The 57,671-nt window shown below is 27.0% G+C and carries 51 protein-coding genes, 5 tRNA genes, 1 other RNA gene and 1 other annotated feature (2 of these 58 running past the window's edge); of the genes, 4 read left to right on the top strand and 53 right to left on the bottom strand.

Annotated features, from left to right (window positions below):
- The 5 genes from rpsA to phnC form a co-directional block, all read right to left on the bottom strand.
- Positions 1 to 596, bottom strand: the start of a protein-coding gene (gene rpsA / locus AC1XWJ_RS00765) for a 30S ribosomal protein S1 (protein ID WP_483333879.1). 610 nt of this gene lie to the left of the window's left edge; only the first 596 of its 1,206 coding nucleotides appear in the window; the start codon lies at positions 594 to 596; its stop codon lies off the left edge, out of view.
- An 86-nt stretch (positions 597 to 682) separates the two neighbouring features.
- Entirely contained in the window at positions 683 to 1,405 is a 723-nt protein-coding gene (trmD, locus tag AC1XWJ_RS00760; protein WP_483333878.1) for a tRNA (guanosine(37)-N1)-methyltransferase TrmD, read from the bottom strand.
- Positions 1,405 to 1,911, bottom strand: coding sequence for a ribosome maturation factor RimM (gene rimM / locus AC1XWJ_RS00755; RefSeq protein WP_483333876.1), 507 nt, complete (start codon positions 1,909 to 1,911; stop codon positions 1,405 to 1,407). The genes trmD and rimM overlap by 1 nt, the downstream gene beginning before the upstream one ends.
- Before the next feature lie 9 nt (positions 1,912 to 1,920).
- Positions 1,921 to 3,483 (bottom strand): ABC transporter permease subunit, encoded by a 1,563-nt coding sequence (locus AC1XWJ_RS00750; RefSeq protein WP_483333874.1) that lies wholly within the window; start codon positions 3,481 to 3,483, stop codon positions 1,921 to 1,923.
- Positions 3,455 to 4,195 carry a phosphonate ABC transporter ATP-binding protein gene (gene phnC / locus AC1XWJ_RS00745; protein WP_483333873.1) on the bottom strand — a complete coding sequence of 247 codons (741 nt, stop codon included), beginning with the start codon at positions 4,193 to 4,195 and terminating at the stop codon, positions 3,455 to 3,457. The genes AC1XWJ_RS00750 and phnC overlap by 29 nt, the downstream gene beginning before the upstream one ends.
- Before the next feature lie 155 nt (positions 4,196 to 4,350).
- Here phnC and AC1XWJ_RS00740 point away from each other — a divergent pair, with 155 nt between their 5' ends.
- Positions 4,351 to 4,794: a nucleoside 2-deoxyribosyltransferase gene (locus AC1XWJ_RS00740; RefSeq protein WP_483333872.1), complete on the top strand. Its 444-nt coding sequence runs from the start codon at positions 4,351 to 4,353 to the stop codon at positions 4,792 to 4,794.
- A gap of 89 nt (positions 4,795 to 4,883) precedes the next feature.
- On the opposite strand, the gene AC1XWJ_RS00735 is transcribed toward AC1XWJ_RS00740, so the two are convergent.
- The 31 genes from AC1XWJ_RS00735 to purR form a co-directional block, all read right to left on the bottom strand.
- Positions 4,884 to 6,836, bottom strand: a complete 1,953-nt coding sequence (locus AC1XWJ_RS00735) for a fructose-bisphosphatase class III (protein ID WP_483333870.1) — start codon at positions 6,834 to 6,836, stop codon at positions 4,884 to 4,886.
- Positions 6,837 to 6,963: 127 nt separating this feature from the next.
- Positions 6,964 to 8,202: an LCP family protein gene (locus AC1XWJ_RS00730; protein WP_483333869.1), complete on the bottom strand. Its 1,239-nt coding sequence runs from the start codon at positions 8,200 to 8,202 to the stop codon at positions 6,964 to 6,966.
- Between the two features lie 77 nt (positions 8,203 to 8,279).
- Positions 8,280 to 9,119, bottom strand: a complete 840-nt coding sequence (locus tag AC1XWJ_RS00725) for a metallophosphoesterase (protein WP_483333868.1) — start codon at positions 9,117 to 9,119, stop codon at positions 8,280 to 8,282.
- 195 nt (positions 9,120 to 9,314) lie between these two features.
- Positions 9,315 to 10,160: a DMT family transporter gene (locus AC1XWJ_RS00720; protein WP_483333866.1), complete on the bottom strand. Its 846-nt coding sequence runs from the start codon at positions 10,158 to 10,160 to the stop codon at positions 9,315 to 9,317.
- Between the two features lie 162 nt (positions 10,161 to 10,322).
- Positions 10,323 to 11,291, bottom strand: a complete 969-nt coding sequence (locus AC1XWJ_RS00715) for a serine hydrolase (protein ID WP_483333865.1) — start codon at positions 11,289 to 11,291, stop codon at positions 10,323 to 10,325.
- 77 nt (positions 11,292 to 11,368) lie between these two features.
- The gene (locus AC1XWJ_RS00710; RefSeq protein ID WP_483333863.1) at positions 11,369 to 12,136 is read right to left on the bottom strand and encodes a type III pantothenate kinase; all 768 of its coding nucleotides are present in this window, start codon (positions 12,134 to 12,136) and stop codon (positions 11,369 to 11,371) included.
- 141 nt (positions 12,137 to 12,277) lie between these two features.
- Positions 12,278 to 13,579 carry an RIP metalloprotease RseP gene (gene rseP / locus AC1XWJ_RS00705; protein ID WP_483333861.1) on the bottom strand — a complete coding sequence of 434 codons (1,302 nt, stop codon included), beginning with the start codon at positions 13,577 to 13,579 and terminating at the stop codon, positions 12,278 to 12,280.
- Positions 13,580 to 13,593: 14 nt separating this feature from the next.
- Complete coding sequence (locus tag AC1XWJ_RS00700) at positions 13,594 to 14,370, bottom strand: phosphatidate cytidylyltransferase (protein WP_483333860.1); 777 nt, start codon at positions 14,368 to 14,370, stop codon at positions 13,594 to 13,596.
- Positions 14,360 to 15,160 (bottom strand): isoprenyl transferase, encoded by an 801-nt coding sequence (locus AC1XWJ_RS00695; RefSeq protein WP_483334267.1) that lies wholly within the window; start codon positions 15,158 to 15,160, stop codon positions 14,360 to 14,362. The genes AC1XWJ_RS00700 and AC1XWJ_RS00695 overlap by 11 nt, the downstream gene beginning before the upstream one ends.
- A 122-nt stretch (positions 15,161 to 15,282) precedes the next feature.
- Positions 15,283 to 15,540, bottom strand: coding sequence for a preprotein translocase subunit YajC (gene yajC, locus AC1XWJ_RS00690; protein ID WP_483333858.1), 258 nt, complete (start codon positions 15,538 to 15,540; stop codon positions 15,283 to 15,285).
- 71 nt (positions 15,541 to 15,611) lie between these two features.
- Positions 15,612 to 16,766: a tRNA guanosine(34) transglycosylase Tgt gene (gene tgt, locus AC1XWJ_RS00685; protein ID WP_483333856.1), complete on the bottom strand. Its 1,155-nt coding sequence runs from the start codon at positions 16,764 to 16,766 to the stop codon at positions 15,612 to 15,614.
- 15 nt (positions 16,767 to 16,781) lie between these two features.
- Positions 16,782 to 17,807: a tRNA preQ1(34) S-adenosylmethionine ribosyltransferase-isomerase QueA gene (gene queA, locus AC1XWJ_RS00680; protein ID WP_483333855.1), complete on the bottom strand. Its 1,026-nt coding sequence runs from the start codon at positions 17,805 to 17,807 to the stop codon at positions 16,782 to 16,784.
- A 42-nt stretch (positions 17,808 to 17,849) separates the two neighbouring features.
- Complete coding sequence (locus AC1XWJ_RS00675) at positions 17,850 to 19,031, bottom strand: FtsW/RodA/SpoVE family cell cycle protein (RefSeq protein ID WP_483333853.1); 1,182 nt, start codon at positions 19,029 to 19,031, stop codon at positions 17,850 to 17,852.
- 6 nt (positions 19,032 to 19,037) lie between these two features.
- A complete protein-coding gene (locus AC1XWJ_RS00670; RefSeq protein WP_483333852.1) occupies positions 19,038 to 19,319 on the bottom strand; it encodes a DUF1507 family protein in 282 nt (93 codons plus the stop codon).
- A 15-nt stretch (positions 19,320 to 19,334) separates the two neighbouring features.
- Complete coding sequence (locus AC1XWJ_RS00665) at positions 19,335 to 19,526, bottom strand: YqgQ family protein (RefSeq protein ID WP_483333850.1); 192 nt, start codon at positions 19,524 to 19,526, stop codon at positions 19,335 to 19,337.
- A 12-nt stretch (positions 19,527 to 19,538) separates the two neighbouring features.
- Positions 19,539 to 20,981: a tetratricopeptide repeat protein gene (locus tag AC1XWJ_RS00660; RefSeq protein ID WP_483333848.1), complete on the bottom strand. Its 1,443-nt coding sequence runs from the start codon at positions 20,979 to 20,981 to the stop codon at positions 19,539 to 19,541.
- Positions 20,982 to 21,020: 39 nt separating this feature from the next.
- Positions 21,021 to 21,527: a PTS sugar transporter subunit IIA gene (locus AC1XWJ_RS00655; protein WP_483333847.1), complete on the bottom strand. Its 507-nt coding sequence runs from the start codon at positions 21,525 to 21,527 to the stop codon at positions 21,021 to 21,023.
- A 220-nt stretch (positions 21,528 to 21,747) separates the two neighbouring features.
- Positions 21,748 to 22,803 carry a signal recognition particle-docking protein FtsY gene (gene ftsY / locus AC1XWJ_RS00650; RefSeq protein ID WP_483333846.1) on the bottom strand — a complete coding sequence of 352 codons (1,056 nt, stop codon included), beginning with the start codon at positions 22,801 to 22,803 and terminating at the stop codon, positions 21,748 to 21,750.
- Positions 22,796 to 26,338, bottom strand: a complete 3,543-nt coding sequence (gene smc, locus AC1XWJ_RS00645; protein WP_483333845.1) for a chromosome segregation protein SMC — start codon at positions 26,336 to 26,338, stop codon at positions 22,796 to 22,798. Before smc ends, ftsY begins: the two co-directional genes overlap by 8 nt.
- Positions 26,339 to 26,343: 5 nt before the next feature.
- The gene (rnc, locus tag AC1XWJ_RS00640) at positions 26,344 to 27,057 is read right to left on the bottom strand and encodes a ribonuclease III (protein WP_483333844.1); all 714 of its coding nucleotides are present in this window, start codon (positions 27,055 to 27,057) and stop codon (positions 26,344 to 26,346) included.
- Positions 27,058 to 27,168: 111 nt separating this feature from the next.
- Positions 27,169 to 27,244: transfer RNA gene (locus AC1XWJ_RS00635), tRNA-His, on the bottom strand.
- 28 nt (positions 27,245 to 27,272) lie between these two features.
- A tRNA-Asp gene (locus tag AC1XWJ_RS00630) sits at positions 27,273 to 27,348 on the bottom strand.
- Between the two features lie 22 nt (positions 27,349 to 27,370).
- Positions 27,371 to 27,445 (bottom strand) — tRNA-Glu (locus AC1XWJ_RS00625).
- Positions 27,446 to 27,452: 7 nt separating this feature from the next.
- Positions 27,453 to 27,540: transfer RNA gene (locus tag AC1XWJ_RS00620), tRNA-Ser, on the bottom strand.
- A 3-nt stretch (positions 27,541 to 27,543) separates the two neighbouring features.
- Positions 27,544 to 27,617, bottom strand: a tRNA-Asn gene (locus tag AC1XWJ_RS00615).
- Between the two features lie 139 nt (positions 27,618 to 27,756).
- The gene (locus AC1XWJ_RS00610) at positions 27,757 to 28,653 is read right to left on the bottom strand and encodes a YidC/Oxa1 family membrane protein insertase (RefSeq protein ID WP_483333843.1); all 897 of its coding nucleotides are present in this window, start codon (positions 28,651 to 28,653) and stop codon (positions 27,757 to 27,759) included.
- Positions 28,654 to 28,786: 133 nt separating this feature from the next.
- Positions 28,787 to 32,635: a PD-(D/E)XK nuclease family protein gene (locus AC1XWJ_RS00605; RefSeq protein WP_483333842.1), complete on the bottom strand. Its 3,849-nt coding sequence runs from the start codon at positions 32,633 to 32,635 to the stop codon at positions 28,787 to 28,789.
- Positions 32,636 to 32,690: 55 nt separating this feature from the next.
- The gene (locus tag AC1XWJ_RS00600) at positions 32,691 to 33,668 is read right to left on the bottom strand and encodes a DHH family phosphoesterase (protein ID WP_483333841.1); all 978 of its coding nucleotides are present in this window, start codon (positions 33,666 to 33,668) and stop codon (positions 32,691 to 32,693) included.
- 18 nt (positions 33,669 to 33,686) lie between these two features.
- Positions 33,687 to 34,994: a DRTGG domain-containing protein gene (locus AC1XWJ_RS00595; RefSeq protein WP_483333840.1), complete on the bottom strand. Its 1,308-nt coding sequence runs from the start codon at positions 34,992 to 34,994 to the stop codon at positions 33,687 to 33,689.
- Between the two features lie 189 nt (positions 34,995 to 35,183).
- A complete protein-coding gene (gene glmU / locus AC1XWJ_RS00590) occupies positions 35,184 to 36,563 on the bottom strand; it encodes a bifunctional UDP-N-acetylglucosamine diphosphorylase/glucosamine-1-phosphate N-acetyltransferase GlmU (protein WP_483333839.1) in 1,380 nt (459 codons plus the stop codon).
- A 13-nt stretch (positions 36,564 to 36,576) separates the two neighbouring features.
- The gene (gene purR, locus AC1XWJ_RS00585; protein ID WP_483333838.1) at positions 36,577 to 37,416 is read right to left on the bottom strand and encodes a pur operon repressor; all 840 of its coding nucleotides are present in this window, start codon (positions 37,414 to 37,416) and stop codon (positions 36,577 to 36,579) included.
- Between the two features lie 296 nt (positions 37,417 to 37,712).
- On the opposite strand from purR, the gene AC1XWJ_RS00580 reads away from it, so the two are divergent.
- Both AC1XWJ_RS00580 and AC1XWJ_RS00575 read left to right on the top strand, forming a co-directional pair.
- Positions 37,713 to 39,017: a hemolysin family protein gene (locus AC1XWJ_RS00580; protein ID WP_483333837.1), complete on the top strand. Its 1,305-nt coding sequence runs from the start codon at positions 37,713 to 37,715 to the stop codon at positions 39,015 to 39,017.
- Positions 39,018 to 39,155: 138 nt separating this feature from the next.
- Positions 39,156 to 41,162: a hypothetical protein gene (locus AC1XWJ_RS00575; protein ID WP_483333836.1), complete on the top strand. Its 2,007-nt coding sequence runs from the start codon at positions 39,156 to 39,158 to the stop codon at positions 41,160 to 41,162.
- 37 nt (positions 41,163 to 41,199) lie between these two features.
- On the opposite strand, the gene rpmA is transcribed toward AC1XWJ_RS00575, so the two are convergent.
- The 6 genes from rpmA to AC1XWJ_RS00545 all read right to left on the bottom strand — a co-directional run bounded on the left by rpmA (position 41,200) and on the right by AC1XWJ_RS00545 (position 46,325).
- Positions 41,200 to 41,481, bottom strand: coding sequence for a 50S ribosomal protein L27 (gene rpmA, locus AC1XWJ_RS00570; protein ID WP_179943258.1), 282 nt, complete (start codon positions 41,479 to 41,481; stop codon positions 41,200 to 41,202).
- A gap of 5 nt (positions 41,482 to 41,486) precedes the next feature.
- Positions 41,487 to 41,816 (bottom strand): ribosomal-processing cysteine protease Prp, encoded by a 330-nt coding sequence (locus AC1XWJ_RS00565; RefSeq protein WP_483333835.1) that lies wholly within the window; start codon positions 41,814 to 41,816, stop codon positions 41,487 to 41,489.
- 2 nt (positions 41,817 to 41,818) lie between these two features.
- On the bottom strand, positions 41,819 to 42,127 hold the full coding sequence (rplU, locus tag AC1XWJ_RS00560) for a 50S ribosomal protein L21 (RefSeq protein WP_483333834.1): 309 nt from the start codon (positions 42,125 to 42,127) through the stop codon (positions 41,819 to 41,821).
- Between the two features lie 16 nt (positions 42,128 to 42,143).
- Positions 42,144 to 42,215, bottom strand: a sequence feature (ribosomal protein L21 leader region).
- A gap of 52 nt (positions 42,216 to 42,267) precedes the next feature.
- The gene (locus AC1XWJ_RS00555; RefSeq protein ID WP_483333833.1) at positions 42,268 to 43,680 is read right to left on the bottom strand and encodes a C39 family peptidase; all 1,413 of its coding nucleotides are present in this window, start codon (positions 43,678 to 43,680) and stop codon (positions 42,268 to 42,270) included.
- A gap of 3 nt (positions 43,681 to 43,683) precedes the next feature.
- Positions 43,684 to 44,136: a D-aminoacyl-tRNA deacylase gene (gene dtd / locus AC1XWJ_RS00550; protein WP_483333832.1), complete on the bottom strand. Its 453-nt coding sequence runs from the start codon at positions 44,134 to 44,136 to the stop codon at positions 43,684 to 43,686.
- A gap of 8 nt (positions 44,137 to 44,144) precedes the next feature.
- Positions 44,145 to 46,325, bottom strand: a complete 2,181-nt coding sequence (locus AC1XWJ_RS00545) for a RelA/SpoT family protein (RefSeq protein WP_483333831.1) — start codon at positions 46,323 to 46,325, stop codon at positions 44,145 to 44,147.
- 219 nt (positions 46,326 to 46,544) lie between these two features.
- On the opposite strand from AC1XWJ_RS00545, the gene AC1XWJ_RS00540 reads away from it, so the two are divergent.
- Positions 46,545 to 47,624 (top strand): branched-chain amino acid aminotransferase, encoded by a 1,080-nt coding sequence (locus AC1XWJ_RS00540; protein ID WP_483333829.1) that lies wholly within the window; start codon positions 46,545 to 46,547, stop codon positions 47,622 to 47,624.
- A gap of 57 nt (positions 47,625 to 47,681) precedes the next feature.
- On the opposite strand, the gene AC1XWJ_RS00535 is transcribed toward AC1XWJ_RS00540, so the two are convergent.
- The 11 genes from AC1XWJ_RS00535 to mraY form a co-directional block, all read right to left on the bottom strand.
- A complete protein-coding gene (locus tag AC1XWJ_RS00535) occupies positions 47,682 to 48,551 on the bottom strand; it encodes a C39 family peptidase (protein WP_483333828.1) in 870 nt (289 codons plus the stop codon).
- A 23-nt stretch (positions 48,552 to 48,574) separates the two neighbouring features.
- Complete coding sequence (locus AC1XWJ_RS00530; RefSeq protein WP_483333827.1) at positions 48,575 to 49,438, bottom strand: DMT family transporter; 864 nt, start codon at positions 49,436 to 49,438, stop codon at positions 48,575 to 48,577.
- A gap of 5 nt (positions 49,439 to 49,443) precedes the next feature.
- Positions 49,444 to 50,796, bottom strand: coding sequence for a DUF2130 domain-containing protein (locus AC1XWJ_RS00525; RefSeq protein WP_483333826.1), 1,353 nt, complete (start codon positions 50,794 to 50,796; stop codon positions 49,444 to 49,446).
- An 11-nt stretch (positions 50,797 to 50,807) separates the two neighbouring features.
- On the bottom strand, positions 50,808 to 51,245 hold the full coding sequence (gene msrB, locus AC1XWJ_RS00520) for a peptide-methionine (R)-S-oxide reductase MsrB (protein WP_483333824.1): 438 nt from the start codon (positions 51,243 to 51,245) through the stop codon (positions 50,808 to 50,810).
- A gap of 12 nt (positions 51,246 to 51,257) precedes the next feature.
- Positions 51,258 to 51,908 carry a DNA alkylation repair protein gene (locus AC1XWJ_RS00515; RefSeq protein WP_483333823.1) on the bottom strand — a complete coding sequence of 217 codons (651 nt, stop codon included), beginning with the start codon at positions 51,906 to 51,908 and terminating at the stop codon, positions 51,258 to 51,260.
- Positions 51,909 to 52,058: 150 nt separating this feature from the next.
- Positions 52,059 to 52,416: a transfer-messenger RNA gene (ssrA, locus tag AC1XWJ_RS00510) on the bottom strand.
- Positions 52,417 to 52,494: 78 nt separating this feature from the next.
- Positions 52,495 to 53,586: a cell division protein FtsZ gene (gene ftsZ, locus AC1XWJ_RS00505; protein ID WP_483334266.1), complete on the bottom strand. Its 1,092-nt coding sequence runs from the start codon at positions 53,584 to 53,586 to the stop codon at positions 52,495 to 52,497.
- A 30-nt stretch (positions 53,587 to 53,616) separates the two neighbouring features.
- Entirely contained in the window at positions 53,617 to 54,957 is a 1,341-nt protein-coding gene (ftsA, locus tag AC1XWJ_RS00500; protein WP_483333822.1) for a cell division protein FtsA, read from the bottom strand.
- A gap of 224 nt (positions 54,958 to 55,181) precedes the next feature.
- Complete coding sequence (locus tag AC1XWJ_RS00495; protein ID WP_483333820.1) at positions 55,182 to 56,030, bottom strand: cell division protein FtsQ/DivIB; 849 nt, start codon at positions 56,028 to 56,030, stop codon at positions 55,182 to 55,184.
- A complete protein-coding gene (gene murD / locus AC1XWJ_RS00490) occupies positions 56,031 to 57,395 on the bottom strand; it encodes a UDP-N-acetylmuramoyl-L-alanine--D-glutamate ligase (RefSeq protein ID WP_483333819.1) in 1,365 nt (454 codons plus the stop codon).
- Positions 57,395 to 57,671 carry the 3' end of a phospho-N-acetylmuramoyl-pentapeptide-transferase gene (gene mraY / locus AC1XWJ_RS00485; protein ID WP_483333817.1) on the bottom strand. It continues 698 nt past the right edge of the window, so the window shows 277 of its 975 coding nt (coding positions 699-975); its start codon lies beyond the right edge, outside the window — the gene reads right to left on this strand; it ends in the stop codon at positions 57,395 to 57,397. Before mraY ends, murD begins: the two co-directional genes overlap by 1 nt.

Raw genomic sequence — 57,671 nt, 5'->3', positions numbered from 1 at the left:
TCAAGCTTTTTAGCTTCCTCTTCTTCTAGTACGAAGCGACGATTTAATATTAATTTATTTTTTGATTTATCTACTTCTTCAATTTTAAATGTGTATTCTTTTCCTACAAACTTAGCTAAGTTTTTTACAAATTTAGTATCTATATAAGAAGCCGGTACAAAAGCTCTGATTCCATTAATGTCTACTAATAAACCTGCTTTTGTTGTTCCTGTTACAGTCGCTGTAACATATTCTCCATTTTCAAATTTTGTTACTATATCATTCCATGACATATCAACTAATTTATTAAATTCTTGATTTTCTATAATTTTACGAGAAAGATAAATTATACCAGGTATGTCTTCTGAACGTTTTTCTCTATCTGCACGTACACCTGTTACTACTGCTTCTACTTCATCACCAACAGATAATACATCTCTAATATCTGAAACAAATTTTCTTGATGCTTGGTTTTTAAGTATTACACAATCATATTGAGCTCCTGCTACATCAACATAAGCCATATCAGCATCAATACGAGAAACAATACCAGTTACCTTATCTCCTTTCTTTAACATTTTTGTGTTATTTAATAATTCCTCAAATGAAGTTGTCATTACTTCTTTGTCCTCCTATGGTTACAATACTATGATAATTATACTATAAAAACGCACTATTGTCACTAATTTTATTTACTTTGAGATTAATTTTCCATAATTTTTTCCAGCATTTTCTTCTCTTCGTCATTTAATTCATAATTTTCTAATAAATCTGGTCTACGCAAATATGTTCTTCTTAAACTTTCTTCTAAACGATATTTTTCAATATTTTTATGATGTCCAGATACTAGAACATCAGGAACTTTCATACCACGAAAATTTTGTGGTCTAGTATATTGAGGATATTCCAAAAGTCCAGTAGAAAATGAATCATCTTTGTGGGATTCTTCTTTTCCTAATACATCAGGAATCAATCGCACAATACTATCTATCATAGTCATAGCAGCCAATTCTCCACCAGTTAAAATAAAATCTCCAATAGATAATTCATCTGTTACTAAATGTTGTCTAATTCTCTCATCATATCCTTCGTAATGACCACAAATAAAAACCAAATGTTTTTCCTGAGCTAATTCTTCTGCTTTCTTCTGAGAAAATGTCTCACCTTGCGGGCAAAGTAATATTACTCTACTTTCTTCATTAGTTTCTAAACTTTCTACTGCATTAAATATTGGTTCTGGTTTTAACACCATACCTTGTCCTCCACCGTAAGGATAATCATCTACTTGATTATGTTTATTTTCTGCAAAGTTACGAAAATCTATTGTATCTATTTGAACGATATTTTTCTCTTTAGCTTTTCCTAATATGGAATGATTCAAAGAATCAAACATATTTGGAAATAATGTAAGTATATCTATTTTCATTAGTCTAACAATCCTTCCATTGCTTCAATATCAATTCTCTTTTTAGAAATATCTATATTCTTTACAACATCGTCTATATATGGTATTAAATATTCTCTACCTAACTCACTTTTTACAACCCAAACATCATTAGCTCCTGTTTGCAATATATCAATTATTTCTCCTAGATTTTTGTTTCTATCAAAGACTTCACAACCAATTATTTCATAAAAATAATATTCTCCATCTTCTAATTCAGTCAAATATTCCTCATCTACTTTTAATTGAAGATTTTTAAACTGTTCAGCATCTTTAATAGTATCAACTCCTACAAATTTTAAAAGAAATGCTCCTTTATGCTCCCTACTGCTTTCTATCTCTACTTCTTTTATTACTTGATTCCCTCTAGTTATCAATAATTTAGAACCTTTAGCAAATCTTTCATCTTCAAAATGGCTACTAGATATTACCTTAACTTCTCCTTTTAAAGCGTGCGTATTAACTATTTTTCCTACTTTTAATCTCATTTAAAACTCCTATTCTTTTATTTTTTTTCTAACATAATAAGATAAGCCTTCAACAATTATTATGGTTAGAGATAAGACTATTAATAATACGGATACTCTATCCCATTTTCTAAATTCTATATTGTTTACTAATAATTGCCCTATTCCTCCTGCTCCTACCATACCCAAAATTGTAGAATTCTTTATATTCATTTCTAAACGATACAATAATATTGTAACAAATTCTGGTAAATAGCCAAGAAATATTATATTTATATAGCCAAAAAATGATTTTATTCCCATACTATTAATAGACATCAAAATATTGCTATCTATACTTTCTAATATTTCTCCATACATTTTAGTAGTTATTCCTAGCGTATAAATATATAAGGCAAAAAATACACTTATATATCCTGGACCAAAACCTCTAAAAAATATTACAGCAACTATTATTGGAGGGAAAGTTCTAAGAATATTTACAACAAATTTTGTTAGTATGGCTTTATTTTTCCCTATAATATTTTCTGCATAAAAATATGATAAAAATATAGAAGTTATTCCTGCTACAAACGTTGCAGAAAGTGCTATTATAGAGCTATCATACAATGCCTCCAAAGCTTTTCCTAAATAACTAAAGTTAGGATGTAATATATTTACTAACATATTTTGGGTTTGTTCCAATCCTATCAAAAATCTTCCATAAGTTATATCTAAGAAGTTAAAACAATAAAATATACAAATACTAATAGTTAATATAAATATTATTTTAAAAATATATTTTCTTCTAAAATAACTTTCTTTAGTTAAAGTTTTATCAGTAGTAAATCTTCTAAAATATCTACTAATTAAATCTATGAATGCTATTATAGCTACCAAAATAAGTATAATAAGAGAAACTCTGTCATATCTAAGATGATTTAATTCTTTCCAAAGTATTTGTCCTATACCACCTGCTCCTACTAGTCCTAAAACACTTGCCCCTCTTATATTAGATTCTAAAACTTGAAAAAATACAGCATATATTGTTGGTCGTAAATTTTCTATTACAGCAACTTTATATATTTGAAATTTATTAAGTCCTGTACTTAAATAAGTTTCTATATATTTCTTATCAATTTCTTCGGCATACTCTTTTAACAATTTTGCCGACATCAAAAAACTTATAATATATAAACTAATAAAGCCACTAAAATTACCGACACTGAACAAACTAACTAAAATAGAAGCAATAATCAAAAATGGTATAGTTCTAAATATTGATAAAATACCACTTAATATTTTTGGAATTAACTTGGTATTAAAAAATGTATTAGTTATTAATGGTAAAACTAATAATGTCGTTAAAACTCCCAATATTGAAGAAAATATTGCCATAAAGACTGTATCCGTTATTGGCTTAACTAGTGATGGCAATATCTCTAAGTCAAAAGGATACATTCGTGTAAACAAGTTACCTATTCTTATAAAACCTAATTTAAAATTAGAAAAATCAAAACTAAATAAAATAAAAGTTATAATTACAAAAATTGATAATAATATTGAATATCTTTTTACTCTCTGTTTAATTATATAATTGGTTAAGCTCTTCATATGTTACACTCTCTGTATCTTTATAAAATAAAATTTTTCCATTTTTTAATCCTATTATTTTTTTACTATATTTTTTGGCTAAGGTTACATCGTGTAAATTAATCAAAATTGTAATATTTTTTTTCTCATTTAGTTTTGCAAATAATTGCATAATATCTTCTGTATTTTTTTGATCCAAATTACTAACTGGTTCATCAGCTAATAAAATTTCTGGTTTTTGACAAATTGCCTTAGCAATCGCTACCCTTTGCTTCTGTCCTCCAGACAGATATTTTGATTTTCTGTATGCTTCTTCTATTAAGCCAACTTTTTCTAAATATTTTATTGCTAAGTTATATTCTTCTTTAGTATAGTTATTTAATAAACTACTAATAAAATTTTTGTTAGCTAAAAAAGGAGTTAAAACATTGTCAATAGTATAAAGATTATCTAAAATATTATAGTCTTGAAAAATAAAAGATATTTTCTTTCTCGTATTTTGCAATATTTTTCCTTTTTGTTCCAAAATATTATGTCCGTTTATTAAAACCTCCCCTTCTTTTGTAATTAATAATTTATTTATACATTTCAACAAAGTTGATTTTCCTGCACCACTTTTTCCTAGCACTGCTACAAAATCTCCCTTTGATATTTGAAAATTTATATCTTCTAAAACATTTATATCATTATATGACATTGTTAAATTTTTCACTATTAAATTATTGTTAGTCAAAGTATCTCTCCCATTAATATATTATAAGCATTATTATACCATTTAAAAAATAATTTTACACTGTTATAGTCTGAATTTATTAATAATTCTGATATATTGTCAAATTATAATTTTAATATTATAATTATAATAAATTTTGATAAAGGAGATTATATATGAATTTATACTTAGCTGGTGCATTATTCAATGAAGCAGAAGTTGCTCAACGAAAAAAAGAAGGAGAGCATTTAAGAAAAGCATTTGGAGACAAATTAAATATTTTTAATCCTATTGAGCAACCTTTTAATGACAACAAACAATCATTACCTACTCCTCAAGATATTTTTGATGGGGATACTAATGCTGTAAAAAATTGTGATATTTTTCTTGCTGATATTACTAATGAAGATAGTGGTGTTATGGTAGAGTTAGGAATAGCCATAGCTCTTAACAAAAAAATTATTGCTGTAAATTCTGATATAAGATTACAGTCTGCAAATAAATATGATATTCCTAGCTATGCTATGAATCATTATGTCCTAGGCGGTATTTTAAAACACGGAAAATTAGTATTTAGTTTTGAAGAAGCTATCGATGAAGTAGATAGACTTCTAAAATAATATAAAAGACAGAATTAAAATAATTCTGTCTTTTATTTGTAATGTATTATACTTCCTTAGATAATAATCAGCACTATTAATTACATAAGCTAAAATTGTTCAATTATTTTTCCTGTTTTGTAATTTTCTAATAGTAGTTTTAGATGACTTATTTGAATTAATAATTCTTTTCCGATATCTGTATCCTTAATAGTCTTTCTGTCTAGAATTTTATCAACTACTCGTTTTGTAGAAACGATATCTGTTTCATCCTTTATAGCAGTTTCTTTACTAACAAAAATATCATGCTTCATAATTTGTAATCCAAAAGAATTATAGGTTAATGTGTATCCACCATGACCAGTAGTATTATGATATGCTCTAGACATACCACCATCAATAACAATTGTTCTACCATCTGCTTTTATAGGATCTTCTCCCTTAGATGACTTAACCGGTGTATGCCCGTTTATAATATGTCCTTCTTCTGTTAAATCAAATTCTAACAATAATTTCTTACTAAATTCTGAACACTCCCTTAGTTTATAGTAAGGATTTTTTTCTTCTTTATGACTTTCTTTATCAGCTATAAAGTATCTTTCAAATGTAGTCATATCTTTTTTCCCAAAAAGTGGTGAGTACTCCCCCTGCCACAAGTAGAAAAATATATCGTCTCCTTGTTTTTCTGTACTATAAAATGATTTTCGAACTTTTTTATCAAAGAAATCAAGCATTTCTTTTCCGCTATATTTCTTATTTTTATAAGTAAATGTTTGGAAATCACCTGTTGGAGTTACTGGCATACATCCATGTAACAATAAATTTCCATTATGACATTTATACATAGCACCTTTTGACATCATAAATTCTATATGTTTATGTAATTTTTCACTAGAAACGAATAGTTCTCTTAATTTTTCTATTAATTTTATTTCGTTATTATTTAATTTATATATATCCTTTTTATCTACTGTTGGAAAATTGCAACTAGTCATTTTATATTCTTTATTTCGGACTAGAACGGTTTGTTTTTCAAAATTTATTTTATCAAGAAGTAATCTACTACTCAAATTAAATTCTGGTCTACGTTTTATCGCTAAATTTTCCAACTTAAATTGAATTATAGCTATAGCCTTATGCATTCTAGCAATTTGCAAAATTTCTTTTTCATTGTATTTATTTTTATTGTTTTTAGAAATTTTTGGCAAAAATTCTACGCAGGGATCATCTGAATAGTATGTATCACTCAAATTTAACAGACCTCTTAGTGATATTCCGTATCTATCTTCTATAATATCTAAATTATCATACCTAGCACATATTCTTAAAACATTTGCAATACAAATTAAATCTCCACAACTAGCTCCTATCCAAAGCATATCATGATTACCCCATTGAATATCTACCGAATGATAGTTAATTAATCTATCCATAATTTTATCTGGATAGGGTCCTCTATCATATATATCACCTACTATGTGCAGATGATTAACTATAAGACGTTGAATTGCATAACAAAGTTCTATTATAAATTTATCACCACGATCCAACTCCAAAATACATTGTAAAATTCTATTATAATAATTTTCTTTATCGCTAGTGTCATCCATTTTGTATAACAATTCTTCTATAATGTAGGAAAATTCATTTGGTAATATTTTTCTAACTTTTGAACGTGTATATTTGCGACCAGCAATTTGTGTAATTTCTAACAAGCGTAAAATTAATATCTTTTGAAATTCTTTGTAATCTTCGTTACTATATTCTTTTTTTAATAAAAATAATTTTTCATCTGGATAATAAATTATAGTTGACAACAAGTTTAACTCTTTTGTTGTTAATCTACTATCAAAAACATCTTTTAACTTTTCTTTAATTACTCCTGAACCATTTCTTAGAACGTGATCAAATGCCTCATATTCTCCATGAATATCACTAATAAAATGCTCTGTCCCCTTTGGTAATGATAAAATGGATTCTAGATTAATTATCTCACTAGTTACTTCATTTATATTTTTAAAATTTTTTGCTAATAATTCTAAATGTTCTTTTGTAATCATCATAACCTACTCCTAATATTAATTTTGTAATTCCATTGTAGCATTTTTTGATAACACTTTCAATATTTAAAATTATCCATCTACTAACAAAAAAACTAGAACTATTATATGTAGTTCTAGTTTTATATTTTTATTCTGGTTTATTTTCATTACTTACTGTCGGGTCATTAGCTAAGTCAGCAGTAGTTAGTTTATCTGGAAGATTTTGTAACAAATCTTCTGGAGAAAGTACCACATAATTAACAGACGCGTACAGACCTCTAGGGGATATATTAGTATTTTTATTATAATTTTTTATTAAAGGTGTTATGTAACCTTGATAATGAATATTTAAAATATCTCCTGCTAAAGGAATACTTCTTTCTAAAGTATTGTTTAATACAGAAGAAACATATTGTAAATGGCTAGGTTTTGGATAATAGTAATAAACATCATTAATAGTTGCATCATATCCACCTATTCTATGTGATACTATATTCATATCATTATTAGCAAACATAGATACTGCAGAAGTAATCTGTTTCATAGTCATATTATGGGTAACATTGTCTCCTCCAATTTGTATTAATTCATTAACTTTTGTAAGAGCATTTAAACTTTGAGCTTTATCTATAACAGCATGAATTACTTGTAATTGTCTTTGACCTCTTTCTATATCACTATCATAATATCTACTACGAGCAAATGCTAATGCTTGTTCTCCATTTAGGGTATGCCAACCTTTTTTTAACTCTACAGTTCCTTGCTCTCCATTAGCATTTTGTTCTACCATATCGAATGGTACGTAAAGATTAACTCCACCCAAAGAATCAATTACTTTCTCAAATGCCTTGAAATTTATTATAGCATAAAAATTTACAGGTGCATTTACTAAATTAGATACTGCTTCAATAGTTCCATCAGTTCCCCCATAAGCATGAGCGTGAGTTATCTTATCGAAAAAGTAAGCATTATTGTTATTACTATCTTCTTTTTCTCTCATTAAAGTTAATGAATCCCGTGGAATACTTACCATATCCATACGTTTTTGATTTTTGTTTACTGCCATATAAATTATTGAATCTGTTCTACTATTTTCTCTAGTTTGTCCTTCAGCAGCACGAGAATCATTTTCGTCAATTCCCATAACTAACATAGAAAATTTTTCAAAATTTGGATCAACTTCTGACGTGCTATTAGATTTTTTGAATCCTGACTTAATTGAATCTGCCAAATTAAAATATGTATAAGCACCAAATACAGTAACAAAAGCTAATAATATTAACAATAAACTACCTATCCATTTACGCTTTTTACCTTTTGTTCTTCTAGTGTTTCTTCTACTAGTTCTACTTGATCTAGACATATTTTCATTATTATTCTTTTGCATAATTTTCCCTCGTAATAATCATAATTAATTATTATACTACACTTAGTAATTTAATTCTACTATAAATTTAAGAACTATTAATCATTTTCTAATATTATTGAAATTATTTCTAGTCTATTATTTATACGAGTTGGAAAAGAACTATTTCCCAATCCTTGAGATACTATCATAGTCGATTGTTGTTCTTCGTATATACCATTAGTATACTTAGGAAAATATCCTTGACTAGGAGCATAAATACGTCCTATAAATGGTATATTCCACTGTCCTCCATGTGCATGCCCCGATAAAGTTAAATCAAATCCTAAATCGGCATAGAGATGAAATTTCTCTGGCCTATGTGCTAATAAAATATTATATAAATTTTCTGTATAACTAGATATTAATTGTTTTCTGTACATACTATAATAATTTTCTTTATCTTGTCTATAAAAATATTTAAAATCCTCTACACCACTTAAAGAGATCTTCTCATTTTCTCTTTCAATAATAATTTTTTTATTTGAAAGATTTACTATATTTAATTTGTCTAATTGTTCTTTTAATTTTTCATATTCGTCGGATAAGCGAATTTCATGATTCCCCGATACAAAGTAAGTCGGAGCAATATTAGAAACATTAGCAAGAATATTATATGCAATGTCTAAATTATTTCTATAACTATCTAAAATATCTCCTGTTATAACTATTATATCTGGCTTTAATCGACGAATTTTTTCAAAAAAGATAATATCACTAATTCCAACTTTTTCACAATGTATATCCGATAACTGTACTATTTTAAAGCCATTAAAATTATTTGGTATTTTTTTATTTACTATTTTATGTTCAGTTACTTTGACACATTTATTTTGTTGTAAATAAAATAAATATGCGAGCTGTGTGAACATAGCTAATCTAAAAATATTTTTATTCATTATTCTCCTTTTTATTTAATAAGTACATAAGTATATTGTATAAAATCACTAATTTAACTTGAATTGTTAACAAGTTTTCTTTATCTTATATTTTAAATATTATAAGTATAACACAATAATATTTTTTTACAAAGAGTAAAAATATTTAAATAAAATAAAATTACATTGTTCTAAATTGAACAATGTAATTTATTTTCATTTTCGTATTTGAGCTAATAATGCTGAAGATAATATTAATCCTGCACCTATTAATTGTGAAACACTCAAAGTTTCTCCTAATAAGAAATAAGCAAACATTATCGTAAATATAGGGTCTAAATAACTTAAAAATGCAACTGCATTAGTTGGTAAGTGTGCTATTGAACCAAATGTTAAAAAACACGCAAAACAAGTATGGAACACACCTAAAATTACGATTAAAATAATACTTTTTCTATCAGGAATTGTAATAGTTTCATTATTAATAATAAACACATAAATCATCATAGTTATTGCTGCACCTAATAGCTGAACAAAAGTTGTATTAAATCCATCTAAATTTTTTATTTTCTTATTAAATATAATTATAAAAGCATAGGTAACTGCTGATAAAAGTGAATATACAAGACCTTTACTAAACTGTAAAGTTGCAATGTCTAAATTAGAAATTAGGTATAAGCCTATTAAAGAGCCTATAACACAAATAATTTTCAACAAATTTAATGATTCTCTCAAAAATATAGGCGATAACAAAATTACAATCATAGGGGCTAGATAAGTAACCCATACTGCAATACTTACACTAGTGTGATTAAATGCCTCAAACAAAAATATCCAAGAAAACGCCAAAGATATCCCCGACAATAATAAATAATGAAAATTTCTAAAAATATTTCTATATTCTATCTTCCTAGAACTGAAAGTAAATATTAATAAAAATGAAATTGTTGCTATGCTAGTTCTAGATAATACTACTTGTGATCTAGGTAAATCAATATTTTTTACCATTATAGCAATGGTACCAAAAATAAGCATACCTAATATATATCTTAAATAATACATAACTCCACCCCTTAATTTTCATAATAAAAAATCATAAAATTTATAAATTAATAAATCCACATAGATTATATACTAAAAATAACCTTAATTCAAGATTTTTAGAGAAAAATAAGATGATAGATATTTATATAAATTACAATTCCCATCATCTTATTTTATTATTTAAACATTATCATCGTGAAGTTTATTTATTTTATTTGCTATTTCTGGAATAACTGTCTCTGAATTACTTAAATTTTCTGTATAAATCAATAAAATATAATCTTCTTTATTATTTCCATATACTATTGCAGTATCATTTGCTACTCCAGCTAATTGTCCGTACTTACTTGCTATTGTTTTATTATTAATACCTTCTTTTATCCACTCATTACTTTCTGACTCTTTTAAATACTCTATAACTTTAGAATATTTATCTTGATTTTCATACAGATATGTCCATACTTTTTCCATCATTGCTGGTGTTACCTTGTTTTCATTAGCCTTATCCTCTGGCATAGTAATTCCTAATTTGGACATATAATTAACCATTAATTTAATACCATTCGTTTTATTTACCAACAACATATTTGTAGCTGTATTATCTGAATACTTCAACATATTCATAATTACATAATCAAGAGGATATGTTTTCTGTTTTTCTCTATTTGTTATTTCTCCTCCACCATTCTCTAGCATGTCTGCTCTATATTCTACCATCTCATCATTAGACAACTGACCACTTTCGATTCTATCATATATATACATAGCATAGACTACTTTTGTTGTACTAGCAGCAGAGAAATAATCATTATCGTTAACACCATATCTATATCCTGATTTCATATCCTTATAAACTACTGATATTCTATTATTTTCTGTAGAATAATTATTAACGATTTTATTAATTTCCTCATCCATCTGAGATGAAGTTAATTTTACTTTTTCTTCTCTATTAGCCGTTTGTGTAGCTGTTTCATTTTCATTCGTATCTTTATTTTCTTGAACAACATTATTTTCTTTATAAAAGGTTTTTCCATAAATTTCTCTTAAATTAAAGATAGAAAATATTATCACACTACATATTAAAAATTCTAAAGCTAATATTAAATTTTTATTTTTTCTTTTCTTTATCTTTCTCTCATTATCCATACTATAAACTACCTTACAAATTTCTTATACTAAATTATACAATAAAATTATACTTTTTTATAGTAATTTTAAAAATTTTATATATTATTTTTATACAGTTCTATTATTCCTTTTAATGTCAATTCTGTATCTACATAATCAATATTATCACTATATTTAGAAATTAAATTAGACAGTCCTCCAGTAACTACAACATTAACATCTTTATTTATATCTTGTTTCATTATATTGATAATATTATCAAATTGTCCTACAAAGCCATAAAGAAGACCTGCTTTAATTTGAGATATTGTATCCATACCTAACGAAGTTGCTACATCTGTAATTTCCACTCTTGGTAATTGAGCAGCTCTATTATATAAGGCATCTGCACTTATATTAATTCCAGGACAAATAACACCACCACGATAAACCATATTTTCGTCAACATAATCAAAAGTTGTTGCTGTTCCAAAGTCCACGATAATTGCTGGTAAGTAGTTAGAAACTTTGGCACCTACTATATCTACAACTCTATCTGCTCCTAACTTACTTGTGTATGGTTCTGGTACAGTTAGCCCAGTTTTTATATTGTTAGATACTATAATAGGCTCTTTATTAAAATATTTTTTACTAAGTAACTCTAATGCAAACATCATTGTAGGTACAACACTAGATATAACTACTCCATCAAACTTATTGACATCGATATTTTTTTCTACGAAAAAATTTTTTATAATTACATACAGTTCATCTTCTGTTTTTGTATCGTCAGTAGCTATTCTCCATGAATATGTTAATTTATACTTTTTATCAAAAACCCCCAAAACTATATTAGTATTTCCAACATCTAATGCAAATATCATATTTTCTCCTAATAATTTATTTTTATATAATTTAATATACTTTCTATATATAGTTAATTATTATAACATATTATTACCTAATAATGAAAAAAATAATATTTAGAATAGTATTTTAACTATACTAAATATTATTTTTAGAAATTACTTACTAAATAATCTACTGACATCATTCCAAGTAACTGCTAGCATTAAAAGTAGTAACAATATACTGAACGTTGCAGTCATGTAATATTGAGCTTTTTTACTAATAGGCTTTCTAAATATTGCCTCATATAAAACGAATAATATCCTACCTCCATCTAATACTGGTATAGGTATTAAATTCATAAGTCCTAAGTTGACACTTAAGATTCCTATCCAGCGAAGAGTAGTTACTAGTCCACTTTGTGCAGCTATTGTTGAGAGTTCATAAATAGCTACCGGACCTCCTAGTTGATTTAAACTAAATCCTCCACTAAATATTGAGGCAAATAAACCGAGTATCCCTTTGAAAATTGCAGTACTATATGACAATGTTTCATTAAATCCTTTTGTAATAGATTTAATAAATTCGTGCTCTTTCTTTACAGTAATACCTATAGTATATCTTTTTTGTTCTTCACCATTTTCCGTTTTAACTATAGATTCAGAAGGTGTTAATTGTAAATTTTCTTCTTTACCAGCTCTATCAATTTTTAAATTAATTTGATTCCCATTAGATTTTAGTATATTTGTTGTTAGACTAGACCAACTATCAATGCTTTCTCCATTTATTTCCTTTACAACATCATTTGGCTGTAATCCTGCTTGTTGTGCAGGGCTATTCTCTGTAACCTCCCCTATGATTGGCTCTGATACAGAATAACCATTAGCAAATGTTAAACCTATAAAAATAAATAATGCTAAAACAAAATTCATAAAAGGACCTGCTATTAAAGTAACAAGTTTCTTCGGCCAAGAATGAGAAGAGAACATTCTTTCAACTGGAGCTATTTGTTCTTCCATTCCAGAAAAAACGACACAAGCATCTTTTCTAACAGTAAATTTCTCTAAATCTTGACCACTATTAGTAAATCCTTCAATAAATAAATTATATGTTAAATCATATTCATTAACTTCTATCTGTAACAAGTCAATGTCATTACTTTTATCTAATATTATTTTTTCAACTTGATTACTATCATCTAATTTTAATAAAATTTGCATACCCTTCTTTATATCGTATGGTGATACTTCGTTATTAAAATCAAATACATTATCGGGCATTTTTACATAACCGCCAATAGGTAACAACCTTATTGTAAAGTTAGTTTCTCCTATTTTTTTATGAAAAATTTTAGGACCAAACCCGATGGCAAACTCCTGACATAAGATACCAGATCTTTTTGCTGCAATAAAATGTCCTAACTCATGGACAGTTACAACAACAAAAAAAACTATTATAAATACTATTATTCCTTGCATCAAATTCTCCTTTATTAATTTATTAATATTAACATTGTTAATAAAATAGGTGTGGCTAAAATCACAGAATCAAATCTATCAAATATTCCACCATGTCCTGGTAATATATTACTACTGTCTTTTACTTTATATTCTCTCTTAAATGCTGATTCAATTAAATCTCCTATTTGTCCAAATAAACTAACTAACAAAGTAACAGCTACAGCTATTATAATATTTTGAAAAATATTTGTCATAAAAAAGAAGTATAGTGCTACTAACATTGATGACAATAACCCTATAATAGACCCTTCAATAGATTTATTAGGACTAATATTGGGTGATAATTTACGTTTTCCAAACTTCATACCACCAAAATAAGCACCACTATCTGTAACCCAAATCGTAATCAATAAATATAAAATAATTGCTAAGCCATATCCTCTTAGTAAATATAAAGAATAAAATCCAATAGTTACATACACTGATAAAAATATAATTGTAGCAATTTGCCCTACTTTAATTTCGTGTTTACTTATAACTACAGTTATTAAAAGCATAACTACTAATACTAATAATATTGCAATAAAATATTCGCTAATTATATAATTTTTTAAAAAAATTAAAATAGATATTAAATCTAGTAAAATTAATATTATTAAATTCAATTTTCTAAACACTATTTTTGTTATTTCATAATTTGCTAATAAGGCCAATACAACAGTCGCAAATAAAAAATAATCTCTGCCTACTATTAAAAAAGGTATAAAAAGAACTAAAGCTATTATCGCTGTAATTATTCTAGTTTTCATTTAAACCTCCATATCTTCTATCACGCATTTGATAAGAAAGTAAAGCTTTCTTAAATTCTTCTTCTGTAAAATCTGGCCAAGCACAATCTACAAATAAAAATTCACTGTATGCTAGTTGCCATAATAAAAAATTAGAGATACGTTGCTCTCCGGATGTCCTAATAAGCAAGTCTGGATCTGGATAATCTTTAGTGTACAATTCTTTACTAACTGTATCTTCTGTTATATCATCAAATAATAATTCATTATTTTTATACTTTTGAGCTATACTTTTAATCGCATATAGCATTTCTTTTTTTGATCCATAATTTAAAGCGAAAATCAACTTCAAGCCTGTATTAGCTTCTGTCTTTTTTAAAGCATTATTAACTGCTATCTTTGTATTATCTGGTAACTCTTCTATGTCGCCAATAACCTGTACTTTTACATTATTCTCCATTAATTCTGGCATAAAACTATCAAACATTTTTTCTGGAAGACTCATCAAATAATTTACTTCTGTAGTAGGTCTAGACCAATTTTCTGTCGAAAAAGCATACAATGTAAGATATTCTATACCTAATGAAGATGCAAATTTTGTAATTTTTTTTACAGTTTGCATACCCTCATAATGTCCTTTAATTCTAGGTAAATTACGACTTTTAGCCCATCGACCATTACCATCCATAATTATCGCTATGTGTTTAGGTATTTTTGTTAAGTCTTGCTCTTTTATGCTCTGTTTTTTACTATTTTTAAAAAAGCTAAACATATAACCTCCAAAATATTTAATAATTAACTTTTTAATTATATCACAAATGTACAAAAAAATATAGTAAACTTAAATAGCATCTACTATTAACTGAGCTTAATACACAACATTAATAACAAAAGCAGTAGAAAATTTAATCTCTACTGCTTTTTATTAAGATACTAAGCTACTAATCCTCTAATAGCACTTCTATCAACTTTTATTTCTGTCTTTGGAGCTATGCGTAACATAACTGTTGCTGTTCCTATTTCAGCTATTTCTCCATATAAACCAGCAAATGTAACTACATTATCTCCTACTTTTAATGAATCTTGTAACATTTTTAATTCTTTATTACGTTTATTTTGAGGTCTTATCATAAAGAAGTACATAAACGCAAATAGAACTATCATCATTATAATACTATACATACCTTGCATAAAATTAATCTCCTTCTATATTCAATTACTACTATATTTTACTATATTGTTAATAAAAAATAAATAGATTACTAAAAGTTTTTAGGATTTTTTGCATTTAATCCATATTTTTCAAAAAATTCTTCTTTATAATCTAACAGTCTATCCTCCATTATAGCTTGTCGAATATTTTTCATCATATTTAATAAAAAATGTATATTATGCGTAGTAGTTAATCTAGCACCAAATATTTCATCAGCTTTAAACAAGTGTCTTATGTACGCACGTGTATAATTTTTACAACAATAACAATCACATTCTGGATCTAATGGCGTAAAGTCTGTCGCATATTTAGCATTTTTAATTACTACTCTTCCTTGTGATGTCATACAAGTTCCATTTCTAGCTATTCTTGTTGGTAGTACACAGTCAAACATATCAATCCCTCGTAAGACTCCTTCAAAGAGTGCATCTGGCGATCCTACTCCCATTAAATACCGTGCTTTATTGGTTGGAAGTAATGGTGTGGTTTCTTCAAGAACTCTATACATCTCCTCTTTAGGTTCTCCTACCGATAATCCTCCTATAGCATATCCTGGAAAATCCATACTAACTAAATCTCTAGCACTTTGTTTTCTCAAATCATTAAAGCCTGCACCCTGAACTATTCCAAATAGCGCTTGTTTCTTTATATTTTTATGTGCTTCTAGGCAACGTTCTGCCCAACGTGAAGTTCTTTCTACTGACTGGCGTATATATTTATAATCATGGTTGAAATCTGGACATTCATCAAATGCCATCATAATATCACTACCTAATGAATTTTGAATTTGCATTGCTTTTTCTGGAGATAAAAATAATTTTTCTCCTGATAAATGATTTTTGAAATGAACACCTTCTTCTTCAATTTTTCTAAAATCACTCAATGAAAATACTTGAAATCCTCCCGAATCAGTTAAAATACTACCATCATAATTCATAAATTTATGAAGCCCGCCCGCTTGTTCTATTATTTTTTCACCAGGTCTTAGCCATAAGTGATATGTATTTGATAATATTATATTTGCACCCATACCTTTTACTTCTTCTGGGGACATAGTTTTTACCGTAGCTTGTGTTCCTACTGGCATAAAAACAGGTGTTTCAAAACTACCATGAGGAGTATGAACAATTCCTAATCTAGCACCTGATTGTTTGCACGTTTTTATATGTTCATACCATACTGCATTTTCTTTTATATCTCTCATTTTATTCTCCTAACTTTATTTAATAAACATTGCATCTCCAAAGCTAAAAAATCTATATTTATTTTCAACAGCTATATTGTACAATTTTAGCATATTTTCTCTATTATAAAAAGCACTAACTAACATAATTAATGATGACTTTGGTAAATGAAAATTAGTAATCAAATTATCCACACATAGAAATTTGAATCCTGGATATATAAAAATGTTAGTCCACCCTGAGCTTTCTTTCATTAAGCCGTTATTATCTCTAGCAACCGTTTCTAAAGTTCTTGTAGTTGTAGTTCCTACAGCGATTATTTTTTTACCATTTGACTTCGTTTTATTAATTATATCAGCAGTGTTTTTATCAATAGTATAATATTCTGAATGCATAATATGTGATTTTATGTCCTCAACAACTACTGGTCTAAATGTTCCTAAGCCTACGTGAAGTGTTATATACGTTATATTTACACCTTTTTTCTTAATATTTTCTAGCAAATCATTTGTAAAATGTAATCCCGCCGTTGGTGCCGCCGAACTTCCTATTTCCTTAGAATATACTGTTTGATATCTCTCTTTATCATCTAAACGCTCTTTTATGTAAGGAGGTAATGGCATAGTTCCTAATTCATCTAATCTTTCTTGGAAAATTCCTTCAAATATAAATCTAAAATGACGAAAGCCATCATCTAAAACTTTAGTACATTCCGCTTTCATTATACCTGCAAAATCTACAATGCTTCCTTCTTTAATTCTTTTTGCAGGTTTTACCAAACATTCCCATTCTGTACCAACAGTATTTTTTAATAATAGTACTTCTATAGAAGCTTTTGTATCAATTTTTTCACCAAATAGTCTAGCTGGCATAACACGTGTATTATTTAAAACTAAGGTATCTCCTTCATTTAAATATTCAATTATATTAGTAAATTGTCTATGATAATATTCTCCACTCTCTTTATCTATTACTAGCAATTTACTAGAATCTCGTTTTTCCAAAGGAACTTGAGCTATCAAATTCTCTGGTAAATAAAAATCAAAATCTTCTAATTTCATTAATATTCTCCTAAAAACTTTATTTCATTAAAAAAAGCGACGTTATTTGCCGCCTCTAATATATTTTGTATGTGATAATAAATTCATTACTATTCCTAATCCTACACTGAACACAAGCATAGAACTACCCCCTGAACTAAAGAACGGAATAGGAACTCCCGTCATAGGTATTGATCCAGACACTCCCCCTATATTTACTATAGTTTGAACTAATAATAAACTTGCAAAGCCAATGGCTAATAGAGAATCAAATGTACTTCTAGAGCCTAAGCCTGCACCCATAACCTTTATTATTATTACTAATAATAAAAATACAACTAATAATACTCCTACATATCCTAATTCTTCAGCCACAACTGCTATTATAAAATCTGTATGGGCCTCTGGTAGATAACCTAATTTTTGAATAGAATTTCCCAAGCCTTTCCCAAACAGTCCACCGTTTCCAAAAGCTATCATAGAGTTAACAATATGATTACTAGCTTCACTATTACTACCAAAAGGATCCAAAAATGCATTAATTCTATTAACACGATACGATGTTCCACTAGATAATAATGTATAAAATAATCCACCAAAAATTATTCCTACAAAAGATAGTATCATAAGGTTAAATAAATTTTTAAAACTTATATTCGAACAAAAAATCATAATAGCCATAACTATACTAGTAAGAAGAAATGTTCCAGTATCATTTTGTAAAAATATAAAAAATAATATAGTTATTGGTATTATAAATAAAGATGTCATCTCTTTTATTGTAGTTGGTTTTCTTAAAACTTCCTTACGAGAATCAACTATAAAAGATAAGTACGCTATTATGTACATCTGAGCAATAGTAGATGGTTGAAAAGTTAATCCACCTATACTTATCCAAGAATAAGCTCCATTGATACTAGTTCCCATTAATCTCGGTAATATTAAAAGAATAATTAAAGGAACGAATAACAATTCATACACTTTTTTATATTTCAAAAACTTATAAGACACTGCCACTGCAAAAAAGATATATGCTATAAAAGATAAAACTGCCCATATAGCCTGTCTTTTAAAAAAATAATTTTCTGCTACTGGTTTATAGTTTGTAAATATTCCATATTGATTACCTATCATACTGGCACTGTAAACCATTATACAACTTAATACTAATAAGGTAATTAAAGATAAAGTAACAAAAATATCTGCTTTAGTAAAAATATTTTTAATTTTTTTTAAAAAGCTCATACCAACCTACTTACTAACTTTCTGTTCTAAATTCAAATACATATTATTAAGTTTATATTCTAGCTCTCCTAAAACAATATTAGAATATTCTTTAGACAATAACCCTACCTCTACTGCTAGTTCTAATTCTTTAGATATTCCGTATAGTTGAGTATCTATTACATCTTGGTATAATGGACATTCTCTATATTTTTTCAAAGATAATTGTGCTTCTATTAAATCTTCTATTCTTTTTATATCTTTTTCTATTTTATTTTTTACTTTTATACTAAAAATATTATCTTGCATATACACACCCTCTTACTATGCTATTAATCTTTTTTCTTTTTTTATAATTGTAATTGCACGTAGAAAATCATCTTGCGAAATAAGTGACAGTCTATATAATTCACGAATTTCAAATTCAACTAACTGTAGTAAGTGTTCTCTATTTCTCATATAAACAATTATGTCAAATGATTTTAATAATTGTTGAACATCATAAAAATTAATCATTTTTCCACTCCTTTACTTAGATGATAATTCTGCTCTGAAATTTTTGTAAATATCATTATTACTATCAAGTTTTATAGCTTTTTCTATATATTCTAGACTCTTAGATTTATTAGACTCCGATCTTTCTATTAATGCCAATTGATAGTATAAAGGGGCAAATTCACTATCGAAATTTATACCATCCAAAAATATTTTCTTTGCTTCATCAACAGATGATATGCTAATCTTTATTAGACCTAATTCATAATAAGTTAATGCAGACTTATTATTTGAATTTAATTCTTTTTCCATAGTTTCAGATGTAGTATCACAAGAATTGTCTAAAATTTTCTTTTCATATTTTGCTAAATTGTAGTTATTAACTTTTGATTTAAGATCAAAACCAAATAAAATTAGTAAAAATCCTGCTAAAATTGTAATAAGAATAACAGAATAAGAAATAATTAAATTCCATTTTCTTAACAGTAATAACTGTAAAAATATACCTAACACAAAAGAAAACATATAAATTCCCAACTGCATTTCTATAAAAAATGAAGAGACTACTATATAAATAACAGAAATTGCTAAAGTATATATTGTTTTTATATCATTTCCTCGCTTATTTAACTCTACTATAAAAAAAGAGCCAAGTAATCCAAAAAATGCTAGGCTAATACTGTTTATATACGTACTATAACCAAATAATAAAAACAAATTACCTATAAAAGTTATTAACAGCAAAATAGAAATACTAGAAATCAAATTTATTTCTTCACCAAACAATAGTGAACATAAAAAAATAAAAGCAGTTATAAATACTAATTGATTAATATTATCAAACACTAATATACTAGTAAATAATCTAAAAAATTCTCCTGATATTATAGATTGATAATTATATTCTAGAAATTTATATAAACTCAAATTATTATTGCTATAATATAATATTAAAAAATTAATTGAAAATAATAAAATAAAGACAACTGATAAAAAATTAAAATGAAAATTTATTAGATAATTTGAATTTTGTTTATTTAAATAGCCATCAATAACTCTATTTTTATATCTGTCTGTTTGCACTGATAAATCAACAAATTTTTCATCCTTGTTACTAATAAATTTATTCTTATTTTTTTCCGATAAAATAACTCTTTCAATTAATAAATCATTTGAAATTTTATATTTTTTGTATTCTTGAATACTATCATCACTTTCAGAAGATACATAAAGAACTTTTATTTTTAAACTGCTTAATTTAAAAACTTTTCTCAATCTTTGTTCATTTTTTATTATATTGTATACACTAGCATCAACTTCTGATTTTCTTATATCTGAATTATAAATAAATCTCACTAATTCATTATCATGATTAATTAACCAAACGTCTTTTTTTTCTGGTCTATAATGAATTACTTCATAATGATAGTTATTAACATATAAATATATTATCTTCCAAAATTTACTTTCATTCATTTTCAATACCTTTAATGAATAAACTTAAATAGCCAATAGCTATTTAAGTTTAACTTTTACAACTTCCTCATTGAAGTCGACATCACTATTTTCTTTTGTAAGTTCCACAGACTCAACTGCATCCATATTAGTTACGATGCAAGGAATAACTGTTGATTTTGCTTTTTCTTCTACTAATGCCAAATCAAAAGTAACTAATACATCTCCTACAGAAACCATATCTCCTGCTTGAACATGGGCTTCAAACCCTTTTCCTTGCATATGAACAGTTTCTAAACCAATGTGTATTAATACTTCTATACCACTAGCTGTTTTTAATCCTACTGCATGTTTAGTTGGGAAAACTTGAATTACTTCTCCAGCCACTGGCGATACAACTTTTCCTTCTGTTGGAATAATTGCAAAACCATCTCCCATCATTTTTTGTGCAAAAACTGGATCTGGAACTTCTGTTAAATTAACAGCTTTTCCTTTAGAAAAAGCAACTATACTAACTTCTGATACTTTTTCTTCTTTTTTTCCGAATAAATTTGAAAATAATCCCATTTTAAACTCCTTTAAAACTCTATATTTATATTTATTATTCTAACATATATAAAATTAAAACTCAATAAAATATCTTGTAATAGTAAAAATAAAATCGTTTTTACTATTTTTATTAAATTATAACTTTAAAGTTTTTTAATAATACTACTAGCCTACTATAAATAACATGTTATATTCGCATAATAAAAAGGCAGCTAACTACCTTTTTATAAAGTAAAAATTAATTGTCTTCATCCAACTGTTCATCAATATTTTCAGTATAGAAAAGACCGTAAATATATTGTTCAGGATCGAATACCTCTAAATCATTAATATTTTCTCCTAATCCTACTAACTTAACAGGAATATCTAATTCTTTTTTTATAGCTATTACGATACCGCCTTTAGCAGTACCGTCAAGTTTTGTTAAAATAACTCCTGTAACATCACTTACTTCTTTAAACGTTTTCGCTTGTAATATTCCATTTTGACCAGTAGTCGCATCTATAGTTAGTAGAACTTCGTGTGGAGCATCAGGAACTTCTCTTTTAATTATTCGTACAATTTTCTCTAATTCTTTCATCAAGTAATCTTTATTTTGCAAACGTCCGGCAGTATCACATAATAGTACATCTACTCCTTTTGCTTTTGCAGATTGAATAGCATCAAATATCACAGATGCGGCATCTGCTCCTTCGTGAGATTTTATAATATCTACTTCACTGCGTCTCGCCCAAACTGCCAGTTGATCTATGGCCCCCGCTCTAAAAGTATCACCAGCAGCTAACATAACTTTTTTTCCTTCTTTTTTTAAATTATGCGCTAACTTACCTATAGAAGTAGTTTTTCCAACACCGTTAACTCCAACGAATAAATAAATAGTTAATCCTTCATTATTTATATTAAGATCAACTTTACTAGTACCTTCCATATATATTTCTACTAATTTCTCTACAATCATATCTTTTAAATCAGCAGGATCTTTTAAATTTTTTCTTTGTGATTCTTCTTTTAGGTAATCTACTAATTCCAATACTGTATTGTAACTGACGTCTGATTGTATTAACAATTCTTCCAAATCGTCAAAGAACTCTTCATTGATCTCTCTATATGAGCTAATTAAATTATTTAGTGCATTAGAAAAATTATCACGTGATTTTTTTAAACCTTTTTTAAATTTTTCTGTTATTAATTGACTTTCTACTAGTTCTTCATATTCTTCTATAGATATAAGTTCTTCAACTAATTCTTCTTTTTTGGAAAATTTATTTTTTAATCTATCTAAAAAGCTACTCATTTATATAATTATCCTCCAATATGTTTTTTAATTCTAAAGGCAAAATATAACTTACACCTTTTTCTTTCATGGTTACACCATAAAGTTTATCCATTTGTTCCATAGTTCCTCGTCTATGCGTTATTACTAAAAACTGATTTTCTACTGAATATTGTTTTAAAAAATTAGCAAAACGTAAGACATTAACTTCATCAAGTGCCGCTTCTACTTCATCTAAAATAACAAAAGGAGAATTTCTTATTTCCAATATAGCAAATAACAAACTAATAGCTGTTAAGGCTTTTTCTCCACCTGATAAAAGAGATAATTTTTGTAATTTTTTACCGGGCGGACTAGCCTCTATGTTAATACCAGTAGTTAAAATATCTCTTGGCTCCTCCAATGTCATTTTTGCATAGCCACCATTAAATAATATCTTATAAATTCTATCAAAATTACTTGCAACTTTCTTAAATGTATCTAAAAATCTAGTTTCTACTTCTTTATCTATTTCTCTAATAGTTTCCTGTAATTTTTCTTTAGATTGTAACAAATCATCTATCTCAATTTTATAAAAATTGTATCTTTTTGCTATTTCTTCATACTCCTCAATAGCATCCAAATTAACATTACCCAGTTCTAAAATTTTATTTTTTAGAATGTCAACATCTCCCTTATAAGTTGATATTTCTTGAATGCTTATATCTGAAAATTCATCTTCTACTTTTTCGTATGTTGTGTTGTATGTATTAACTAAATAAGATACTATTTGCTCTACTTTTATTTCTAATTTTGTAGATTGTAATTTTATATTTTCTAATTTTATTATAATTTCTTCTAAATAGCTATTATGTTTTTTTAATTCTCTATCTAATTTTTCCTCTTCTTGATATAAATTGTCTTTTTGAATTTTCAAATTAGATAGTTTTTCTTGTAGCAACATTAGTTGCCTATCTACTTCTAATAGTTTTTCTATATTTTCTTCTTTATTAAATTGTGTTTCTTCTTTATCTAGAAACTCTAAATTTTCATTTACTTTAGCAATTTGTTTATCTAAATATTCTAAATCTTCCATTAATGATACTTTATAATCATTTTTACTTAATATACTTTCTTCCAAAGTTTCTTTCTCTACTAACAAATTATTCATTTCTTTTTGTAGCAATTTAGTATCTGTAGATAGACGCTGCTTCCTGTCATTTTCTTCACTTAGTTGTATATTTATTTTTTGTAATTGATCTTTCAAAAGATTTAATTTTTCATTTATGCTTGACTCAGAATTTATTTTAGAATTTTCTCCTTCATAATCTTTCAATTTGTAAATTTCATTTTCAAGATTATTTTTTAATTTGTCTATGTTTTCCAATAATAATTGCTCTTTTAATGTTATTTCTTTTATTAATATATCAAATTCTTGTGCTTTAAATTTGCTATTATCTAAGTCTACATCGTTATTAATTAATTTATTTTCAACTTCAATTAAATTTTGTTTTAATTTTTCTAATTTAAGATCAATTTGTAATAAATTATTAGCAATCTCATCTAGTTCAGCTTTATTTTTTACAATAGAATTATTATTTTTATAAATAGCTCCTCCTGTTACAGAACCTCCACTATTTATAATTTGACCGTCTAATGTAACAATTCTATATTTAAAATTTAGTTTTCTAGCCAATTTATTACCATTTTTTAAATTATCCACAATAATTACTAATCCTAATAAATAACTTATAATACTTTTATAATCATTATTATAGGTAACTAAATTACTTGCTATATCTATATAACCTTCTTCATTTTTTATTGTTTCTAATATATTATTAGGAATGTTTCTTGATATAATGTTCTTTAATGGTAAGAAAGTCGCTCTTCCTTTGCCTGTCTTTTTCAAATGATCTACACATTTTCTAGCAATATTTTCATCATTTACTATAATATTCTGTTGTGTCGTAGATAACGCTATATCCAAAGCAGTAGTGTATTTATTATCAAAATTTATTATATCACCCACTGTACTATGAACACCTTCAATATTACTTTTTAATATCTCTTTTACTCCATTGTTATAATAATTTAAATTACTATTTTGATTTTCTAAAAATTCTTTCTTATTGAAAAAGTTTAATTTTAGCTCTTCACCTTTGTTAATCTTCTCCAAAAGATTTCTATGATTTTCTCTATTAAAAACTTTTTCTTTTTCTAAACTATTAATATTTTCTAACAATTTTTCGTATTGAGCTGATATTTCAATTTTATCATTTTTTAATATATTAAGTTCTTTATTTTTACTTTCAATATCATTTTTTAAATTGTTAATTTCTAGGTTTACTATTTCTATATTGTTATTCGTATTATTCTTAATCTTATCAAGTAAAGTAAGTTCATTTTGTAACTTAGATTCTTCATTTATCAAGTTAAAATATTGTTCTTTTAAATCTTCTATTTTATTATCTATTATATCTACAGAGTTATTATTAATATTATCGTACTCTTTTAATTTATTTTTTAAAATTTTTAATTTATTTTTTCTTTCTAGTATATCTTCTGTAACTAATGTAACTCTTTCTTCTAACTGTGACTTTCTGAAGATAAATTCTTTTTTATCTTCATTTAGTTTCTTTTCATTTGCATTTTTGTTATTATTACGCTCATCAAATAATGTTATTAATGATTGTAATTGTTCTTTAATCTTAATAAGCTTTATTTCTTCTTCTTTATTTTGGTTATAATGATTATCGCAATTAAGAAGATCTTTTTTTAATTGTTCTAATTTTTCTGTTATAACTAAAATATTATTATCTATCTCAGCTTTTTCTTTTAAGTTTTTATCATTACTCTCAGATAGTTGTTCTAACTTTTCTTGATAGTATTTTACATCATACACTTTTAAATAAATATCTTTAGATCTTAGTTCATTATTATATTCAAGATATTTATTAGCTTTTTCCTTTTGTTTTAATAATTCATTATGTCTTGCAGTAACTTCTATAAAAATATCATTTAATCTTTTTATATTATCTGTAGTTTTATCTAATTTATTATTAGCTTCTTTCTTTTTATTTTTATATTTTAAAATTCCTGCAGCTTCTTCTATAATTATTCTTCTATCCTGTGCTTTAGATGAAAGAATACTCTCTACTTTGCCCTGTGTAATTATGCTATAGCTCTCTTTATTGATTCCTAAATCAAAATAAACATCTGTAATTTCTTTTAATTTAGATTTTTTTCCATTTAAATAATACTCACTATCTCCATTTCTATAAAGACGTCTAGTTATAATTTTATCCTCATCATTTTGCAAAGAAAATGTTAACGATACTTCTGCAAAATTTTTACTTCGTTTTTCTTCTGTTCCAGAAAAGATAACATCTTTCATACTACTACCACGTAAATTTTTTGCGGATTGTTCTCCCAAAACCCACCTAATAGCATCAATTATATTACTTTTACCAGAACCGTTAGGACCCACAATACCTATTAAATTGCTGTCTAATTTGAAGACTGATTTTGATTGGAATGATTTAAAACCTTGTAATTCTATCTGTTTTAAATTCATATAAATTAAAACTCCTTAAAATATTTTAAATAATTTAATGCTTCTTTAGCTGATAATTGTTCTGATTCTTTTTTACTCTTAGCTGTTCCTGCTCCTAGTTCTTTATCGTTTATTTTCACACAACTAGTGAACGTTTTATCGTGTGACGGTCCACTATCATCAATTAATTCATATCTTACACTTCCTAATTTTTCTTTACTTATATATTCTTGTAACACCGTTTTGTAATCTATAAATCCAAAATAATTGCTATCATCTATTTCTTTAAATAAAGTATTTTCAAGAAAAATTTTTACAACATCAAGACCTTTATCTAAATATAAAGCACCTATAAAAGATTCAAAAATATCAGCAAGAAGTGCTGGACGTTCTCTACCTCCTATTTTCTCTTCACCTTTACCTAGGAGAATATAATTATTAAAATTTAATTGTAATGCATATTTCACCAGAGTTGGCTCACAAACTACTGACGCTCTAATTTTGGTTAATTCTCCTTCTGATAATTTAGGAAATTTTTTGTACAAATAATCACTTATTGCTAACTCCAATGTAGCGTCACCCAAAAATTCTAAACGTTCGTAGTTACTATTTTTTGATAGACTTCTATTTTCATTAATATAAGAAGAATGCGTAAATGCCATCAAATAACATTTTTTTATTTCTATATCTAAATTAAATTTTTTATTTAAAGTATTAAATAGATTTTGTAGTTTTTTCATTTCTTCCTCCTTTCTGTTATAGTCCAATTAATTATAACACAAGTTATTATCAATAACAAAAAAGTTCTAACTTAGTCAAACTAAATTAGAACTCATTCTACGTACAAAAAATGGGGCGGCTGACGGGAATCGAACCCGCGAATGTCGGAACCACAATCCGATGCGTTAACCACTTCGCCACAGCCGCCATAAATAAAAAAATTGAGATTTATAAATGGCGGTCCCGACGGGAATCGAACCCGCGATCTCCTGCGTGACAGGCAGGCGTGATAACCGCTACACCACGGGACCAAAATAACAATCTCAATTCAAATGGTGACCCGTACGGGATTCGAACCCGTGTTACCGCCGTGAAAGGGCGGTGTCTTAACCACTTGACCAACGGGCCAAAATTACGGAGTAGGAGGGATTTGAACCCTCGCGCCAGTTTCCCGACCTACACCCTTAGCAGGGGCGCCTCTTCAGCCTCTTGAGTACTACTCCAAGCTCCACAGGCAGGACTCGAACCTGCGACCCTCTGATTAACAGTCAGATGCTACTACCAACTGAGCTACTGTGGAATATTTAGTTCTGTTAACAGAACATTTATTATTATACATAGTTTATATATAAATGTCAATACTTTTTTAAAATTTAATGTGTTGTTTGATATAAAAGATAAAAATCAGAGACATAATAGTACATCTCTGATTCTATTTATTATCTTCTTTTGTTTTTTTTGTTTGAAACAAGTGTTACTTTATTTTCGTCAAAGTTACTTTCTTTAGATTGTTTCTCTGGAACATAAGGTGGGAATAATAGATATCCTATATATGTTTGAACTATTAAGAATAATCCCCCTATTATATAGTACAACCCTACCGCACCAGCAACAATAAATGAAAATCCTGCTATCATTATTGGGCTTATCCATTGCATTGTTTTCATTTGATTAGCCATAGCCTCTTGTCCTGGTTGAACTGGTTGTGGATTTAACTTCATAGTCATTTGAATCTGAATAGCATATACTATAAACGCTATTATCGGTAAGATATATGACCTTGATCCTAAATTGAATATTCCTAAAAATGTAGCTTCTTTAATCCCTGCTGAATAATAAGGATTTAAAAGCGTAAAATATAAACCTGTCATTACTGGCATTTGCAGTAATATAGGTAGACATCCTCCAACACTAAGTGGCATTGCATTATATTTTCGCATAATTGTCATTTGCTCTTTTTGCAACTCCATCTGTGCTGTTCTTATACGCATCTTATCTTCATTAGTTATTGCACGCACTTCTTCTTTTTTTAATTCTGACAATTTATCCTGAACAACTGTTAATTCTGGACGTGCTTTCTCCATACCTATTTTTGAATCTCTTTGTTTTTTCGTATTATACAGCATAAATGGCATTACTATTAATCTTACAACAATTGTAATAATAATAATAGATAATCCCCAATTACCAACTAAGTCGTATATCCATCTTAAAAATAAATCCATAGGTTTTACAAATGCTTCATAAAACCAACCGTCTCTATCTTCAGCAGAACAACCAGTTAGCGTTATTGTAGTAAGAAGAAATAACGTTAAAACTGATATTTTTTTCTTCAAAATTTTTCTCCTTTTAATATATTAATTTCTAAACATAGATTATACCAAATATTTGACAAATCGTCAATAATAGACTATGTTGTAACATTCGATATAATTCATTACTCTCTTATAGTTTTTATAATTTCCAACTCTATAATTCCTTGTTTATTAATAATTCTTTAATTTCCTTACTATTTCCTTTAAGTTCTTCTTCTGTTAGTCTTTCATTTTTAGCATACAAGTATAATTCATTTAATTCTTTATTTTTACTTTCAATAGAATAATCAAATTTATAAATTTTTTCTATTGCTATTAATATATTATCAATATTTATATCCATAAATTTTTTAAATTCGATAGAATTTAATATTTTATATGTGTCACTTCCATGAACTTTTTTATTTTTATTCACTCTTAACATCATTATTTTACTAGTATCTTCATAAAAGTCTTCATTTAACAATACATCAATATTTGTTAGCCCTCGTAATCTACTATCTTTTATAATATCAGAATCATTTTTAGAGATTTTTCTATAAAATATACCTAGTATTTGCTCTATTTTAATTTCTTCCAAAATAACTGCTAGCAAATATGTTAGTATTTGAGATTCTTCTCCATTATAAAATTTAGGATAAGAGAAATCTGTCTCACTACTCTTGTAATCAACTAATAAGTATTTATTATCTTTTTCATCTATTCTATCTATTTTTCCAACAAAACTTATCGTAGGAATATTGTACTCCCTATTTAAATTAATTATTATATTTTTTTCATCACTATTACAACTTATTTTATCTTTTTCTATTATGAATTTAAATTCTTTTTCTACTTCTTTAATTTTATATCCTGATATAGCAACATAATATATTTCCGATATAATAGTATTAATTATTCTATTAATAATATTGTTTAGTATGTACGAATTAATTTTATTAGAATTTATTATTGCCATAAAATCTATTATATTTTCATTGTTAGTATTATTAATAACTTGTGCTACTAATTTTCTCGTAGTTAATATGTACTTACTCTCATTAAATTGATCTATTTCTTCTAAGTTAGTAATACGCTCCCCCTGCTCTACAATATATTCAGTAACACGCTTATCTTCCATTACTGCGTGGTAAAAATTACCTTTATTAAGGGCATTTATACTATAACCATCTTCTTGATATATTCCTAAAATTCTTTTAACAAAAAATATGTACGGACTACTAAAATAATCTTTAATTTTGCTACTACTAAACTTAGAAAAATTTTTGTTATTTTCCAAATAATTCTGTATATTAGCAGTAGATAAAAAGAAATTATATACTTCTTTCAAATTTTCTACATAATTATTATTGTATTCTAAGTTATCATCATAAATTTCATCCACTAGCTGATTATCAATATTATATTTTTTCATATTAATGTTATATTTATTTGTTATACTATATTTACTATACTGACGTAATATCTCTTTTAGCTGAATGTAAATAAAATTATTTTCCAAATCTATAGTATCTCTAGTCATAGTAAAGTAGCTGTTAATTAACTTTCCGTATATGTAATTAAATTCCTGCTCTGTATAGAAATCAGATAAATTATTTTTATAATACTCAATATTATTTATATTGAACTTTAAAATTTTATCTGTATTTTGAATTTTTATATTTTCAAAAATATTTTTTATATTATTTAGATAAATAGAATCGTATTGCTCCTTATAATTAATATCTAGTTTGCTATAACTTATTATTACTTTGTCACTTGATCTGCTTAAAGCTATGTAGCTTACAAATTCCTCATCTATTAATAAATTTTGTGAGGTTGGTGATAAAAATATATTTTTATCAATAAATTTCTTTTTATCAATATCATCTAATATTGAGTTATCATCGATTTTTCGGGGAAGAACATTTTTATTAAAACCAATAACAAAAACTACTTTTTTATTTTCAATTTTAGCCAAATCCATAACAGACATAATTATGACATCGTTGATAATAGGAATAGATCTGTATTTAATTTTTTTTATTGTGGTTAAAAACAACTTACAAAAATCTGAAAATTTAACACTATAACTTTCTAAATTTTTTTGTAAATTATCAAGAATTACCAAAAATTTTTTATATACTTGTCTATCAATACTCTCTACTTCTAATTCTTCTATAGTATCATAACTAGATTGTTCTTTTTCTAACAACATTTTCACATCAAAGTAATCTAACATATTCGCAATTTGTTTTACATATTGTTCAACTGTTTTAGATTTTCTTATTTTTAAGATTTTAGAATTTATTTCTTGCAAAATGTATTTTACTATTTCTAATTGAAGTGTAGAATATTTTTTTCCTTTTCTTAAAAATAATTCATTATCAAGATCATTTACCTTTTTTACTAATTTGCTTTTTAATATTTTTTCTACATCTTCTATACTTAAATCTTTAATATTAGTTGCTATTGTCTCATTATCATTTTGATATTTTTTTAGCAAAGTTTTCTTATCATCTGTTAAATTAATATCTTTTGTAGTAACAAACAATGCTTTTTTTTCAAAATTTTTTGTGACTTTGAAATTGTCATAACAAATATAATTTAAAGCATATCTTTTATAAATATTGTTAAAATTTGTTAATCTAGTTTTTAGTATATTGGTTACATCTACGGAGAAATTGTTATCATCAAAATTCAAAATATTTTCGATCAATTTAATTAATCTATGATTTTCTACAGATATGTCCTTATCTATATGAACATCTAAGTTATAGTTTTTAAAAATATATTTATACTGCTCATAATCTGAATTACGATAAAGAATAGCTATATCTTCATTGTTTAATATTAGTCCTTTATCTTTATATTCTTTTTTTATCTTTAAAATATTTCTAGCTACTTGTTTTACTTCAACTTCCATATCACTAGCTTCAAAAAGTTGCACATTATTATCAGTTATTTTTGTTTTTGATCTTAAAACTTTTGGATATTCATTTACTAAATCTATCAAAGAAGAATTAGTACCCAATATATTTTGGTATCTAATATTAGTTTGTTCTATATTTTTGTATGATATTATTTTATTGTTATTTTCTATCTCTAATAAAATTTTATTAGACTGATTTTCTAATTGTACCATTGTTATAATTTTATAGTTACTTATTTTTAAATTTTTTATTATATTATTTATATATGCTATAATCTCATGTGATTTTCTATAAATATCTATACTATAAGTTATATTTTTGTTTACATCATTCAACGAAATACTATTATATTTCAAATCAGTAATATTATATCCTTTAAGTAATTGTTCAACATTGCAATTAATATATCTAGTAATATCCGAAATAACTGATATTATTACCTTCTTACTGTTTTTTATTAACTTTTCTATATATAAATATTCTTTTGGAGTAAAATTATAATATCCGTCTATATAAAAAGTGTAATCGGACAAATCTATGTAATCTAAACAAAGTAATATACTATCTATATAATCATTTTTATCTAACTTATTGTTAGCTTGCAACTTTAAATTATAATTTGTATAGATTTCATATATAGCCATGATTTTATCTTTATGAGGGCTATCTTCTAATTCAGATATATATTCTTCTAATTGTTCTAAATTTACATTGTATTCTTTAAGTTCTTTAATTATGTTGTCTACTATTTGAATAAAATCAACATCATTTATTATTCTATCTGCTAAAAAATTATTAGAATTTTTTAGATTTTCTGCAACTTGTAAATAATAAAAAGAGCTTATTTCATCAGAAATTAAAGTACTTTTATTAAATTCTTTAACAAGCTTTTTTGATAATGAACCAAAATTTACAACATCTATATTAAAAGTACCATTTAGATTATCACACAATATTTTCTCAAAATTATATCCATTTTGTTCTGGTGTTAAAACAATAATTTTGCTACTATCTTTTGTTTTAACGATTTCATTCACTATATGTTCTGTTTTACCTAAACCACTAGGAGAAATCAATAATTCTAAATTCATAATAACCTCTTTCTTAACTTAAGAAAAAAGATAGTTTAATAACTTCAAACTATCTTTATTTTTTATCTTTTTTATATTCAAATACTGCATTAGCTAAATCATCTAACAAGTCGTCTAATTCGTTCCAATTTTTCACAGTAGCCCCACTTGCTAACCTATGTCCTCCACCGTTATACTTTTCGGCTATATTATTAATCGTTGGTCCTTTAGATCTTATACGAATTCTTATTTTATTACCCTCATCTATAGCAAAGCACCACGCACAAAGTCCGTCTAAACTTCTTATTAAGTTAACACCACTAGACACTTCACCAGTCTCTATATCATATTTTTCCATATCTTCTTTTGTTATTTTTAGATAAGCTACACCTTCGTGATACACTACATAATTTTCAAAAATAAACGCTCTAAATCTCATCATTTTTTCAGAAGTAGTATCAAGTTTTTCTATTAGTTCCACCATATTAAAATTATATTTTAACAATTCTGAAGCTACTAGCATTGTTTGTGAACTTGTATTCGGAAATAAAAATCTTCCTGTATCTCCCACTATACCTACATAAATCAATTTTGCTGCTTTATCATTTAATTTAACATTATATTTTCTATTAAGATAATGATAAAAGTTATATATTAATTCGCTACATGATGAAACATCAATATTAACTAAATTTATATCTCCATAATTATCTAAAGGAGGATGATGATCTATTTTTATCAAAAAGTTACTATCACTAAATAATTTACCATCTATTCTAGGATAATTAGCTGTATCTGTAATTATAACTAATGCATCATTATAATCTTCTTTATTTACTTCTTTTGTAGAGAATAAAAATGAAAGACTTGGTGATTCTTTTCCAACTAATATAACTTCTTTATTAGGAAAATTATGCTTTATTATTTCAGCTAATGCTCCTTGTGAACCATAGGCATCTGGATCTGGTCTTTCGTGTCTATGAATTATTATTTTGTTATACTCTTTTATTTTTGAATAAATATTCTCATACAATTCTTCTATTTTTTCTATCATTAAACTCTCTTCTCTTTTCTAGTTTCTTTGGAATACTTGACAAGTAACTAAAGCTTTTGCAACTAAATCATTTTTATCATACACTTCAACATCAAATTTAGCTGACTTTCGACCTATATCCATTATCATAGTTTTTGTAGTAATAATTCTATCTAAAGGAACTGTGCGAATAAAATATACATTAACACTTTGCATCAATACTTCACTTCTATTATAGTTATAACTAGTTATATGCACAGATTCATCTATTATACTAAGAAGGGCCGAACGAGAAAATGTCCCAAACTGATCCAACATTTGTGGAATTACTTTTATCTGCAATCCATCTGCTCTTGACACTATCCCTTTACGAATAATTTCATCAAAAGTATCGCTATTCTGATTCTCTTGGTACCTGTTATTAGTTAGCATAGAGTTTATAACAATCTTTCTAGTTACCACTCCTAGCAATGTATTTTTGTTATCTATTACAGGCATTAATTCAAATCCTTCTAATAGCATTGTGTTAGCTACTGAAGAAACAGGGTCATTTAATTCTGTAGTAGTTACTTTTCGTTCCATAACATCTTTTATAGATATTTCTCTATCTTGCAAGAATACATCGCGAGCTGTTACTATTCCGACCAACTTTCCATATTCATTAACTACTGGAAATCTAGTATGCCCTACTTTTAATTGCAAATCATACCAATCTTGAACTGTCGCATTAATATCTATTGTATATATATGATCTTTCGGTAAATAAATACTTTCTACGGTAACGATATCTCTTTTTATAATTTGATCATTTGTTACTCTATTTATTAAATGTGCAACCGAAAAAGAATCGTGCGGTGTAATAATTAAAGGTAAATTTTTAGAATCAGCTACTTTTTTTATATCATCACTAGGTACATATCCTCCAGCAACCAAAATAGCACAATCTTTTTCTAATGCCATAGATATAACATCAGGTCTGTTACCTACTATTAGTAGTGTTCCTTTTCTAATATGTTGACTAACTTGCTCTTTATCCATTGCCCCTATTGCAAAATCTTGCACTATTTCGTGAATACCTCCACGTCCTGCAATTAGTTGACCGCCAACTATATTAACAATCTCAGAATAAGATAATTTTTCAATATTATCTCTTTCTTTTTTCTGTATTCTAACTGTACCTACTCTTTCAATTGAAGATACAAAACCTCTATTTTCTGATTCTTTGATCGCTCTATATGCAGTTCCTTCACTAACTTTTAAATCTTTGGCAACCTGTCTAACAGATATTTTATTACCTATTGGCAAACTTTTAATATACTCTAAAATCTTCTGATGCTTAGTTTTCATAATATAGGACACCTCCAAATTATCTCTGTAATATTATAATTTATTCTAGTATATTATATATTCTTTTCTTGTTTAATGCAAGAGTTATACTGTATTGTATTATAATTATTAATAGATATAATACAATAAAAATATACATAATAAGAATTAAAAAAGACGGCTAATTATACATAACCGTCCTTTTATTATTTATTTATTTTTTCTACCAGCTGGTAATTTCTTTGCATACCCTTCTTTATTTTCTTGTTTTACTCTAGCGATTGCTAAGGCATCATCTTCTACATTATCTGTAACTGTTGTACCTGCCGCTACTACAACTCCATCACCTATTTCTAATGGAGCTATTAAATTAGAGTTACAACCTATAAAGGTATCATTACCTATTTTTGTTTCGTATTTATTTATACCATCGTAGTTTACTGTAATTGTTCCACAACCAATATTAGTATTTGAACCAACTGTCGCATCACCTAAATAGCTTAGATGAGCTGTTTTAGAAGCTTTACCATAAGTAGAATTTTTTAATTCAACAAAATTACCAATTCTTACTTCTTCTGACAACTCAGTATTATTTCTTAAATGTGCATAAGGTCCAACAATCGAGTTAGCCCCAACTATAGAATCTGTTATAGTTGATTGTAATATTTTGGCACCATCTTTTATAACTGAATTTTCTATGTATGTGTTGGGTTTAATTTGACAATCTTCTCCTATAATAGTATTTGATTTTATAGTAACATTAGGATATATAGTTGTATCTTTTCCTATTTTCACATTAGGTGCAATATATGTATTTGATGGATCTACTAAAGTTACTCCTTGCAGCATATGCATAGTATTTATTCTATTACGCATAACATTTTCTGCATAAGATAAAGCTACCCTGTCATTAACACCGAAAGTCTCATCAAAATCGTTACACAAATAAGTTTCTATTTTCTCACCAATTTCTCTTATTAGTGTTAACATATCTGGCAAATAATATTCTTGTTGTTTATTATTATTTTGAACTTTATCAATTAATTCAAATAATAATTTATTATCAAAACAATAAATTCCTGAATTTATCTCTTTTATCTTCTTCTCATCTTCAGTTGCATCTTTTTCTTCTACTATTTTTAAGAGTTTATTATCTTCATCTCTAATAATTCTTCCATAAGCAAAAGGATCATCAGCAAAAGCTGTAAGAACAGTAGCTTTGGCACCACTATTTTCATGATGAGTCAACATATTATCAACAGTCTCTGCTCTTATTAGAGGAGTATCTCCATACATTATTATAGTAGTTCCTTCTTTACCTTCCAAAATTTCTTTTACCATTTTAACAGCATGAGCTGTTCCTAGCTGCTTTTCTTGTAATACAAACTCACTTCTAGTTCCTACAGCTTCTTTTACTTTCTCAGCACCACATCCTACTACTGTAATAACTTGCTGCATATTCAAATCTTGAATACTATCCAGAACTAATTCTACCATAGTTCTATCACAAACTTTATGTAATACTTTATATAATTTAGACTGCATTCTAGTTCCTTTTCCTGCAGCTAATACTATTGCGTATCTATTCATTTTTAACCTCTTTTTATTCACTATCTTTATTTAATAATTGTCCTATAGAATTTCCTTCTTCTATTTCAAATTCTCCAGTATACTCATTAATATTTGTTACTTTTGATAAATATGTATAATTTTCATCATAATTTCGTTCGGAATCAAAACATTGTGATAAAACTGCTATCCCAACTACTTCTGCATCAAACTCTCTCATTAAAGTTTGCATTCCAGTAATAACTCCTCCACCACGTAAGAAATCATCTACAAGTAATACTTTAGAACCGACTTTTAAACTTTTTTTAGATAATGCCATAGTTTCTATTTTTCTACTAGATCCTGATACAAAATTTATAGCTAATGTAGTTCCTTCAGTAACTTTATTATCTTTTCTTATAATAACTACTGGTTTATTTAAAACAGAAGCTACAGCATATGCAAATGGAATACCTTTTGAGGCTACTGTCACTATTGCATCTATCTCTTTGTTTTGATAAATATTTGATATTAAAACACCTATTTTGTTCATTATTGCCGGATTCCCAAGTATATCAGACATATATATATAACCACCAGCTAGTAATCTATCATTTGATTTTAACATTTCCAAAAATTCATCTACAATTTCTTCGGCAGCTTTCTGGCTAAGTATCGGCTGAAATATAACTCCTCCATTTACACCAGAGAGAGTCTTTATATCTCCTATATTTTCCTCTTGAAAACTAGTTTTTATTATATGTACATCTTCACTAATCGATGACTTTGCTTGATTAAATTTAGAAACAAAATATGTTAATGGAATTAATTTGTTCGGATTTCGCAACAAATATTCAGTCATCACTACTATCCTTTCACTTCTTTTTAATTTCATATGCTTCTCCATTTTTATCTTTATTTTATCTATTATATAGAGAATAATATAACACGATTGTTCGGATTAGTAAAGTAAAATAGTTAATTCTTAATTATCTTATAATGAATTATTGCCAATAATACGCCAAAATAACTTGAACTACTTAACATATTCATAATGTAAAAAACGTATATTTAGTTTAAATATAAAATATTTGACAGAATATAGACTATTTATTGATTATTAATCTGTTTTATAGTAAAATTTATTTTAAATATATAATTTTAAAAAGAAAGAGGAAAAATAAAAAATATATGGATCTCAGTATCTCAATTAAAATATTTTTAATTATTTTATTACTACTAGGTTCTGCACTTTTCGTTATGGCAGAGTTTGCTTTAGTAAAGTTGCGCCCTACAAGAATTCAAGAATTAGCAAAAAATGGCAATAAAAAAGCTAAATTATTATTAGGAATGGTTGAACATTTAGATAGTTATCTATCTGCAATGCAACTTGGAATAACTATCGTATCTCTTGGACTAGGATGGATTGGAGAATCAACATTTTTTGCATTATTTAGTCCTATTTTCCATCTATTTAATATAAATGAGGCACTAAGTCATACACTAGCTTATGTTATTTCATTCTCATTTATGACGTTATTGCACGTAGTGCTAGGAGAACTAGTTCCAAAAACTATGGCTATTCAAGATGCGGAGAAATCTGCATTTAGAGTAGCAAGACCTATATATATATTCTACAAAATTACAAAACCTGTAGTTTGGTTACTTAATGCATTAGCTAATTTAATAACAAGAAGCTTGGGATACGATTCTGTTGCCGGGCATGGAGATATTCATAGTGAACAAGAATTAAGAACTATCATGAAATCCTCGCGTGCTCACGGTCAAATAAATGATACAGAATATAGGTATGTAGAAAGAGTATTTGAATTTGATAACAAAATCGCAAAAGAAATTATGACACCTAGAACAGAAATCGAAGCTATAGATTTAGACGACTCACTTGCTATAATAATGCGCCAAATGAAGCAAGAGGAATATACTAGATATCCTGTTATCAATGATGGTGATAAGGACAATATTATAGGGATTTTGAATGTTAAAAAATTATTATTTGCCGATAATAAAATTGAAACTACTAAAGACTTAGAAGAATTTATTACTCCAGCAATTAAAATTTTTGAGCATACTCCTATATCTCAAGTTCTTAAAGTTATAAAACAAAATAGAGAACATATGATTATTATTACAGATGAATATGGTGGTACTAGTGGCTTAGTTACATTAGAAGATATTGTAGAAGAGCTAACAGGAGAAATAAGAGATGAATTTGATGAAGATGAACAAAGCTTAATCAAAAAACTCAAAAATGGACACTACTTAGTGGATGGTTGGGTCCCTATTCAAGATGTTAATGCTTTATTTAATATAAGTATACCTCACGAAGAAGTAGACACTATTGGGGCATTTGTATATATGCAAAAATACGAAGCAAAAGTAGGAGCTACTTACAACATAGAAAATATAACTTTTAAAGTTAGAACTGTTGATGATCAACAAATTAGACAAATAGAAATTTGGAATGATAAAAATTAAAAAAATTTAGTTAATATTTAAAATATATTTTAAATATTAACTATTTTTATTTTTTCACAAAAAATAATATTCTTATTTCTACTATGTAGTAGATATGTGGTATAATATAAAGTAACTAATTTTTAGAAGGATTTAATTATGAACAACAAGTCTAATAGTAATAATAACCAAAAAGATAATCTATATGAAGAACTATCTTTATTAGAAAAAATTAAATATTCAATAAAAAAATATAAAATAAATAGTAAAGAGCAAAAAATAAAAAAAGAAAAAAAACTTGCACAAGAAGAATTAGAAAAAATAAAAAAAGAGTTAGATAAAGCATTAAAATTAGATAAATTAACTCAACAAAAATTAGAGAAGGAAAAGCAAGAATTAGAAGCTCTTAATGAAAAAAATAATACCAACTCTAAACGTTTCGAACAAGAACGACTACGTCTTGAACAAGAAAAAAAACGTATCTTAGAAGAACAACAAAAAAAACAAGAAGAAGAGTTACTTCGTAAAAAGTTGGAAGAAGAAAAAGAACTAGAAAGAAAACGTCTTGAACAAGAACGTATTGAGCATGAAAAAGCCGCTGAACGTGAACGTAAACGTCTTGAACAAGAACGCATTGAGCGTGAAAAAGCTGCTGAACGTGAACGTAAACGTCTTGAACAAGAACGTATTGAACGTGAAAAAGCAGCTGAACGTAAACGCATAGAACAAGAAAAATTATTAAAAAGAAGACAACTAGAAGAAAAATTAAAAAAAGAAGAAGAAGAGCAAAAAAATAAAATTTTTATCGAAGAACAAGAAAAAAATAAGATAGAACAAGAACGCAAAGAACTTTTAAAAAAATTAACTGAAATATCAGAGCATACTAAAAAAGAAGAACGCGCAGCAAGACAACTTAAACTACAAATTTCTGATAACGAAAAGAAATTGTTATCTGCCCAAGAAGAACTTTTAGAAAAAGATTTAGAAATTAATTCAGAAAAACTTAAACTGGCTAATTTAAATAAATTAAATGCAGATGAAAAAACTAAAAATAATATAGCTAAAAAAGAAGAACGTATAAAAAATCTACTACAACAAAAACAAGAACTAATAAAAAATATTACATCTAGAAAAAAAGAATTAGAAAGACAAAATAAAGCTTTAATTCGTGAAGAAAAAATAGATGATATTATAACTGAATTTAACAATGTAAAAAAAGAAGTCATTAAAGATAATGAAACATTGATGCAAGTAACCGATAAAGAAGGTAAAAAGCACAATATATTCAAAGTTTCAATAGGTACTATAATTTACTACATAGAAAAAAACATATTCAAAAAGAAAAATAGTAAGTTTGAGTATACTAAAGAAACATCGTCTAATATCAAAATTAAAATTACAGTTTCTTTGATTTTAGCAGCATTAATAACTATATTTACACTAGCTTCTCTAGCCATAGCAATTTCTTCAAAAGATAGTTATAGTGAAAATAACTACACTAATCAACAGCAGAATAATAACACAGAAAAAGTAGAAGAAAAAACTGAAAATACTGACACCACAACATCAGTATCTAGAATAAGTGATAAAGCTCTAGAAGAAGAAATTGAAGCTCAAGGAACTTCTAACTCTATATCTTACTACTTTAATGTTAACAGAACTATCAAAGTAAAAGATAAAATCCATACTTTTGCTTCTACTAATTGGAGAGATATTGCAGATATATTACCAGAAGGCACAACAGTAAATGTAGATTTATTAACTTCTCCTGGTGGTTATATGATGTATAGAATTTCTGACGGAGAATATGCAGGCAAATATATTACAGCTAATAGTAATCTTGTAGAAATAGAAACTCAAACTGACTCTATTAATACACAATTTATTAATAAACCTATAGCTATAAAAATACTAGATAATACTGAAAGTTACAACAATTTAACGTTGAGTGGTACACCTACTACAGTATACAAAGGAGTTACCTTAAATATTTCAGGTATGAGTATATCTGCTAATAATAGATTAGTATACCATATTACAAATGGAACATATATACCAGTAGATTTCTCTAAAACAATCGAAACACAAAGAGCTACAACACAAAAAGACAGTAATTCAAATTCTTCTGACAATAAATCTACTAATTCAAACAATAAAAATCAATAATAAAAAAAGATGTAGAAATAACTCTACATCTTTTTTACTATGCTTGTGGATAAACAGAAACTTTTTTACGGCTACGTCCATATCTTTCAAAGCGAACAACTCCGTCAACTAGTGAGAATAAAGTATCATCTCCACCTTTTTTAACATTTGTTCCTGGATATATTTTTGTTCCACGTTGTCTGTATAAAATTGAACCTGCTGTTACAAATTGTCCGTCAGCACGTTTAGCACCTAATCTCTTTGATTCTGAGTCACGACCATTTTTAGTTGATCCAACTCCTTTTTTAGATGCGAAGTATTGTAAATTTAATTTTAACATCATCACTATTTCACCTCTCTTGTTTCAATATTAATAAATTCAGAATAATTTTCTTCTATTGCTTGTAACGATAAAATTATTGATTTTAAAAGAAGCTGCTCTTCATATGTAGAACTTATAGAACGATATGTTATATGTCCTGTTTCATCTTCACTAGCAGAAACATCAAACACTACATTATCATCTAAAATATCTATAGCATTTATACCACCAATTACCACTGACGAAACTCCTGCGCATACAATATCAGAACCTAACTCTGCAAAGTCTGCATGTCCATCTACAGTAATCAATTTAATTATATCTTCTTCTTTTTCAATTAATACTTTTATCATAATTATGCGTTAATTTTTTCAACAACCAACTTAGTGAAAGGTTGACGATGACCTAATTTACGGTGACTGTTTTTCTTAGGTTTATATTTGAATACTGTAATCTTTTTACCTTTTCCGTGAGCAACAACTTTTGCTGTTACTGTAGCACCTGCTACATATGGGTTTCCGATTTTAGCTGATTCTCCACCTACTAATAAAACTTTATCAAAAGTGAATGTTGACTCTTCTTCTGCTGTTAATTTTTCAACAAAAATAGTTTGTCCTTCTTCTACTTTTAATTGTTTTCCACCTGTTTCAATAACTGCGTACATATTTGCACCTCCTTAATTTTTTACTAAGACTCGCCAAATAAGGTGGATTACTCACTTATTTACCTTATCCGTGCGGTTGTAGTAGCAAGGAGCTACTTCAACATTACAATTCTATCATATCCATAATTTATAGTCAATAGCTATTTTGAAAAAATCCATGCTTTGTTCATATTTCTCTCAATATCATTTTTAGTAAATCCTGTATAATTATTTAACTTCAAATCATCGTCGTCGGGATCATTTATGTAATATTTATTATCTTCAAAACCTCTAATAATTTTATATGTCATCTTATTTCCAAATAGCCCACTATTAAATTGAACTAATACAGGTTTGTTGTTTTTTAGAGCTTCATTAATTTTATCTATTTCTGTTTTGTTTACAGATTCTATTTTTAAATTATATTTATCTGCAAAATCTGATACTATTTTATTATTTGTTCCTTGTCCAACAACATAATATTTAGATCCTGCCCAATCTACTATATTACTTACTGTAATATTTTTATTAGGATCTAAGTAATTTATTATCATAGCCAGAGATATAATAGCATCTCCATTATCGCTAATTTTTTTATTATTATCTAATCCATAATCTATGTTTTTAAAATTATCTTGTTTTGTATAGTAAAATGGAATATTCATACCTTTTTGAGGCATATTTATTAATTGCTCTTTTCTTTTTTCGTTGTAATTATCTAAATTAATTAAGTAATAGAAATATTCTTCTATTCCAGATTTAACCGCTATTGCATACTGCTTTCTATATATTTCATTTGATAAAACATCCATATCTGATTTACTATTCAAATTACCTGCTATTAGCAATACTTCTGGAACATTTTCATTAGTAACTTTAACTACGTTCTCTTTTTTCTCTGCTGTTTTAGTTTTTAATATGAAATTATTGTATGTAGCTTTTTCTAGATACTTACTTAATATTTTTGATGAAGTATTGTTATAATAAATTATCGGTGCTAAAATATCAGATAACCCTATATTCACTACAATATTCGCTTTATTATCAACTATTAACTTAGAAATTTCCGAATTATCCACTGTTTTAGCTTCATTTCGAGATATGATAGTTTTAATTTCAGACTTTTCTAGTTCTTGCTTTATTTGAGTAGCTATAACTAAAGACTTATCATCTGTATTTTCCGTATAAATTGGATTTAGTATTACCGTATAATTTTTTAATTGTTCTTTCAGTTTATCTTCGGGACTTTTTATTGTAGAGCCTACAACACTCCATCCAGGAATCCAACCTACGTTGTTATCTTCAGTGCTTACTTCTATCCAGTCACCACTCTCTGATTTTTTATTTAAACTATCACTAGATTTTATTGTTTTAATAATAGGATATGATTCTGATGGACCAGTTCTTAATTCAACATCTTTAGAAGCTACAACTTCGTTAATATTACTTTTAGCATATCCTGTAATTTTTTGATTATATGTATAATACACAATAGTTGCAATTGTCAACAACATCCCCATTACTATTATTAAAATAGACATAAAATTCATTTTTCTTCTTCTTTTTATTTTCATAATTTAACTACCATTCGTTAACTTTTCATAAATAACTGTTACAGGTCCATCGTTTAAAATATTAACTTCCATGTGTGTTTGAAATATTCCTGTCTCTACTTTAATATTTTCTTTTCTTAAATAATCATTAAATTTTAAATATAATTCATTAGCTTTATCAGCAGAAGCTGCATTTGTAAAACTCGGTCTTTTTCCTTTTCTTGTATCAGCATATAATGTAAATTGTGAAATAGATAAAATTTCTCCTGCTATATCCTTTAGCCCTAAGTTTATTTTTCCTTGTTCATCTTCGAATAATCTAGCATCTGCAATTTTTTTTGCTAATAGTTTAGCATCTTCTTCCGTAGAATTTTTATGTACACCTACTAACAAGCAATATCCCTTATCAATTTGACCTACTACTTTGTTATCTACTGAAACTGATGCTTTCTTAACTTTTTGTAAAATTACTTTCATAAAGCCTCCTATTTTACAATTCTTTCTACACTATAAATGTCCTGTATTTGACGAAGTTTTTTAATTATAAAATTGCATTCTTCCACATTTTTGACTAAAATGCTAAGTTCTATAAGACAAGTTTTGTCAGCTTTTAATTCTGAGTTAATTTTTTTAATGATTATTTTGCTCTCATTAAGTTTTAATAAAACTTCACTTAATAACATTTCTTTATCAAAGCAATGAAGTTGTAGACTAACTGCATAATCTCGTCTTTTTATACTATCAACCCATTCTACTTCAAGAAGTCTATTTTTATCTTCATTTTGAACGTTAGGACATTCTACTCTATGGACAGTAACCCCTCTACCCTTGGTTATAAATCCTACTATGTTATCTCCAGGTATTGGCTTACAGCATTTTGATAATCTTACTAAAATATTATCAACACCTTTTAGATAAACACCCGTTTCTGTAACAATTTTTTTAGTTTCTTCAGATCCGTTAATTAATTTATCTAACTTTTCTTTTGTCTGTTGCTCTTTTCTAATTTTTTCTGTTAATCTCATAAATACTTGATTAGCAGAAATTGCACCATAACCTATAGTTCTATATAATTCTTCTATACTAGAATATTTATATCTACTCAAGACATTATCTATTGCTTCTTGTGTCATTACTTCATCAATATCAAAACCATTAAGTTTAATTTCATCTTTTAAAAGCACTTCGCCTTTTTCTAGATTTTCTTCTCTTGCTGCTTTTTTGAAAAATGATTTTATTTTTGACTTAGTTTGTGAAGATTTAGCTATTTTTAACCAATCCCTACTAGGACCCGAAGAATTTTTGCTAGTGCGAACATCACATATTTCTCCAGTAGAAAGTACATAATCAAAAGGAACTATCTTATCATTTATAGTAGCACCTATCATTTTATTACCCACTTCAGAGTGAATAGCATAAGCAAAGTCTACTACACATGACCCTTTAGGCAATTCTATAATATCACTATTAGGAGTAAACACATATATTTTATCACTAAGTAAATCAACTTTTAATGAATCCATAAATCCTTCTGCAGTATCTTCGGTTTCATCACCTTCTGCTATTTTTTGGAACCAATTTAGTTTTTGATAAAAATTATCCTGTTTTCCCGCTTTACGTCCTTCTTTGTAAGCCCAATGTGCTGCGATACCTTTTTCTGCAATTTCGTGCATCTCATATGTTCTAATTTGCACTTCTAAAGGTTGCCCCGCTGGAGATAACAATGTAGTATGCAAAGACTGATACATATTTGGTTTTGGCATTGCTATATAATCTTTCATCCTACCCGGAATAGGTAGCCACATATTGTTAACTAATCCTAACACTGCATAGCAATCCGATACAGTATTTACTAATACTCTAACTGCTAATAAATCATATATTTCGTCAAAACTTTTATTTTGCTTTTGCATTTTTTTATAAATACTATATATATGTTTCGGTCTACCACTGACCTCTCCGACAATATTATTTTCATCTAAAACATCTACTATTTGCTCACAAGCTTTTTTTATACTTTCAACTCTAACACTTCTTTTTTGTTTCATTTGTCTTACAATTGAAAAATATTTTTCTGGATGTAAATATCTCAAAGATGTATCTTCTAATTCCCATTTTATAGAACTAATCCCTAATCTATGAGCTAGTGGTGCATAAATTTCTAAAGTTTCACTAGAAATTTCTCTTTGTTTTTCTTCTCTCATATGCTTTAAAGTTCGCATATTATGTAATCTATCAGCTAATTTTACAAATATTACTCTTATATCGCTAGCTATAGCCATAAACAATTTTCTATGATTTTCCGCTTGAGTTTCTTTCTTAGAAGTATATTTAACTTTATCTAATTTAGTAACTCCGTCTACAATTTTAGCTATATCTTCAGTAAATTCCTCTTCAATATCTTCAAAAGAATAATCAGTATCCTCCACCACATCATGTAAAAATCCTGCACAAATTGTAGCATAATCTAATTTTAATTCAGCTAATATTCCTGCTACTTGTATAGGATGTAGGATATATTCTTCTCCTGATTTTCTATATTGTCCTTTATGTGCTTTTTGGGCAAATAAATAAGACTTTTCTATAATATTTAATTGTTTTTCTGATAAGTACTCTTTACAAAGTTTGAAAACATCTTCGAAAGAATATGGATATTCTAAGTTCATAAAAACCCTCCTTTCAAAAATTTATTCTGATTATAATATAATATCACAAAACCGTAATAAATACTAGTACCATAAGACTTTACTAGTATAATTAAAATAAATTTTATTGCTAAGAAAATTATATTTGTTTAATTTTTCAGAAAAAAGATTTGAAATATCTTGCAATTGAACTATATAAATATTATAATGATTGTAGTAAAATTATAGCGAGGTAGAAAAATGACAAAACTTCAAAAACAAGATATTAAACTGTCACTAACAAAAAATCCAAAACAAAAACCAGATCAAAATAATTTAGGATTTGGAACAAATTTTACAGATCATATGTTCACTATGGATTGGAATGTAGAGAAAGGATGGTATAATCCTCAAGTAGTCGAGTATGCCCCTATTCCTATGTCCCCATCACTTATTTCACTTCATTATGGACAAAGTATTTTTGAAGGTATGAAAGCATATATCGCAAATGGTGAGGCAGTATTATTTAGACCAGAAGAAAACTTTAAAAGATTAAATAAATCTGCTGAACGTCTTGCATTACCACAAATTGATGAAGAATTTGCATTAACAGCACTAAAAACATTATTAGAAATTGAAAAAGATTGGATACCTACACAAGAAGGAACATCATTATATATTAGACCTTTTATGTTTGGAGCTGATGAATTTTTAGGTGTTAAAGCTAGTAGTAATGTTAAATTAATTATAATTTTATCTCCATCAGGAGCATATTTTAAAGATGGTCTACAACCAAACAAAATTTTTGTTGAAGATGAGTATGTACGTGCAGTTCGTGGTGGAACAGGATTTGCTAAAGCTGCTGGAAACTATGCCGGCTCTCTACTTGGACAAAAAAAGGCAGAAAAATATGGATATGCTCAAACTTTATGGCTTGATGGCGTAGAGCAAAAATATATCGAAGAAGTTGGGGCTATGAATATCTTCTTTAAAATAGATGGAAAGTATATTACACCTGAATTAAATGGTTCTATATTACCAGGTATTACAAGAGATTCTATTATAAAACTACTTCGTCATAATGGTGAAGTCGTAGAAGAACGTAAAATTTCTATAGATGAAATCTATGAAGCAGCTGATAATAATAAATTAGAAGAAGTATTTGGAACTGGTACAGCTGCAGTAATATCTCCAGTTGGAGAACTTTTTGATGGTAAGAAGAAAGTTGTAATAAACAATTTTGAAACAGGAGAATCCACAAAAAAAATATACAATCAACTTACAGGTATACAATTAGGTAAAGTTGAAGATCCATTTAACTGGGTACATAAAGTAAAATAATCAAAAGAACTACATTTATTTTTATTAAATAAATGTAGTTCTTTTGTAATTATATAACTATTTACTAAAAGCCCATAAAGCTCTCATATCTTCACTTAGTTCGTCAAAAGACCAAGACTTTAAAGATTTTCCTAAGCTATTTGGATCATTTATAATATATTGTCCATTATCATCAATACCTACTATCAAAACTATATGACCTACAGTAGTAAATCTACCTGGTTTTACAGACATAATTACTGGATTACCTTTACTTAAAGAATTATCTAAAGATTCTTTATTTAAAGGAAGTTTCTCACAAGTTATATTATAATACTTAGCAATATAATCAAAAAACGCCCAACTTGTTCCATATTGAGTATAATATCCCGCTTCATTCTCAATTTTAGCAATTAATTTAGGTGTTATAGATTCATCTTTCAAAATACCTCCAAAAGCCATTGCTACAGAAGTTGGTCCACAACCTCCTACTGCTATATCATCACTGCCTAATGAATCGTATGCCCATCTTCTATCCCATTGAATATAATAAGGATATTTTCTTCTTAGTGTAACTGTTTCTCCTAACTCAAATGTCACTCTTTCATTTTTAAGATAACCAACAATATATTCTGTAATATCTTTATTATTTGCCAGCATTTTTTGTTGGGTAAATGGTAAGCGATTAATATTATCATATATGAACTTAGCTTTATCACTAGTATGAGAATATCGTTCCAAATCATTGATAATATCCAATTCATCAGTTAGAAAAGGATAAGGTTGATCAACTCCTTTAATATTATCACGATAAATTACTTCATTATTAGTTGCTTCGTTATTCTCAGCATTATTATTTTTATTATTATATGTTTCCTTAACACCTATATTATAAAGAAGCATACAAACAAAAACTACCATAATAGGTAAGAAAAATTTTTTAAACATAATCTAAATTGCTCCCTTTAAAATTATTTATTTTTCACAGAAACCAAAATTCCCATAGAAATTATAATAATATAACCAAATAAAGTATAAAAATCCGGAACTTCCGAAAAATATAAATATCCCAAAAATCCAGAAAAAATTATTTGACTATAATCAAAGACGGAAATATTTTTAGCCGCTGCAAATCTATAAGCATAAGTTATTCCAAATTGCCCTATAGTAGCAAAAACACCCACAAGTATTAACATAATTAATTGATAAATAGTCATAGGATGGAAATTAAAAATTACAAATGGTAAAACTACTATACAAGAAAATAAAGAAAACGAAAAAACTATAAACTCCGGCGAGATAAGTTTCCCTCCTAAATACCTAATTGTTGTATAAGCAGCACCAGCACAAAACGCTCCCGAAAGAGCAAATAAAGCACCTAAAGTAATAAAACTTCCAAATCCTGGTTTTATTACGAACAATATGCCAAGAAAGGCAAATATAATAGCTAATATTTCTTTTACTGTCATTTTTTCATTAAAGAAAAAATAAGATAATATCAAAACTACAAATGGAGATAGCCTCTGAATAACTGAAGCATCAGCTAAATTAATATTGCTAATAGCATAAAAATTAAATAAAAGGCCTATTGTTCCAAAAAACGCCCTTAAAAATAAGACAAACCAATCTTTCTTTATTTTTGGTACAACAATACTTTTATAGTTATTTATTAAAGGTATTGCTGAAACTATCAATGAAATAAAATTTCTAAAAAAAGATTTTTGCATAACTGGTAAATCTCCAGATAATTTTACAAATACTGCCATAAATGAAAATCCTAATCCTGACAATAATATACATACAATACCTAAAAATATATTATTTTGTCTGCTCATAAATTTTACTTAGTATTATCTCCATTATTTTTTAATTGTTCAAACTTAGCTTTCATTGTAGGATTTTTTCTTACTAATTTTTTCACAGTTAAATCATCAGCTTTGTCATTTGCCAATCTAAGATTTCTATCAGATGATAATAATGCATCTTTAGTTTTTTCTAAATGACTTATAGTTTTGTCTATCTCATCTATCGCTGTTTTAAATTTACGACTAGCTAATTCATAATTTTTGCTAAAGGCTGTTTTGAATTTTTCTAAATCACTCTCAAAATTAGTTATATCTATATTTTGTTCCTTAATTAATGCAATTTCTTTTTTATATTCTAATGAATTTAACGCTGCATTTCTAAGGAGTGTTATTATTGGTATAAAAAATTGAGGTCTAATAACATACATTTTCTCATAATTGTAAGATACGTCAACAATACCATTGTTGTAAAAGTCATTATCTGCTTCTAACATAGAGACTAAAATTGCATATTCACAATTTTTTTCTCGTCTATCCTTATCTAACTCTTTAAAAAAATGTTCATTTTTCTTTTTCGTTGCAGTTTCATCACCTTCGTTTTTCATCTCAAACATAATGGAAATAATTTCTATTCCATTATCGTCGTACTCTCTATAAATGTAATCTCCTTTACTACCTGTTTTGGCATCATTATCCTTACCGAATTCTGCATTAGGAAAAGCTGTCATTCTTATTTGATTAAACTGTATTTCACAATGTTGTTCAAGACTTTCTCCTACCATTTTAGTTGATTGTTTAGCTTTAAAATCTTTGTAGAAAGCTATTAAATCTTCTTTTTGTCTTAATTCTAATTCATACTTTTCTTGAATATTTTTCTTTTCTAGTTCTGCTTCTAGATCCTTATTATTCAATTTATTTTTTATTTCAAGTAGTTGTTTTTCTTTTTCGGCTAGTAATGCTGTAATTTCTAAAGTTTTTTCTTGCTCTTTATCTTGTAACAATTTCTCTAATTCAAATTTTCTTCTATTTTCTAATTCTCTATTTTTAGATTCTAACTCTACAATCTTTCTTTTACTTTCTTCTAATTCTTCTTTTATACTATTAGATAATTTAGCTAGTTCTACCTCTTTATCTTTGTCATTATTGTCTAATTCTGATTGTAATTTTGCTATAGTTAAATCTTTTTTTGATATATCAGCATTTAATAAATTTTTAACTTTTTCTTCTGCTAATCTTAATTCATTTTTATGTTGTTCTTCTATATAGGCTACTCTACTTGAAATTTCTTTTTCAAATTCTTTATTCCGTATTTGATCTACTATGTTAGCATATTTCATCTCGTCAATAGTAAAAGCTGTTCCACAACTAGGGCATTTTATATCATTCATAATAAACCTCTTTAATCTTCTTTATCAAAAATTCTTCTATATTCACCGTATCCTTCTTCTTCCATTTTGTCATAAGGAATAAATTTTAAAGAAGCTGAATTAATGCAGTAACGCAATCCTCCTTTTTCTTCTGGGCCATCTGGAAAAACGTGTCCTAAATGCGAATTACTTTCTTTACTACGTACTTCTATTCTATTCATTCCATAAGAATCATCACTATATTCTTTTATCATACCTTTAGATACTGGTTTAGAAAATGCTGGCCAACCACAGCTAGAATTAAATTTATCTAAGGACGAAAACAATACTTCTCCTCCTACAATATCAACATATATTCCTTTGTCATAAAAGTCGTTGTATTTTCCTGAATAAGGAGCTTCAGTGGCATTATTTTGTGTTACTTCATAAGCTAAATCACCTATACGTTTTCTTAAATCTTCTCTTTTCATTTTCACACCTTCTTATCTATTTTTTCGCTTTAGTAATGCAGATATCCATGCTGGAGCGTATGCCGACGTACAACCTTTGGCTACTTTTTGGTCTTTATAAACTTTTAATTCTTCTCCTAAAGATATACAATATTCTAAATAATCATCATAATTAATTGCTATCGTAACTAAGCAATGATTCATTACCCACTTTACTAACTCTGGGCTATCAACTAGTTTTTCTTTTATTTCTTTTAGTGTTAAATCTATTTCTTCTTTAGTTCCCACCTTACTTCCAAAATACTTAACTTTCAATTTCCAAAACAACCTATTATATACATCAGAATTTCTATTTGAAAAATCTGACATTATTTCTTTACAATAGGGACTATTAAATATAACTTTTTCTGTAAAAGGATCTAATACTGTAAGTGATATTTTTTCATTTACTAGCATATTTATATCTTTTAAACTTAATTTTTCTGATTCAAATAATTGGATAGCAACCAACATAGCATCTAAATTTTTTGTTTTCCATAATTTTTGAGCAAGTTCATTATTAGGTTTTTGTTTTTTGGATATTTTATTTATATCACCTTTCAAAACTCCGTAATAAGGTTTTGGCTCATTATTTTTTTCATATCTTTTAATTACTGAACTGTTAGATTTACTTTCCAATTCCATTAATATACTATTAATAACAATCACCTCTTAATTTTTAATAAAAAAATATTTCCTAATATAGCAACTGAATTTTGCTATGCTAGGAAATATTTATAAATTTTATTTTAATTAAAATAATTTTAGTAATTTATAGTTAACTACTACTTAAATAAATGGAGATGGCGGGATTTGAACCCGCGTCCAAAAACACCTCTCCCTAGCTTCTACACGTTTAGTTTATTTATTAAATTTAATTTTTTATATTAGCCAATAAACAGGCTATAAAAAACGAGCTTGATTATCTTATTCTTTAATTCTACAAGCAGAAGAATTAAAGTGTAGGTTGCTATTTAATGAACCGATTATCTTTATCACAACCAAATAAAGTAATCAGCCTTTAGCTAATTAAGCTGCTAAAGCTAATGATTTATTGTTGTCAGTTATATTTAAACTGTTGTGTTTTTAAAGAGACAACCCTCTTACGTGCCACTAGACAGACTAGCATCCCTGTCGAATCCTAAACATCCCCTAGTTTATAAAAATATTATAACATATACTAAAAAAAAAGTGAAGATATTACACCTTCACTTTCATATACAATTTTATATTAAATATCTCTTCTTCTAGTTCTACGTGGACGTGGGAACATTTCTGAATCTGCTTCATCTTTTCCATAGTTACTTGTAAATGTTGAAGCTGCTGTTGGTTGTACTCTTTGAGATACTTCTCTTTCTGGAGCATTGTCATTATCAAAACCAGTAGCTATAACAGTAACGATAATTTCATCTGTTTCTTCTAAAGCTTCATTTATAACAGTCCCGAAAATCATATTAACTTCTTCATCGCTTGCTTCTTGAACAATACTTGCTGCTGCTTGTGCTTCAAATAAACTTAGTGACGGTCCCCCTGTAATATTTAACAGTACACCTTTTGCTCCAACAATTGAAGTTTCTAATAAAGGAGATGATATTGCTTTTTTAGCAGCTTCAATAGCTCTGTTTTCTCCAGAAGATACACCAATACCCATCAATGCAGATCCTTGATCAGACATAATAGCTTTTACGTCAGCAAAATCAAGGTTAACAGCTCCAGAAACATTAATTAAGTCTGATATACCTTGTACACCTTGACGAAGAACATTATCCGCTTCTACGAATGCTTGCATCATTGGAGTAGATTTATCAACTATATCCAATAATCTATCATTAGGTATAACTATAAGAGTATCTACTGCTCCTTTTAGTGCGTTAATTCCTGCTGTTGATTGAACTTGACGCTTTTTCCCTTCAAAGTTGAATGGACGAGTAACTACACCTACAGTTAAAGCACCTAATTCTTTTGCTATACTAGCTACGATAGGAGCAGCTCCTGTTCCTGTTCCTCCTCCCATACCAGAAGTAACAAACACCATATCAGCTCCTTCTAAAGCAGCTTCAATTTTATCTTTAGTTTCCTCAGCAGCTTTACGACCTACTTCAGGATTAGCTCCTGCACCAAGACCTTTTGTCAACTTTTCTCCTATTTGTATTCTAACATCTGCTTTTGATTTTCTAAGAGCTTGTGCATCTGTATTTACAGCAATAAACTCTACGTTTTGTACTCCACTTTCTACCATTCGGTCGACAGCGTTTCCTCCTCCGCCACCTACTCCTACTACTTTAATAATTGCTGACTGTGTAAATTCACTATCAAATAACATATTCATAATTACTTATTTTCCTCCTAAATTTTATTCAAATAACGAACTATATTTCTTTCTTAGTTTATCGAATAATCTATCTTTTTCGTACTGATCATCTTCGTCTAAATAATCGTCTTCTTTATAATTATCTTCTTGTTCTATATTGATTTCTTCAATATTCTCTACCCGTTCAAAGTTAGTATTCGGAGTTTCATTAGCTACTATCGCATCTCCAAAGCTTTGATATCCAAATAATGTTTCTATATTGTAGCTACTAGTTAAAGTTCCTACAGCTACCGCTAACTCTGGAGAATTAGCACCAATAATTTTTGGAGTTCCTATACGAACATTCATTTTCTTCAACATGTCTCTAGCAAGTTCTAAAACTCCCGGCATTAAAGTAGTTCCACCAGTTAAGACTACATTACCTTTAACCCTATTAATACCAGCTTTTCTAAGAACATCAAATGAACGTAAAATAATTTCTTCAACTATTTCTTCTATATAATCTGATAGTTCTTTTTGTGTAAATGGATTTTCATCATCTGATAAGTTATCCAAATGTATAACTATATCGTTAGAAGCAATATCATAGAAACTATGACCTTGAGTAATTTTTATTTCTTCTGCTTTTTTATTAGATACATTTAAAACATCAGAGATAACTCTTGTTATATCATCTCCTGCTAAATCAATAGATTGAGATAACTGTAAAATATTATCTTCAAAATAACTAACGGTAGTAATTCCTGCTCCTATATCTATAATAACAGATCCATAATCTCTTTCCTCATCACTTAGTAGTAATTCTCCTAGACAATGTGATGTACAGAAAGTTTCATTACAGTCAACTCTTAGCTTTTCTATACTCTTATAAATAGTATGTAGATGAGTCTTTGAAGTCAATACTCTATTCCCTGTTAATTCAAAAGAATTATGAACTGTCATTCCTTTTGGTTTATTAATTTGTTCAATATCATCAATTCTATAATAGTCAGGAATAACTTGAACTACTTCTCGTTCTCTAGGTAATGGCAATATTTTGGCTTCTTCTACAACTTCTTCTATATCTCTACCATCTATGTCATGCTTATTATCAAATCTAATTTCTGCTACACTTTTTTTAATATGAGTGTGTACGCTTGGAACAGCTATATAAAGTGATCTTATTTCTTTATTAGCTTCATTTTTAGCTATTTCTAATGCTTTTTCAATATCTTTAGATGCAGTTTCAACGTCAACGATATTACCACGTTTTATTGCATTAGTTCTGACAATTCCCACACCTAATATATTTAACTTTTCATAAGCTACATCTGCTATAATTACTTTAATACTAGAAGAACCTAAATCAAGTGCAGTATATAATTGTGAACTCAAGCTAAACACCCCTTCCTATAAATTTCTATATTTTTACTAGTAAAGCTGGCAATATATAGCCAATTATGATTACTATGTAAGATTATAACATAAAATTATAAAAAAAAGTATTAAAATATAGAAAAAATTGAATTTTTTTGATTAAAATTTTGTTACAAAATATTTTTCTATACTTAATACTTTATTATATATTTTTTATTATCATTATTTATAAAATTATAAATTTTGTTATCTTAAGTATTTGATTTTTCACTACTATTTTCTTGATTATTATCTTGCTTAGTATCATTACTTTTTTTAAGTAGCTCATTTATTTTATTTTCTTTTAATTTGTTACTTTTTTCTGTTTCTAAATAAGCACCATTAACTAAATTTAATATTGTATCTCTTTTATTCTCAATATGTTGTTCCATTTCAAAATAGTAATTTAGCTTAGAAGAAAAATTATTAGCATTTATCTTTATACGTTGACCATCTTTCATATAAATCAATGCTATTTCATTATTATCATTAACAATTTCTGAAATTTGTGTTAATATTTCTTCTTTTAAGTCTATCAAATTTTTTAATAATTCTTGTTTTTTATTATTATTTTCAAAATTTGTTAAAATAGGCAAATCTAATTGTTTCTTCATAGTACCATTGTACGAACTACTATCACTCATAATTATACTATAACTATTGTCATCTTTTTTTTCTCTGGCTATTAACCTTTTTTCCTTTATAGTAATATTAATAGTTTGAAACCATTCTGTATTTACAGAAACACTATCTACTATATTGTAATTTTCTTTTATTTTGTTTTCTACTTCATTTTCATCAACACTCCAAATTTTAACATCATTATTTATTGATGTAGTATTTTTTATATCTTCTTCTGTTATTTGGACTAACCCTGTAATGTTAATGTTTTTTAATTTTACATATGAACTATTTAGAAAAACAAAAATTGCAATACCCATCAACACTATTGTAGATAAAATTATTATTTCTATATTTCTTCTTTTTTTATATCTTGATATTGCTGTTTTATGACTTGTATTTCTAGATTTTTGTAGTAATTTTTTATTTTTTAAATTCATCTATATCAACTCTTTATTTTTTATTTTGTTATAGGTATCAATAAATTCTTGACCTCTAACTTCAAAATTTTTATACTGATCCCAAGAAGCACAAGCTGGGGACAATAGAATAGTATAACCACTTTTGGATAATTTTGCTGCTAATTTTGTCGCTTCTTCTACATTATAACACTTATATGCTAGAATGTCGTTTTTAAGAGCCAAATTATATAGAAAATCCTTCGTTTCTCCTATGGCTATTAGTGCTTTTACTACATTAAATCCACTAGCAAGTTCAGTTAAATCTACGCCTCTTTCTTGACCACCACATATTAAAATAACATCTTTTTCAAATCCTCCAAGTGCCTTTAAAGTTGAAGCTGGATTTGTCGCTTTCGAATCATTATAATATTTTATTCCATTTGCTTCTCCTACAAATTGAAGTCTATGTTTTACACCTTTAAAATTATAAAGTACTTTTTGAATATTGATTAAACTTGCACCCTCTAATAATGACATTAAAGATGCTATTATTGCGTTCTCCAAGTTATGTTCTCCGGGTAAACTTAATTTTCTAACCTCAAAAATTTCTTTTCCTTGATAATATAATATGTCATCTTCTACATAAGCATGCGCTTTTTTGTTGTTAGATGTACTGTAATAAATTATTTTAGAATTAATATTATCATTAATATATAATTCGCTATCTTTAATATTTAATATTAAATAATCATCTTTTGTCTGATTTTTAAAAATTCTCTTTTTAATGTTATGATATTCTTCAACATTACTGTGATAATCTAAATGACTTATTCCTAAGTTTGTAATAGTAGCAATGTGTGGTCTAAATTTTGAAACGCCATTTAATTGGAATGATGATATCTCCATAATTATTGTTTTATTATCTTTATTTTCATACGCAACTTCTATAGCTGGATATCCTATATTGCCAGCTAATTTTATATTTTCATCTTCTAACTTTAGTATTTCATAGAGCATTGTTGTTGTCGTAGTTTTTCCATTAGTTCCAGTTATAGCTAGTATATTATGATTGTATAATATACTAGCTAATTCTATTTCTGTTATTATTTCTATATTACGTTTAATTGCTTCTTTTAAAAAATCTATCTTATATGGTATACCTGGATTTTTTATTATTAAATCTACTTTATCTAATATTTCTACTGGATGAGAACCAGAAATAATTTCTACTCCTAAACTTTTAAGATAATTGGCATCTTCATTATTAGATAAATTTTCAGCAGTATTAACTGTTACATTAATACCTAATTTATTCAAAATCAACGCACTTTTAAAACCACTTCTAGCAAATCCTAAAATTAAAATATTTTTCTTTCTTAATTGTTCTAAAATATTTTCATTCATTATAAAACTCCTACAAAATAACCTATAGTTGAAGATAATATAGCTATAGCTACAAATATATATACAGTCTTCACTTCACCATAACCAGACAACTCAAAATGATGATGCAAAGGAGACATTTTAAATATTCTTTTTCCTGTTTTTTTGAAATACATCACTTGAATCATTACAGATAATGTTTCTAAAATATATACTAATCCAATAAATAAAAATGCTATTTCTTTATGCAAAATTATTGATATTGCTGCTAAAATGCCTCCTAAAGCTAATGATCCC

The sequence above is a fragment of the Gemelliphila sp. 1F1 genome, assembly GCF_056897515.1.
Note: the sequence above shows the minus strand (reverse complement) of the source record. Positions and strands in the feature narration are given on the sequence as shown.

Excerpts from the sequence above, each read along its gene's own strand:
- smc (WP_483333845.1), bottom strand. The coding sequence starts at position 26,338 with ATGAATTTAAAACAGATAGAATTACAAGGTTTTAAATCATTCCAATCA.
- AC1XWJ_RS00665 (WP_483333850.1), bottom strand. The coding sequence starts at position 19,526 with ATGATTAATTTTTATGATGTTCAACAATTATTAAAATCATTTGACATA.
- AC1XWJ_RS00700 (WP_483333860.1), bottom strand. The coding sequence starts at position 14,370 with ATGAAAACTAGAATAATTACAGCGATAATAGCTTTAGTTCTTTTTATA.
- AC1XWJ_RS00670 (WP_483333852.1), bottom strand. The coding sequence starts at position 19,319 with ATGCAAGATAATATTTTTAGTATAAAAGTAAAAAATAAAATAGAAAAA.
- AC1XWJ_RS00595 (WP_483333840.1), bottom strand. The coding sequence starts at position 34,994 with ATGAAAACTAAGCATCAGAAGATTTTAGAGTATATTAAAAGTTTGCCA.
- AC1XWJ_RS00495 (WP_483333820.1), bottom strand. The coding sequence starts at position 56,030 with ATGAATTTAAAAAATAAAAAATTACTACAAAAATCTAGAAATACAAGT.
- ftsZ (WP_483334266.1), bottom strand. The coding sequence starts at position 53,586 with ATGTTATTTGATAGTGAATTTACACAGTCAGCAATTATTAAAGTAGTA.
- AC1XWJ_RS00535 (WP_483333828.1), bottom strand. The coding sequence starts at position 48,551 with ATGTTTAAAAAATTTTTCTTACCTATTATGGTAGTTTTTGTTTGTATG.
- AC1XWJ_RS00555 (WP_483333833.1), bottom strand. The coding sequence starts at position 43,680 with ATGAAAATAAAAAGAAGAAGAAAAATGAATTTTATGTCTATTTTAATA.
- rnc (WP_483333844.1), bottom strand. The coding sequence starts at position 27,057 with ATGAAAAAACTACAAAATCTATTTAATACTTTAAATAAAAAATTTAAT.
- rimM (WP_483333876.1), bottom strand. The coding sequence starts at position 1,911 with ATGAGATTAAAAGTAGGAAAAATAGTTAATACGCACGCTTTAAAAGGA.
- AC1XWJ_RS00605 (WP_483333842.1), bottom strand. The coding sequence starts at position 32,635 with ATGAATTTAGAATTATTGATTTCTCCTAGTGGTTTAGGTAAAACAGAA.
- AC1XWJ_RS00565 (WP_483333835.1), bottom strand. The coding sequence starts at position 41,816 with ATGATAAAAGTATTAATTGAAAAAGAAGAAGATATAATTAAATTGATT.
- AC1XWJ_RS00600 (WP_483333841.1), bottom strand. The coding sequence starts at position 33,668 with ATGATAGAAAAAATAGAAGAATTGTATGAGAATATTTATTCAAAAATA.
- AC1XWJ_RS00750 (WP_483333874.1), bottom strand. The coding sequence starts at position 3,483 with ATGAAGAGCTTAACCAATTATATAATTAAACAGAGAGTAAAAAGATAT.
- AC1XWJ_RS00515 (WP_483333823.1), bottom strand. The coding sequence starts at position 51,908 with ATGGAATTGGAAAGTAAATCTAACAGTTCAGTAATTAAAAGATATGAA.
- queA (WP_483333855.1), bottom strand. The coding sequence starts at position 17,807 with ATGAAATTAGAAGATTTTGATTTTTATTTACCAGAGAATTTGATAGCT.
- AC1XWJ_RS00580 (WP_483333837.1), top strand. The coding sequence starts at position 37,713 with ATGGATCTCAGTATCTCAATTAAAATATTTTTAATTATTTTATTACTA.
- AC1XWJ_RS00710 (WP_483333863.1), bottom strand. The coding sequence starts at position 12,136 with ATGATATTTGCATTAGATGTTGGAAATACTAATATAGTTTTGGGGGTT.
- AC1XWJ_RS00720 (WP_483333866.1), bottom strand. The coding sequence starts at position 10,160 with ATGTATTATTTAAGATATATATTAGGTATGCTTATTTTTGGTACCATT.
- glmU (WP_483333839.1), bottom strand. The coding sequence starts at position 36,563 with ATGAATAGATACGCAATAGTATTAGCTGCAGGAAAAGGAACTAGAATG.
- AC1XWJ_RS00575 (WP_483333836.1), top strand. The coding sequence starts at position 39,156 with ATGAACAACAAGTCTAATAGTAATAATAACCAAAAAGATAATCTATAT.
- dtd (WP_483333832.1), bottom strand. The coding sequence starts at position 44,136 with ATGAAAGTAATTTTACAAAAAGTTAAGAAAGCATCAGTTTCAGTAGAT.
- purR (WP_483333838.1), bottom strand. The coding sequence starts at position 37,416 with ATGAAATTAAAAAGAAGTGAAAGGATAGTAGTGATGACTGAATATTTG.
- trmD (WP_483333878.1), bottom strand. The coding sequence starts at position 1,405 with ATGAAAATAGATATACTTACATTATTTCCAAATATGTTTGATTCTTTG.
- rpmA (WP_179943258.1), bottom strand. The coding sequence starts at position 41,481 with ATGTTAAAATTAAATTTACAATACTTCGCATCTAAAAAAGGAGTTGGA.
- AC1XWJ_RS00525 (WP_483333826.1), bottom strand. The coding sequence starts at position 50,796 with ATGAATGATATAAAATGCCCTAGTTGTGGAACAGCTTTTACTATTGAC.
- rplU (WP_483333834.1), bottom strand. The coding sequence starts at position 42,127 with ATGTACGCAGTTATTGAAACAGGTGGAAAACAATTAAAAGTAGAAGAA.
- AC1XWJ_RS00540 (WP_483333829.1), top strand. The coding sequence starts at position 46,545 with ATGACAAAACTTCAAAAACAAGATATTAAACTGTCACTAACAAAAAAT.
- AC1XWJ_RS00725 (WP_483333868.1), bottom strand. The coding sequence starts at position 9,119 with ATGAATAAAAATATTTTTAGATTAGCTATGTTCACACAGCTCGCATAT.
- ftsY (WP_483333846.1), bottom strand. The coding sequence starts at position 22,803 with ATGAGTAGCTTTTTAGATAGATTAAAAAATAAATTTTCCAAAAAAGAA.
- AC1XWJ_RS00655 (WP_483333847.1), bottom strand. The coding sequence starts at position 21,527 with ATGGGATTATTTTCAAATTTATTCGGAAAAAAAGAAGAAAAAGTATCA.
- yajC (WP_483333858.1), bottom strand. The coding sequence starts at position 15,540 with ATGCAAGGTATGTATAGTATTATAATGATGATAGTTCTATTTGCGTTT.
- AC1XWJ_RS00735 (WP_483333870.1), bottom strand. The coding sequence starts at position 6,836 with ATGATGATTACAAAAGAACATTTAGAATTATTAGCAAAAAATTTTAAA.
- AC1XWJ_RS00660 (WP_483333848.1), bottom strand. The coding sequence starts at position 20,981 with ATGAATGAAAGTAAATTTTGGAAGATAATATATTTATATGTTAATAAC.
- AC1XWJ_RS00730 (WP_483333869.1), bottom strand. The coding sequence starts at position 8,202 with ATGCAAAAGAATAATAATGAAAATATGTCTAGATCAAGTAGAACTAGT.
- murD (WP_483333819.1), bottom strand. The coding sequence starts at position 57,395 with ATGAATGAAAATATTTTAGAACAATTAAGAAAGAAAAATATTTTAATT.
- AC1XWJ_RS00545 (WP_483333831.1), bottom strand. The coding sequence starts at position 46,325 with ATGAACTTAGAATATCCATATTCTTTCGAAGATGTTTTCAAACTTTGT.
- AC1XWJ_RS00675 (WP_483333853.1), bottom strand. The coding sequence starts at position 19,031 with ATGAGCTTTTTAAAAAAAATTAAAAATATTTTTACTAAAGCAGATATT.
- rseP (WP_483333861.1), bottom strand. The coding sequence starts at position 13,579 with ATGCAAGGAATAATAGTATTTATAATAGTTTTTTTTGTTGTTGTAACT.
- msrB (WP_483333824.1), bottom strand. The coding sequence starts at position 51,245 with ATGAAAAGAGAAGATTTAAGAAAACGTATAGGTGATTTAGCTTATGAA.
- AC1XWJ_RS00715 (WP_483333865.1), bottom strand. The coding sequence starts at position 11,291 with ATGGATAATGAGAGAAAGATAAAGAAAAGAAAAAATAAAAATTTAATA.
- AC1XWJ_RS00530 (WP_483333827.1), bottom strand. The coding sequence starts at position 49,438 with ATGAGCAGACAAAATAATATATTTTTAGGTATTGTATGTATATTATTG.
- tgt (WP_483333856.1), bottom strand. The coding sequence starts at position 16,766 with ATGAGAGATATAAAAGAAAATGCAGTATGGTATGAACATATAAAAACG.
- AC1XWJ_RS00740 (WP_483333872.1), top strand. The coding sequence starts at position 4,351 with ATGAATTTATACTTAGCTGGTGCATTATTCAATGAAGCAGAAGTTGCT.